The sequence below is a fragment of the Halomonas sp. OfavH-34-E genome (assembly GCF_024124525.1).
GTDB lineage: Bacteria > Pseudomonadota > Gammaproteobacteria > Pseudomonadales > Halomonadaceae > Halomonas > Halomonas litopenaei.
Map to the genome: position 1 here is coordinate 57,672 of NZ_JAMXRY010000011.1, position 47,446 is coordinate 105,117.

Annotated in this window: 40 protein-coding genes (1 of these 40 running past the window's edge); 9 read left to right on the forward strand and 31 right to left on the reverse strand. The window is 63.5% G+C overall.

Annotated elements, in window-relative coordinates; translation table 11 throughout:
- The 3 genes in view from NH448_RS06975 to NH448_RS06985 are tightly spaced (at most 60 nt apart) and all read left to right on the forward strand, a layout consistent with a single transcriptional unit that may run on beyond the window.
- Window positions 1-440, forward strand: partial view of a hypothetical protein gene (locus NH448_RS06975; protein WP_045994178.1) — the 3' portion only. Its footprint begins 424 nt before the window's first position; the window shows 440 of its 864 coding nt (coding positions 425-864); its start codon lies off the left edge, out of view; it ends in the stop codon at window positions 438-440.
- The gene (locus tag NH448_RS06980) at window positions 437-1,387 is read left to right on the forward strand and encodes a diguanylate cyclase (RefSeq protein WP_045994177.1); all 951 of its coding nucleotides are present in this window, start codon (window positions 437-439) and stop codon (window positions 1,385-1,387) included. Before NH448_RS06975 ends, NH448_RS06980 begins: the two co-directional genes overlap by 4 nt.
- Window positions 1,388-1,447: 60 nt before the next feature.
- Window positions 1,448-2,854: a bifunctional DedA family/phosphatase PAP2 family protein gene (locus NH448_RS06985; protein ID WP_045994176.1), complete on the forward strand. Its 1,407-nt coding sequence runs from the start codon at window positions 1,448-1,450 to the stop codon at window positions 2,852-2,854.
- A 93-nt stretch (window positions 2,855-2,947) separates the two neighbouring features.
- Here the strand turns inward: NH448_RS06985 and NH448_RS06990 are convergent, their stop codons facing one another.
- The 3 genes from NH448_RS06990 to mpl all read right to left on the reverse strand — a co-directional run bounded on the left by NH448_RS06990 (window position 2,948) and on the right by mpl (window position 5,692).
- A complete protein-coding gene (locus NH448_RS06990) occupies window positions 2,948-3,571 on the reverse strand; it encodes a LysE family translocator (protein WP_045994175.1) in 624 nt (207 codons plus the stop codon).
- 104 nt (window positions 3,572-3,675) lie between these two features.
- Window positions 3,676-4,317 (reverse strand): flavin prenyltransferase UbiX, encoded by a 642-nt coding sequence (locus NH448_RS06995; RefSeq protein ID WP_045994174.1) that lies wholly within the window; start codon window positions 4,315-4,317, stop codon window positions 3,676-3,678.
- Complete coding sequence (gene mpl / locus NH448_RS07000; protein WP_045994173.1) at window positions 4,310-5,692, reverse strand: UDP-N-acetylmuramate:L-alanyl-gamma-D-glutamyl-meso-diaminopimelate ligase; 1,383 nt, start codon at window positions 5,690-5,692, stop codon at window positions 4,310-4,312. Before mpl ends, NH448_RS06995 begins: the two co-directional genes overlap by 8 nt.
- A 451-nt stretch (window positions 5,693-6,143) precedes the next feature.
- Between mpl and NH448_RS07005 the strand changes: the two genes are divergently transcribed.
- A complete protein-coding gene (locus NH448_RS07005) occupies window positions 6,144-7,403 on the forward strand; it encodes a 6-phosphofructokinase (protein ID WP_253028627.1) in 1,260 nt (419 codons plus the stop codon).
- 400 nt (window positions 7,404-7,803) lie between these two features.
- Here the strand turns inward: NH448_RS07005 and NH448_RS07010 are convergent, their stop codons facing one another.
- A complete protein-coding gene (locus NH448_RS07010; RefSeq protein ID WP_045993353.1) occupies window positions 7,804-9,525 on the reverse strand; it encodes a bifunctional protein-serine/threonine kinase/phosphatase in 1,722 nt (573 codons plus the stop codon).
- A 302-nt stretch (window positions 9,526-9,827) separates the two neighbouring features.
- On the opposite strand from NH448_RS07010, the gene ppa reads away from it, so the two are divergent.
- A complete protein-coding gene (ppa, locus tag NH448_RS07015; protein WP_045993354.1) occupies window positions 9,828-10,358 on the forward strand; it encodes an inorganic diphosphatase in 531 nt (176 codons plus the stop codon).
- Window positions 10,359-10,553: 195 nt separating this feature from the next.
- Here the strand turns inward: ppa and NH448_RS07020 are convergent, their stop codons facing one another.
- Both NH448_RS07020 and NH448_RS07025 read right to left on the reverse strand, forming a co-directional pair.
- A complete protein-coding gene (locus tag NH448_RS07020; protein ID WP_052704391.1) occupies window positions 10,554-11,828 on the reverse strand; it encodes an O-antigen ligase family protein in 1,275 nt (424 codons plus the stop codon).
- 3 nt (window positions 11,829-11,831) lie between these two features.
- A complete protein-coding gene (locus NH448_RS07025; RefSeq protein WP_045993355.1) occupies window positions 11,832-12,845 on the reverse strand; it encodes an NAD-dependent epimerase in 1,014 nt (337 codons plus the stop codon).
- 609 nt (window positions 12,846-13,454) lie between these two features.
- Here NH448_RS07025 and NH448_RS07030 point away from each other — a divergent pair.
- A complete protein-coding gene (locus tag NH448_RS07030) occupies window positions 13,455-15,425 on the forward strand; it encodes a nucleoside-diphosphate sugar epimerase/dehydratase (RefSeq protein WP_045993359.1) in 1,971 nt (656 codons plus the stop codon).
- A gap of 36 nt (window positions 15,426-15,461) precedes the next feature.
- Window positions 15,462-16,748, forward strand: coding sequence for a Vi polysaccharide biosynthesis UDP-N-acetylglucosamine C-6 dehydrogenase TviB (gene tviB, locus NH448_RS07035; protein WP_045993356.1), 1,287 nt, complete (start codon window positions 15,462-15,464; stop codon window positions 16,746-16,748).
- A gap of 300 nt (window positions 16,749-17,048) precedes the next feature.
- Here tviB and NH448_RS07040 read toward each other — a convergent pair whose 3' ends face one another.
- From NH448_RS07040 to NH448_RS23640, 5 genes are all read right to left on the reverse strand, one after another.
- Window positions 17,049-18,242 carry a DegT/DnrJ/EryC1/StrS aminotransferase family protein gene (locus NH448_RS07040; protein ID WP_045993357.1) on the reverse strand — a complete coding sequence of 398 codons (1,194 nt, stop codon included), beginning with the start codon at window positions 18,240-18,242 and terminating at the stop codon, window positions 17,049-17,051.
- A 203-nt stretch (window positions 18,243-18,445) separates the two neighbouring features.
- Window positions 18,446-19,681: a glycosyltransferase gene (locus NH448_RS07045; RefSeq protein ID WP_052704444.1), complete on the reverse strand. Its 1,236-nt coding sequence runs from the start codon at window positions 19,679-19,681 to the stop codon at window positions 18,446-18,448.
- A 142-nt stretch (window positions 19,682-19,823) separates the two neighbouring features.
- The gene (locus tag NH448_RS07050) at window positions 19,824-20,933 is read right to left on the reverse strand and encodes a glycosyltransferase (protein ID WP_045993876.1); all 1,110 of its coding nucleotides are present in this window, start codon (window positions 20,931-20,933) and stop codon (window positions 19,824-19,826) included.
- 50 nt (window positions 20,934-20,983) lie between these two features.
- Window positions 20,984-21,871, reverse strand: coding sequence for a glycosyltransferase family A protein (locus NH448_RS07055; protein WP_366077730.1), 888 nt, complete (start codon window positions 21,869-21,871; stop codon window positions 20,984-20,986).
- A 67-nt stretch (window positions 21,872-21,938) separates the two neighbouring features.
- Complete coding sequence (locus tag NH448_RS23640; RefSeq protein WP_366077732.1) at window positions 21,939-22,163, reverse strand: ATP-grasp fold amidoligase family protein; 225 nt, start codon at window positions 22,161-22,163, stop codon at window positions 21,939-21,941.
- A gap of 35 nt (window positions 22,164-22,198) precedes the next feature.
- Between NH448_RS23640 and NH448_RS07060 the strand changes: the two genes are divergently transcribed.
- Entirely contained in the window at window positions 22,199-22,393 is a 195-nt protein-coding gene (locus NH448_RS07060; protein WP_157033101.1) for a hypothetical protein, read from the forward strand.
- Window positions 22,394-22,458: 65 nt separating this feature from the next.
- Here the strand turns inward: NH448_RS07060 and NH448_RS07065 are convergent, their stop codons facing one another.
- From NH448_RS07065 to NH448_RS07160, 20 genes are all read right to left on the reverse strand, one after another.
- The gene (locus tag NH448_RS07065; RefSeq protein WP_083970536.1) at window positions 22,459-23,367 is read right to left on the reverse strand and encodes an ATP-grasp fold amidoligase family protein; all 909 of its coding nucleotides are present in this window, start codon (window positions 23,365-23,367) and stop codon (window positions 22,459-22,461) included.
- Between the two features lie 18 nt (window positions 23,368-23,385).
- Window positions 23,386-24,768, reverse strand: a complete 1,383-nt coding sequence (locus NH448_RS07070) for a lipopolysaccharide biosynthesis protein (RefSeq protein WP_045993992.1) — start codon at window positions 24,766-24,768, stop codon at window positions 23,386-23,388.
- A complete protein-coding gene (locus tag NH448_RS07075; RefSeq protein WP_045994001.1) occupies window positions 24,765-25,358 on the reverse strand; it encodes a sugar transferase in 594 nt (197 codons plus the stop codon). The genes NH448_RS07070 and NH448_RS07075 overlap by 4 nt, the downstream gene beginning before the upstream one ends.
- A gap of 2 nt (window positions 25,359-25,360) precedes the next feature.
- Complete coding sequence (locus tag NH448_RS07080) at window positions 25,361-26,614, reverse strand: glycosyltransferase family 4 protein (protein WP_045993991.1); 1,254 nt, start codon at window positions 26,612-26,614, stop codon at window positions 25,361-25,363.
- Window positions 26,611-27,819: a hypothetical protein gene (locus NH448_RS07085; protein ID WP_052704456.1), complete on the reverse strand. Its 1,209-nt coding sequence runs from the start codon at window positions 27,817-27,819 to the stop codon at window positions 26,611-26,613. The genes NH448_RS07080 and NH448_RS07085 overlap by 4 nt, the downstream gene beginning before the upstream one ends.
- An 82-nt stretch (window positions 27,820-27,901) precedes the next feature.
- The gene (locus NH448_RS07090; protein ID WP_045993990.1) at window positions 27,902-28,900 is read right to left on the reverse strand and encodes a hypothetical protein; all 999 of its coding nucleotides are present in this window, start codon (window positions 28,898-28,900) and stop codon (window positions 27,902-27,904) included.
- A gap of 92 nt (window positions 28,901-28,992) precedes the next feature.
- Window positions 28,993-30,324: a DUF4910 domain-containing protein gene (locus NH448_RS07095; RefSeq protein ID WP_162197839.1), complete on the reverse strand. Its 1,332-nt coding sequence runs from the start codon at window positions 30,322-30,324 to the stop codon at window positions 28,993-28,995.
- Between the two features lie 105 nt (window positions 30,325-30,429).
- Entirely contained in the window at window positions 30,430-31,413 is a 984-nt protein-coding gene (locus NH448_RS07100) for a polysaccharide deacetylase family protein (RefSeq protein WP_045993988.1), read from the reverse strand.
- Between the two features lie 94 nt (window positions 31,414-31,507).
- Window positions 31,508-32,371 (reverse strand): SDR family oxidoreductase, encoded by an 864-nt coding sequence (locus tag NH448_RS07105; RefSeq protein WP_045993987.1) that lies wholly within the window; start codon window positions 32,369-32,371, stop codon window positions 31,508-31,510.
- Window positions 32,361-33,275, reverse strand: a complete 915-nt coding sequence (locus NH448_RS07110; protein ID WP_045993986.1) for a Gfo/Idh/MocA family oxidoreductase — start codon at window positions 33,273-33,275, stop codon at window positions 32,361-32,363. Before NH448_RS07110 ends, NH448_RS07105 begins: the two co-directional genes overlap by 11 nt.
- The gene (locus tag NH448_RS07115) at window positions 33,272-34,120 is read right to left on the reverse strand and encodes an SDR family oxidoreductase (protein WP_052704454.1); all 849 of its coding nucleotides are present in this window, start codon (window positions 34,118-34,120) and stop codon (window positions 33,272-33,274) included. The genes NH448_RS07110 and NH448_RS07115 overlap by 4 nt, the downstream gene beginning before the upstream one ends.
- Window positions 34,117-34,830 (reverse strand): acylneuraminate cytidylyltransferase family protein, encoded by a 714-nt coding sequence (locus tag NH448_RS07120; RefSeq protein ID WP_204248976.1) that lies wholly within the window; start codon window positions 34,828-34,830, stop codon window positions 34,117-34,119. The genes NH448_RS07115 and NH448_RS07120 overlap by 4 nt, the downstream gene beginning before the upstream one ends.
- A gap of 47 nt (window positions 34,831-34,877) precedes the next feature.
- Window positions 34,878-36,095, reverse strand: coding sequence for a UDP-N-acetylglucosamine 2-epimerase (gene neuC, locus NH448_RS07125; RefSeq protein ID WP_045993984.1), 1,218 nt, complete (start codon window positions 36,093-36,095; stop codon window positions 34,878-34,880).
- Window positions 36,096-36,120: 25 nt separating this feature from the next.
- Complete coding sequence (gene neuB, locus NH448_RS07130) at window positions 36,121-37,185, reverse strand: N-acetylneuraminate synthase (RefSeq protein WP_253028628.1); 1,065 nt, start codon at window positions 37,183-37,185, stop codon at window positions 36,121-36,123.
- Between the two features lie 147 nt (window positions 37,186-37,332).
- Window positions 37,333-37,956 carry a NeuD/PglB/VioB family sugar acetyltransferase gene (locus tag NH448_RS07135; protein ID WP_045993983.1) on the reverse strand — a complete coding sequence of 208 codons (624 nt, stop codon included), beginning with the start codon at window positions 37,954-37,956 and terminating at the stop codon, window positions 37,333-37,335.
- Window positions 37,957-38,078: 122 nt separating this feature from the next.
- Window positions 38,079-39,896 carry an ABC transporter ATP-binding protein gene (locus tag NH448_RS07140; protein ID WP_045993982.1) on the reverse strand — a complete coding sequence of 606 codons (1,818 nt, stop codon included), beginning with the start codon at window positions 39,894-39,896 and terminating at the stop codon, window positions 38,079-38,081.
- Window positions 39,897-39,928: 32 nt separating this feature from the next.
- Window positions 39,929-42,193: a polysaccharide biosynthesis tyrosine autokinase gene (locus NH448_RS07145; RefSeq protein ID WP_045993981.1), complete on the reverse strand. Its 2,265-nt coding sequence runs from the start codon at window positions 42,191-42,193 to the stop codon at window positions 39,929-39,931.
- A gap of 43 nt (window positions 42,194-42,236) precedes the next feature.
- Complete coding sequence (locus tag NH448_RS07150) at window positions 42,237-42,677, reverse strand: low molecular weight protein-tyrosine-phosphatase (RefSeq protein WP_045993980.1); 441 nt, start codon at window positions 42,675-42,677, stop codon at window positions 42,237-42,239.
- Window positions 42,678-42,680: 3 nt separating this feature from the next.
- Window positions 42,681-43,853, reverse strand: a complete 1,173-nt coding sequence (locus NH448_RS07155) for a polysaccharide export protein (RefSeq protein WP_052704453.1) — start codon at window positions 43,851-43,853, stop codon at window positions 42,681-42,683.
- 796 nt (window positions 43,854-44,649) lie between these two features.
- Entirely contained in the window at window positions 44,650-45,894 is a 1,245-nt protein-coding gene (locus tag NH448_RS07160) for a DUF2333 family protein (protein ID WP_253028629.1), read from the reverse strand.
- 217 nt (window positions 45,895-46,111) lie between these two features.
- Between NH448_RS07160 and dsbD the strand changes: the two genes are divergently transcribed.
- Window positions 46,112-47,446 (forward strand): protein-disulfide reductase DsbD (gene dsbD, locus NH448_RS07165; RefSeq protein WP_253028630.1); only part of this gene is annotated, 1,335 nt, incomplete at its 3' end.

Consider the following 47,446-nt stretch of genomic DNA (forward strand, 5'->3'; position numbering starts at 1 on the left):
GTGCGCTGCCGGGCGGACATTCGCAACGCCTGATGCGCAGGAGAGCCCGTCTGGCGCCCGGACTGCCGCTGTGGTCGGCCAGCCAGCTGGAACGCGACCTGGCTCGGGAAAACAGCCGCGCCACCCGTGACGGCGTCCACGCCGAACTGGTGGTGATCCAGATCCATGGACGTTCTCTGTGGCGGGTCGCCCAGGACATCTGCACACGCATCAAGCGGTTCGAGAACGCCTATCGTCTCAACGGACGTACCGTCGCCGTGATGCTGACCAGTCGAGACGCCGTGCAGGCCAGGCAACGACGCCAGGAACTGCTGGAAGACATCGCCGTGCCGATCACGGTACGCACCGTTTCGATTGCCAATCTGGACAACCTGCCCATGGTGCTGGCGGCCCTGGACAAGCAGTGCCCTGTCACCCAGGTGGTGGAGGACGACGCATGATCGAGCCACCCCAGTGGGTCCGTTCCTGGCGCGTCTGTGCCGATGTCATGGGGACCTTGCTGCTGGCGTCACTGGCCCTGTGGCACTATCTGCTCGGGCAATACGAGAGCATCCTGCTGCCGGCGTCCCTGAGTTGCCTGATGGCCGTGATCACGGTCTTCGATACCAGAAGAGCCTCGCGCGTCTCGAACTATCTGCTGCTGCTGTGCGGCTGCCTGGCCCTTTATGACCAGACGGTGCTGCAGGCATCGTTCGACGCCTTCTGGATCAGCGTACCTATCACCCTGATCCTGCTGGTACTGCCCTTCGGCCCTGCTCTGGTGCTGGCGCTGGCCGTCATGCCGATCTGGCTCATGGTGGTCGGCCAGTCTTCGCCAAGCCTCGATCAAATCAAGTTTCTGCTGACCTTCCTTGCGGTCACCTCCCTGGCCGGCTGGGAATACCTGCGTCAGCGCGACCTGAACCGGGCCACCGACCCCAGCGACGTCGACTGCGATGCGATCAATCGCGCCACCCTGCACGAGCGCCTGAACGGGGAGTTCGAGCGCGCCCAGCACCTGGACCAGCGGCTGGCGGTGGTGATCCTGCACCTGCCACAACTGGAAATCGCCAGTGAGCAGTACGGCTCTCGCACTCAGCTAACGCAACTCGACCAACTGTGCCAGGCGGTACGCCTTCACTGCCGTGACCACGATATTCTGGGACGGGAATCCCATGACACCTTCTGGCTGGTACTGCCCAACACCACCGAAAGTGGTGCCATGCTGGTGATCAAGCGACTGGAACAGGCGCTGTCCGAGGTTCGCCTGTCGGACATCGGCCCCTTGACCCTACGCTCACGGCTCTGCGCCCTGAACGCCAAGGAACCCTGGCAGCATTTCGAGCAGCGACTGGCTCGCCGCAGCGAGGCACTGGCCGTCACTCCCCTCCCACCCGGTCGCTCCTGACCACCCTGTCTGTGGCAGAATGCCGAAACATCACGACGGCCCAACGCAAAGGAGAACAGGGTGGGAAATGCCGGGGACTGGTTGATTCAGTGGGCGCCTTCGCCCGGACTGTTGCTGCTGCTGATCTTTACCATCGCGCTGGTGGAGTCGCTTGCCCTGATCGGCGTGGTGGTGCCCGGCGTCGTTCTGATCACCGCCGGCGCCTCCCTGGCCGGCCACTACGACATCGCGGTTGGCTGGGTCATCGCCTGTGCCTTTGCCGGTGCCGTGGTGGGAGACGGCGCCAGCTACGCCATCGGCTATCGCTACCGTGAACAGGTCACCGCCATGTGGCCGCTGTCGCATCACCCGGAGTGGCTGGCCCGGGGTGCACGATTCTTCCAGCGTCATGGTCCTCTTTCAGTGCTGCTGGGGCGATTCGTCGGACCGGTCCGCCCCATCGTGCCGCTGGTGGCGGGCATTCTGCGCATGCCGCCGACGACCTTCACCTGGGCCAATCTTGGCTCCGCCCTGCTGTGGGCACCGGCCTACATCCTGCCCGGTTATCTGCTGGGTCGAACCTGGCAACAGTGGCTGGCATTGCCGGACGACCTGCACCCCTGGCTGACAGCGCTCGGCGTCACCGTGGCGGTGCTGGCGCTGCTGTTCTCGCTGGTCCGCCACCACGCCTCGCCTCAGGGCCTGCTGTACCGTAGCTTCGCCTGGTTCAGCCATCACCTGCCCGGCGGGAGGCGCCTGTGGCAGGCCCTGGCCCCCCACCACGAGGAAGAGCCTCCCCTGGCCAGTTGGCTGTTGCTCCTGGGTGCACTGACCGCGCTGAGCGCCTGGACGCTGGTCGTGCTCCAGGCAGACGGACCGCTGATGATGGATACGCGGCTTCACGCCTTGATCGGCGGGCTCGAGCTACCCGGACTTCTGGCGCTGTCCGAGACACTGGCCGAGGCGGGAGATACCCTCGGCGTGGCGGCATTGGCACTGCCCTGGCTGGTGTGGCTGGCCAGCCGCCGTCACTGGGCGGCACTGGGCCACGTGAGCGCTGGACTGATTGCCATCGCCACGCTCAACACCCTGGGCAAGGAGGTGATCGGCCGCCTTCGTCCGGATGCCCCTGACTATCTCGCCCACTCTCTGTCCTATCCCAGCGCCCACACCTCGACGGCGGTGGTCCTGTACGGCATGGCGGCCGCCTTTATCGCCCAGACGCTGCCACGCCGCCAACGCTTCTGGCCCTACTGGGTGGCGATCGCCATCGTCGTGCCCATGGCATTGTCACGTATCGTGCTGGGCGTGCACTGGCTGAGCGATCTCGTCGGGGGTGCCCTGCTTGGCCTGGTGGTCTGCGCCATGGTTCAACTGGCCTGGCTCAGGCGGGACCGGACGGCCCTGACGCCGTGTCCATTACCGGCACTGCTGCTTGCCTCGCTGGCCCTGGTCAGCGCACGCATCCTGTGGCTGCCGCCGGTATAGGAAGGTGACACGCCCCCGAACCGACACCTCTGGCAAGGCGGGCCCGGGGCCTTGTCCAGACAGCGATGAGTGCCGGCACTTTCCAGCCAGGCCCTAGCCCAGCGCCAGCCACAGGCCCACACCAATCATCAAGGTCCCGGCGATGCGGTTGAGCAACCGTACACTGCCCCCACGTGCGAGCAGGTGACGCAGACTCTTGCCGCCGCTGGCGTACAGCAGAAGGCAGGTGAACTCGAGACTCAGGATCACCAGAATCAACCCCGCCAACTGGGTCAGCACCGGCCGCGCCGGATCGATAAAGGGCGGCAGCAATGCCACGAAAAAGGCCCAGCCCTTGGGGTTGGCGACCGCAGTGACAAAGCCCTGCATGGCCAGCTCCCGTCGCTTCGGCGGCGCGGTATCCTCAAGATTGTCAGGGATCGCCATGCGCCCCCGTGAGCGCCACATCAGCCACCCCAGATAGACCAGGTAGGCCCCGCCCAGCCACTTGAACAAGGCAAACAGCGCCGGCAGCTTGAGCATCAGTGCCGCCACCCCCGCACCGGCGGAGAAGGCCACCAGCCCCACGCCAACCAGCTCCCCCAGCATCATCCACAGCGCCCGCTTCACCCCCTGGGTCATGCCCAGCACCATGGCCAGGGTCATGCACATGCCTGGCGTCAGCGAGACCAGAAAGAAGGTCGGAACGAACACAGAGAGAACGGACAGACTGGGCATGGATTTCCTTATCCCGAGCAGCGCTGGAGAGGTGTCTGACGGCGCGAGGTGATGATGGTGCCAGGTGATGATGGTGTCCTGTGATGACGATGCCAGCTACGCACTCAGTCGCCGACGGTGGACCCGGAGGACCCCTCGCCCCACCTTGGCATAAGCTGATGATCGATACCCAGCTGATTGAGGATGCGCGCCACGATGAAGTCGATCAGATCATCGATGCTCTGCGGCTGGTGGTAGAAGCCGGGTGCTGCGGGCAACACCACCGCCCCCATACGGGTCAGACTGAGCATGTGCTCCAGGTGAATCGCCGAGAATGGCGTCTCCCGGGGCACCAGCACCAGGCGGCGGCGTTCCTTTAGCGCCACATCGGCGGCGCGCTCGATCAGATTGTTGCTGGCGCCACAGGCCACCGCCGACAGTGTTCCCGTCGAGCACGGGCAGATCACCATGGCACTGCTGGCGCCGGAGCCCGACGCCACCGGGGCCATCCAGTCCTCACGGCCAAAGCAGCGGATCTGGCCCTCGGCCGCCGAGAACCGCTCGCTGAGCGCCTCGGCCAGCAGCGCCGGGCGTGGCGGCAACGACACCTCGGTCTCGGTGGCGATGACTAGATGGGCGGCCTTGGAGATCATCACCCACACCTCGTGTCCCGCCGACACCAGCGCCTCGATCAGCCTGAGTCCGTACTGGGCGCCGGAGGCGCCGGTCAGGGCCACGGTCACCGGGGGGTTGAAGCCTTCAGCCATGAGCGGCCTCCAGCGCCTTGAGCAGGCGCTCATGGATGCCGCCGAAGCCGCCGTTGGACATCACCACGATACGATCATAAGGGCGCGCCTGTGCCACCAGATCGGCGACCAGCGCATCGATGTCACCACGACGGTGCGCCGGTATCGGCGAGGCCTCGACCAGCGCCTCCACCGACCAGTCCAGCCCCTCGGGCTGGTACCACCAGACCTGGTCGGCCTGGGCCACGCTGTCCGCCAGGCGATCGCGCAGGGTACCCAGACGCATGGTGTTGGAACGCGGCTCGATCACCGCCAGCAGGCGACCGCGCTGGGTCGAAGCGCGCAGCCCGGACAGCGTCGCCGCGATGGCGGTGGGATGATGGGCAAAGTCGTCGATCACCTGGACGCCGCCGACCTCGCCGCGCACCTCCTGGCGACGCTTGGGCGTCTCGAAACGCGACAGCGCAGCGGCGCCGCGCGCCAGATCCACGCCGAACACGCTGGCGGCGGCCAGGGCGGCCAGGGCATTGCGGGCGTTGTAGTCACCGGTCAACCCCCAGTCGACCACTGCGTCCTCGTCGACCCCGTCCGGCCGCCGCTGGATCACCCTGAAACGACTGGCATCGTCACGCTCTAGCTCGATGCGCCAGGCCGAGTCCTGCTGCTGCCCCATGCGCGACACCGGTGTCCATGCGCCCTGGGCCAGCACCCGGTCCAGCGCCGGCGCGTCGTCCGCCACCAGCAACTGGCCACGCCCGGGCACCGTACGTACCAGGTGATGAAACTGGCGTTCGATGGCAGCCAGGTCGGGAAAGATGTCCGCGTGGTCATACTCGAGGTTGTTGAGGATGGCGACCAGCGGGCGGTAGTGCACGAACTTGGAGCGCTTGTCGAAGAAGGCGGTGTCGTACTCGTCGGCCTCCACCACAAAGGGCGCCTGCTCGCCGCCCAGTCGCGCCGATACGCCAAAGTTCCTCGGCACCCCGCCGATCAGAAAGCCAGGGGCCAGCCCAGCGCTTTCGAGCAGCCAGGCGGTCAGGCTGGCCGTGGTGGTCTTGCCGTGGGTGCCCGCCACCGCGATCACCGGGCGCCCCGGCAGCACGTGCTCGGCCAGCCACTGGGCACCGGACACGTAGGGCAGGCCACGATCGAGCACCGCCTCGACTTCAGGGTTGCCCCGCGACAGGGCGTTGCCGATCACCACCAGGTCCGGTGTCGTCGTCAGATTGTCGGCGGCGTAACCGCGCATCAGGGCGATGCCGGCCGTTTCCAGCTGGGTGCTCATGGGGGGATAGACGCTGGCATCCGAGCCGCTGACCTGGTGGCCAAGCTCCCGCGCCAACAGCGCCAGGCTGCCCATGAAGGTGCCGCAGATACCGACGATATGAAGATGCATGGCGCCTCCGGTGCGCTGCTGCTGCCCCGTCCCCGAGTCGACGCGCACGGCGCCCCCGGCAGACAACGGCACTCAAGGTTGGCGGCAGCCTAGCATGCCCCGACAAAGGCCTCCAGAGGCGGCGTCACGCCCTCGTCGCTGTTGCCGATCGCCCACTGTTTTACTTCGACGTCGGCGCTCGGCTGCGCCGGGGCATGCCGGTCGGATGCAGGCACCAGGCCGATGGGCTAGAATCGCCGACCATGTTCCGGCGCTGTCCCGGCGATGGTTGCCACGCGATGGCTTGCCACACGATGGCTTTAGTCCGCGAAGGCTTTAGTCCGCGAAGCCCTTCCCGACGAAGGCCTGGCCGACCGCGACGCGCCCACCGATCCTTTCCCTTCGCCACGCCGCGTGGGGACGTTGTTCGTTTCACCGTATTCACGATCCAGAACCAGGAGCCCCACGCCCCATGGCCCAGCACAACGCCTTCTACGCCCAGTCCGGCGGCGTCACCGCCGTGATCAACGCCAGCGCCTGCGGCGTCATCGAGACCTGCCGCCAGAACAGTGATCGCATCGGCAAGGTCTACGCCGGCCACAACGGTATCATCGGCGCCCTGACCGAGGACCTGATCGACGCAAGCCAGGAGTCCGATGACACCATCGCCGCCCTGCGCCACACGCCCGGCGGTGCCTTCGGTTCCTGTCGCTACAAGCTCAAGGACATCGAGAGCCATCGCACCCAGTACGAGCGCCTGATCGAGGTGTTCAAGGCTCACGATATCCGCTACTTCTTCTACAACGGCGGCGGCGACAGCGCCGACACCTGCCTCAAGGTCTCGCAGCTGTCCGAGAAGATGGGCTACCCGCTGACCGCCATCCACGTGCCCAAGACCGTGGACAACGACCTGCCGATCACCGACAACAGCCCCGGTTTCGGCAGCGTGGCCAAGTACATCGCCACCTCGACCCTCGAGGCCTCCATGGACATCGCCTCCATGTGCGCCACCTCCACCAAGGTGTTCGTGCTCGAGGTCATGGGTCGCCACGCCGGCTGGATCGCCGGCGCCGGTGGCCTGGCCGGCCAGGGCGAGGGTGAGCCACCCCACCTGGTGATCTTCCCCGAGATTCCCTTCGACCGTCGCCAGGTGATGGAGCGTGTGGAATACGCGGTCAAGAACTACGGCTACTGCGTGATCGTGGTTTCCGAGGGCGCACGCTACGAGGACGGCACCTTCCTCGCCGACTCGGGTAACACCGACGCCTTCGGACACCGCCAGCTCGGCGGCGTGGCCCCGACCCTGGCCGGCATGGTCAAGCAGGACCTGGGCTACAAGTACCACTGGGCGGTTGCCGACTACCTGCAGCGCGCCGCGCGCCACCTTGGCGCCAAGACCGACGTCGAGCAGGCCTACGCGGTCGGCGTCAAGGCGGTGGAACTGGCGCTCGAGGGGCACAACGCCCAGATGCCGGCGATCAAGCGCGTCAGCGACAACCCCTACCGCTGGGAGATCGAGGCGGCACCGCTGGCCGATGTGGCCAACCGTGAGAAGTTCATGCCGCGCGAGTACATCCGCGAGGATGGCTTCGGCATCAGCGACGCCGGCCGTGCCTACCTGGCACCGCTGATCCAGGGCGAGGACTTCCCTCCCTTCGAGAACGGCCTGCCGAAGATGGCGCGCCTCAAGCTCGCGCGGGTGGAAAAGCGTCTGCCGGCATTCAGCCTGTAACTCAGTCTGTAGCATAGACGCACCACAGCTCGCTGCGGCCCGGCGCTGCATCACGCACGCCCCGCGACCGAGACGCAGCCGACGCGACGCTGGCATTAAAAAAGCCCCGAGGCCTGGCCTCGGGGCTTTTCGTTTGACGCCGCAGGATGTGTCAGGAAGACCGGCTGGCCCCGCCACGGATCACCAAAGCCCCAGGCCTTCTCCGATACACCGACGAGCGCAGGCACTTTTCAGACAAGCCCTAGGCGCTGTCCGAAAAGTCGACGAGCGAAGGTTAGACAAGGCAAAAATCGGTGAGACAGCGCAGTTTACAGGGTGTAAATGAGCATTTTGACCGGGCTGGCGCACCAGCCGATTTTTAACGCCGTATTACCGAGTGCAGGCACTTTTCAGACAAGCCCTAGCGTAGCCACCAGGACAGGATCAACAACACCAGCAACAACCCGGCGATGGCCTGCCACAGGTTGGCGGGTTCCTTCCAGGCACGGATCGAACGACTGGGGGCTTCAGACACCTGCTGGCGACCGGGCCGCACGCTATAGAGAAATTCCGACAGGCGCCGAAAACGCAGCGATCGCTGCGGGTCCAGGGCGCGTTTTAAGGCCTCGTCGAGCTCCGCGCTGACGTCTGGCCGGTAATGACGCACGCTGCGATAGCTCAGCTGCTCGAGATCGGTATGACTGCGCAGCTGATGGGTCGGCACCGCGTAGGGCAGACGTCCGCTGATCAACCAGTACACCGTGGACGCCAGGGCGTACTGGTCACTGCGCCGGCCGACCTCGTCATCGAGGGCATATTCAGGCGCACTGTGTTCATTGAGCCCCACCTGGGCCACCAGCCGGCGGGATCGCCGGTGACCATCGACATCGCGCAGATGGCAGGCGCTGAAGTCGGTCAGTACCACGCGCCCCTGATCATCGATCAAGACGTTGTCTGGATGGACCTGCTGGTGAATCAGGTCACGGTGATGCAACGCCTGCAGCGCCTTGCCCAGCTGCAGCGCGATGTCGAGTCGTTGACCGAGACTGGCACGCGGATAGCGCGCGACCCACTCGCTCAAGGTCATGCCATCGACGTAACGCATCAGGTAATAGAGATGACGGCGGGACCGGGAAGGCTCGACCACGCTGACCACGAAGGGCGAGTGAACCCTCTCCACCACCCACTGTTGCAGCAGGAAGTGCTCCAGGTAGGCGTTTCGATTCGACAGCTCAGGACTTGGCGCCTTGAGCACACAGACCCGCTCGGTATCCACATCGCGCACCCGGTAGACCCGTGAGTGGGCGGTGCGTGACATCACCGCTTCCACCACCAGTCCGTCGATCTGGTCACCCACCGCAAGCTCGGGGGGAATCGGCAGATCCCCGTACAGCCGACTGGGAGCGTCGCTGGCCGCATCAGGCAGTTCATCCACCCTGACCAGTTGAAAGCAGAAGGGGTCACTGCCGTAGCCCCGCTCACGAGCCCTGGAGCTTGCCGCCTCGGCCAGGCGCTCACAGGCCGCGTCCAGGTCACTGGCATCTTCGCGAATCAGCCGCACATAGTCGGAGGGCATCAGGGTCCCACGCACCCCCTGGGTGGTGAACAGAAAGATGTCCCCCTGCTTCAGCGGCCACTCCGAATAGTCGATGTCGATGCCGACATCCATGCCCAGCGCCCTGGCCGGGTAGCGATAGCCCCCCAGGTCGGTGACGTGGTCGCGGCTCAACTGCTCGAACTCGGCTCCCCGAAGCCGAAACACTAGGGTGTCACCTACATGAAAGAGGTGCGCACAACGGTCCTTGAACACCACCGTCGACAACGACGACACATAGCTGCCGTCCTCCATCTGGCGGGTCATGCCATGACACCAAGCGTTGAGCGCACGCATCACTCGCTGGGCCGACGCCTTGATGGTCCAGTGCGCCGGAGTCGCGTAGTAGTCGTTGAGAAATCCACGCACGCTGAGATCTCCCGCCTGCTTGGCCAGGGCATGGCCTGAGGCTGAATCGCTGATCAGCGCGCAGGCGCCCTTGGGCTCGCCCTCTTCCGGCAGGCGCACCGACATCGAACTGCGCTGCCGATGGCGTTCGGGCGCCACAAAGGCTTGCCCATAACTCAGAGCGAGACGTGCGGTGGCCAAGATCACCTCCTGTGACTCCAGCGTTGATGACGCGACAAGACGTGGGCCAGGGGGCCGACGCCTTCACCGGCGGTATGATACACACCGAATCCCTGATATGCCTGACAAGTCGCCTTTGGCTTTGTTTACTGTGCTTTAGTGGCACCTCACCCCGGCGTCTCGTCCCATGGTTGTCTTGCGCGCCTTGTTGCAGCGCGTCAAGATACGCCCACCATATTGGTAATCCCGTCACGGGGTTCGTATAATCCGACGGATTTTTTTCCGCCGCCCAGGCGGACATCCGCCCAACGAAGGACGCGAGCATGAACTTCGACAACATCCCCGCCGGCAAGGAACTCCCCAACGACCTCTTCGTCGCCATCGAGATTCCCGCCAATCACGCCCCGGTGAAGTACGAAATTGACAAGGACATGGGTGCCCTGCTCGTCGACCGCTTCATGGCGACGCCGATGTTCTACCCGGCCAACTACGGCTTCATTCCGCACACCCTGGCAGACGACGGCGACCCCCTGGACGCCCTGGTGGTCACCCCCTACCCCGTCGCACCCGGCAGTGTCATCCGCGCCCGTCCGGTGGGCATCCTCAACATGACCGACGAAGCCGGCGAAGACGCCAAGCTGGTGTGCGTCCCGCACCCCAAGCTGTCCAGCCTCTACGACGATGTTCAGGAGGTCACCGATCTGCCCGAGCTGCTGCGTCAGCAGATCGCCCACTTCTTCGAGAACTACAAGGATCTCGAGAAGGGCAAGTGGGTCAAGGTGGAATCCTGGGAAGGTGTCGAGGCCGCCCGCAAGGCCATCGAAAAGTCCGCCGCCGCCTACACCAAGGCCTGAGCATCGGCGCAGACGCGCCAGCGACGGTTGCTTCCCCAGGCCACGCCTGGTCCTGGGGAAACGTCAAAAAAAGCCGCCCGGATTCGGGCGGCTTTTTTGCTGTGCCTGTTACTGTGCCTGTCTGGCGGGCTGGACGCTGCGCTCTTCCGCCTGCGCATCAACGGCTGCTGCTGCGGTCCTCGAGCGCCCGGGAGTTCAGCCTCGCGTTCTCAGCAGGGCAAAGCAGGCGGTGCACATCACCAGATAGGCGCTGAAGGTATGGGGGTCACGAAACATCGTCTGGGTCAGGCCGAACCCCGCATACATCACCACGATCAGCGCGCCGGACAGGGCGAGCACACGACACTGGCCATCGCCATGATCGAGGCGACGCACAAAGCTCGCCAACGGAATCCCATAGAACAGCAGCAGCAGCGCCACCCCCGCAAGGCCACGTCGAGCGGCGGTGTCCAGCACGTCACTGTGAAGCTGGAACCCGATTCCGGCCATGCCCTCGGGCAGCCGGCCCGCCGCGACCAGTGTCTCGAGCCAGGCGACCAGACCATCCTCTCCCCAGCCCCAGAGGGGGCGGGCAGCGAACGCATCGCCAGCGATGCCCCACAGATGCCAGCGCAAGCCCGCGTTGGTGTCGACGGCCCCCTGGCGCCATAGCAGGACGATATCCTCGGCCAGTGCCCACAGCCGAGGCAGTGCCACCAGGGTCGCCACGCCGATCGCCAGGGTGACGGTCAGCTGGATGGCGAAGCGCCGGCGGGGTGTAAGCGTCGACCAATAGAAGCGCGCCCGCCGGCCGTGACGCAGGACCAGCACCAGCATCACCAGCGGCAGGGTCAGCCAGCCGCCCCGGGTGCCGGACAGCAGCGAGCCAAGCAGCCCCATCACCGCTCCCAGCGCCGCCCACCAGAGGAACAGGCCGCGCCGCCCTTCACTGACGTTGTCGAGCCACCACACCAGGCTGAGCACCCCGAGCACCAGGCTGAGATTACCAAAGGGAATGGCGTTGATCAGATCGCCAGCCCGACGCTCATCCTCGATCAGTCGGTCATACAGCGCCTTCAGCCCGGATAGCACCGCCCCCAGGGTAATCCCGCGCCACCACCAGTAAAGCGAGGGAGGCCTGGCACGCCATGCCAATAACAAAAGCAGCCCAAGCCAGGGCCACCAGGGCAGTGACGGCACGCTATAACGCGCCAGGGGCGGCCCGCTACGCCCCGCGTCCAACACCAGCTGACAACCGAAAAGCGCCAGCATTGCCACCCATGCAAGGGACTCGGCGTCCCGGGGAAGACTGCGCCGCACCAGCACCGCCATCGCCGCCAGTGACACCAGCAGCATTCCGGTGAACCGATACGCCCAGGGTAGCGTCAGCAGACTGGACAGGAAGACGAACAGTGCCAGCCCCTGGATGGCCGACGAGGACTGCGCCGGCCATCCCCGATAGTGCCTTGCCACACCCGGCGGCGTGCGCATGGCTCAGGCGACGATGCCATGATAGGAGCGATACCAGTCGACGAATCGAGCCGCGCCCTCCTCGACCCCGATGCGCGGCTGATAGCCGGTAGCGCGATACAGTGCAGTGGTGTCGGCCCAGGTCCGAGGAACATCGCCCGGTTGCATCGGCAGGAAGTTGTACTCGGCCTTGCGCCCCAGTGCCGCCTCGATGGCATGGATAAAGTCCATCAGCCCCACCGGGCTACCGTGTCCGATGTTGTAAAGTGCGTAGGGTGCACTGCTGCGATCCGGTGAGTCGTCGACCACGCCGACGTCGGGGTCCGCGCTGGGGACCACTTCCAGCAAGCGCACGATGCCCTCGACGATGTCGTCCACATAGGTAAAGTCCCGCGACATCTCCCCGTGGTTGTAGACGTCGATCGGACGACCTTCGAGGATCGCCTTGGTGAACAGGAACATCGCCATGTCCGGTCGCCCCCAGGGGCCGTAGACGGTGAAGAACCTGAGTCCGGTGGTCGGCAATCCGTAGAGGTGGGAGTAGGTGTGCGCCATCAGCTCGTTGGCCTTCTTGGTCGCGGCGTAGAGGCTGACAGGATGGTCGACATTGTCGCGTGTGGCGAAGGGCACCACCTGATTCATGCCGTAGACAGAGCTGGACGAGGCATAGAGCAGGTGCTCTACCTGCTGGTGCCGGCATCCTTCGAGCACATTGAGATGCCCCACCAGATTGGCATCCACGTAGGCGTGGGGATGGGTCAAGGAGTACCTTACCCCCGCCTGTGCCGCCAGGTGCACGACACGATCGAACCGCTCGTCGGCAAACAGCCGGTCGACACCCTCGCGATCGGCCAGATCCAGCCGCACGAAACGTACGTTCTGCAGCTTTTCTAGACGTGCCAGCCGCGCTTTCTTCAAGGACACGTCGTAGTAGTCATTGAGGTTGTCCACACCGACCACCTCAAGCCCGTCACGGGCCAGACGTGCGGCCAGCGTCGAGCCGATGAACCCTGCCATCCCGGTAACAAGCACCTTCATCTGTTCCCTACTCCCATGGTGCTGGCAAGATCCGTCCACGGCACTCTCGCCACGTTTGACCGCCGTACTGTAGACGCCCTGAACCGAACACCAACAGGGCATCACTAGTCCGACGACTGGTCAATATCTAATGCTCTACGGCAAAGTCTCTAATAATATTTGCCGTATCAATCAACCGCGTTTCTCCTCCCACCAACAGACTACAACTGCACACTTTTTAACTTCCTGCACAGTAAATCTTACGAAACCCCTGCATACCCGCCATTATCAACACCTTTGCATTGACTTCAATGGAGGAGGAACACATTTCCCTTGGACATCTAAGAATTTCGCCGCCATGACGTGACTCATTTCATACCCTCACTTCATACGCACACCACTAATTTCACGCATGAAAATGACTTCTCTAAATCTCGTTAACCAATTATCAAAACCATCAACCAATGGGATTTTTTTGACGCTGGTTAAATATTTCAATGCAGATATGATGCAGGAAAGGAATAGCACGTCGCAAAGCCAATCCAGACAACGAGGAAACAGCACAGTCGTCCAAACAAAATCCTAAAATATGGACGATTTTCCAAGCAGGGGATCCCTACCATGGGCAACATGATCGAAGCCGCCTTGCGACTCCCTCGTCGCAAGAAAAGGATATTTCAGCTCGTCGCCGATATCATGCTTATCGAGACCAGCCTCGTCGTATCCATGGCTATCAATGGGCTTTTTGGCGCTTTTGTGCGCGCCCCTTCCGCCTACGCCTTGAATGTACTTGTCACGGCGATATCCCTGGTCGTCTTTATCAAGCTAGGCCTCTATCGCGCCGTACTCAGATACGTCGGAAGCCGCGCTATCGTGACCCTGTTCATTGGCGTCGCCACCTCGACGCTGGTGCTTGACCTGCTTGGCCGCGCGATATTCTCCCCGCTTCCTGCAGGTGTCCTTTTCGACTATTTCCTGCTCAGCCTGCTGCTGACCGGCGGCACGCGTTTTGCCCTGAGAAGCCTCTACCAGCATCGTCTGATGAAGGACAAGCCCAGGGTGCTTATCTATGGTGCGGGCTCTGCAGGCTGCAAGCTGGTGGCCTCTCTTCGCCAGGGAAGTGACTACCTCCCGGTGGCCTTCGTCGATGACTGGCGCGGCATGGAGGGTACCCATGTCGAAGGTCTCGAGGTCCACTCTCCTCGTCATATTGCAAAGCTGGTCGAGCGCCTAAACATCGAAAAGATCCTGCTCGCCATTCCCAGTGCCAGACGCAGACGTCGCCAGGAGATAGTGGCGTCACTGGAACCCCTCAATATCACGATCCAGACCATTCCACGCCTGGATGATGTGGTGCAGGGCAGAGCGAAGATCGAAGATATTCGTGACGTCAGTGTCGAAGAACTGCTGGGCCGTGACCCGGTCCCCCCGCGACAGGATCTGATGGACGCCAATATCCGCGACCAGGTGGTCATGGTGACCGGTGCCGGCGGCTCGATCGGGTCGGAATTGTGCCGACAGATACTGGCTCAACGTCCACGCCAACTGCTGCTCTTCGATAGCTGCGAGTACTCGCTGTACCAGATCGAACAGGAGCTTCTGGGGTTCCTGGACAGCCTGAGCCTTGCTGTTGAGCTGAAGCCATTTCTCGGCACGATCCAGGATCAGAAGCGTCTTCGCATCATCCTGCAGGGCTTCAAGGTGGACACCATCTACCATGCCGCCGCCTACAAGCATGTGCCCATGGTCGAGCACAACATGGTCGAAAGCCTCAAGAACAATACCTTTGGCACCCTGGCCGCTGCGCGAGCGGCGATCGACAGTGGGGTATCGACCTTTGTGCTGATTTCCAGCGACAAGGCGGTGCGCCCCACCAACGTCATGGGCACCAGCAAGCGCCTCGCCGAGCTGGTCTGTCAGGCGCTGGCCGAGCAATCGTCGACCACCCGCTTCTGCATGGTGCGCTTCGGCAACGTGCTGGGTTCCTCCGGCTCGGTGATTCCCCTGTTCCGGCGCCAGATTCAACAAGGTGGCCCGGTCACCGTGACCCATCCCGAGATCACCCGCTACTTCATGACCATCCCGGAAGCGGCGCAACTGGTCATCCAGGCAGGCGCCATGGGCCAGGGGGGAGACGTGTTCGTGCTGGACATGGGGCAACCGGTGAAGATTCTCGATCTCGCCAGGCAGATGATTCGGCTGTCGGGGCTGGAGCCTCGCACGGCCGACAACCCCCATGGCGAGATCGACATCGTCTTCACCCAACTACGTCCCGGCGAAAAGCTCTACGAGGAGTTGCTGATCGGACAGAACGACCAGCCCTCGGAGCACCCTCGGATCATGACCGCCAACGAAGGCTACTGGTCCTGGTCGCAACTGGCCCCCTACCTGGAGCAACTGCGCTCGGCACTGGACAGCGCTGAACTCGAGCGCGTGAGGGAACTGCTGCGCCTGCCGCCCACCGGTTACAGCCCTACCGGGGGTATCGCCGATCTTGTCTGGCGCCAGCACATGGCCCAGCCAGCCTCACCGACACGACGACTCGCTGGCGCCGCAGACCCCAGTCCTGCCCCCCTTGCGCTTGCGGCAAAGCCACTCTAGCGCCGATCCCCCAGGTTCTGCTGACACGAGGCCCCCATGGAACATTCACTGACGCTGGACAAGGCACGCATCGCGGTCATCGGGCTTGGCTATGTCGGCCTGCCGCTGGCGGTCGAATTCGGCAAGCGCTACCCCACTCTGGGCTTCGATATCAGTGCCGAGCGTATCGCTCAGTTGCACGACGGTATCGATACCACGCGAGAAGTGACACCAGGCGAGCTGAACCTGGCGCCGCTGCTGAGTTTCACCTATCAGCCGGCCAGGCTGGCCGACGCCAATGTCTACATCGTCACGGTCCCCACCCCGATCGACGCCCAGCACAATCCCGACCTGACACCGTTGCTGGGGGCCAGTGCCACGGTGGGCAGGGTGATTGCCAAGGGTGATATCGTGATCTTCGAGTCGACGGTCTATCCTGGCGCCACCGAGGACGAGTGCATCCCGGTCATCGAGAAGCTGTCCGGGTTGCGCTACAACCGCGACTTCTTCGCCGGCTACAGCCCGGAGCGCATCAATCCCGGTGATCGCGAGCATCGGGTCACCAACATCCGCAAGGTGACCTCCGGCTCGACGCCGGCCAGCGCCAACTTCGTCGATGAGCTCTACGCCTCGGTCATCACCGCCGGCACCTTCCGGGCCAGCTCGATTACCGTGGCCGAGGCCGCCAAGGTCATCGAGAATACCCAGCGCGACGTCAACATCGCCTTGATCAACGAACTGTCCATCATCTTCGAGCGTCTGGGCATCGACACCGAAGAGGTGCTGGAAGCGGCCGGCACCAAATGGAACTTCTTGCCCTTCCGTCCTGGCCTGGTGGGCGGGCACTGCATCGGCGTGGACCCCTACTATCTGACCCACAAGGCGCAGCAGGTTGGCTACCATCCCGAGGTCATCCTGTCCGGCCGCCGTATCAATGACGGCATGGGCGCCTACGTGGCCAATCAGTTGATCAAGTGCCTGGCCAAGCGACGCATCCATGTGCAGGATGCCCGGGTACTGATCATGGGCCTGACGTTCAAGGAGAACTGCCCGGACCTGCGCAATACCCGTGTCATCGATATCATCGACGAGCTGCGCGAGTTCAACGTGGCGGTGGACGTGCTCGACCCCCACGTGGACCGTGACGAGGCGGTGGCCGCCTTTGGCCTTCGCCCTGTCGACGAACCGGAACCCGGCGCCTACGACGCCGTCATCATCGCCGTCGCTCACCACGAATTCCGTGATATCGGGGTCGAGCGAATCCGCGGCTGGGGCAAGCCGGAACACGTGCTGTATGACCTCAAGTATCTGCTGCCCAAGGGCGCGGCGGATCTGCGCCTCTAGCCTTTGTCACTACGCCTGGGGGCATCTGTATCTGCGCCTCTAGCGTCCGTAGCCACGCCCGGGCATCTTGCAGCGGCCATCGCCTTGCGTCCCTTCCTTCCGCTGCCGCCTGGCCAATCGCTGAGGCGGCGCAGGTGCAAGAGGTGCCCGGCAGACAGCCAAAATGGTGCCCCAGAAACGCAATGGGCAAGACCCGAAGGCCCTGCCCATTGCGGTTTTTCCAGAGGCGTAGCCGCGGCCACGCTCAACAGCGTTCCACAGGCTCAACAGACTGACGTCGACAGCCCCACAGCGACAACGTCACTCGGGACAGAGTGCAGGCTGCGTTGCCCGCGCCATGACCTCCTCGAGCACCCGACAGGTCTTGTCCATCTGTTCCTCGGTCAGGGTCGGATGGATCAGCAGCATCAGGCTGGTCTCTCCCAGTTCCCTGGCCACCGGCAACGGCCGCGCCGGGCGCCAGGGAGTGTTGTCGAAGGCGCGTTCCCGGTAGACCTCGGAGCAGCTGCCACTGAAACAGGGCACCCCCTGGGCATTGAGACACTGCATGATGGCGTCGCGGCTCCAGCCCTCGGCCAGGCGTTCGGGACGGACAAACACATAGGCCTTGTAGCCGGCATGGACGATGTGTTCGGGCGGACGCGGAGCCCGCAGTCCCGGACAGCGATCGGCGGCGTCGAGAATGGCGTAAAGATTGGCGCGGCGGCGCTGACTCCACTGAGCCATGCGCGCGAGCTGGCGTCTTCCCAGCACCGCCTGCATCTCGGTCATCCGCCAATTGGTACCGAAACTGTCGTGCAGCCAGCGGAACCCCGGCGGGTGGGCCCGCTCATGGACCGCTTCCCAGCTCTTGCCGTGGTCCTTGTAGGCCCACATACGCCGGTACAGCCCAGGGTCGTCGGTGGTGACCATGCCCCCTTCCCCGCCGGTGGTCATGATCTTGTCCTGACAGAATGACCAGGCCGCCACATCACCGAAGGTGCCGACGCTGCGGCCACGATAGCGCGCACCGTGTGCCTGGGCGCAGTCCTCGATGATGGAAAGACCAAAGGTCTGCGCCAGTTCACCGAGGGCATCCATGTCACAGGGCCAGCCCGCCAGATGGACGGCGACGATGGCGCGGGTGCGTGGGCTCAGGCACTCCTCGACGCTGGCGACCGACAGGTTCTGAGAGTCACGCTCGATGTCGGCAAACACCGGGGTAGCGCCCGCATTGACGATGGCCGACACCGACGCCAGGAAGGTCCTGGGGGTCACGATCACCTCATGCCCTGGTCCGATATCCAGGGCATGCAGCGCCAGATCCAGCGCCAGGGTGCCGTTGGCTACGGCGACAGCGTGGTGGGCGCCTGTCCAGGCGGCGAATTCGCGTTCGAACTCGCGGCCCTCGTCGCCGGTCCAGTAATTGACGCGTTGACTCAGCAGCACGCGCGATACCGCCTCGGCGTCGCCTTCATCGAAGCAGGGCCAGGGTGCGAAGGGGCCATTGAGCATAGGGGCTTTTCTCTACGGAGGTCTTGTCGGGGTACCACCGGCTGGGGCTTGTCTGAAAAGTGCCTACGCTCGGTAATACGGCGTTAAAAATCGGATCAACATGCTCATTTACACCCTTCTACGGAGGTCTTGTCGGGGCGTCCCCGGATACGAAGATGGGACGCTGTCGTAAACTCGCTCCCACTCAGCGCACGTGGCGTGACTCATGGTCGAGTCGATGGTCCAGAAGCTGGTTCGGAAGCTGTTTCGGAAACTGTTTCGGTCGATGCTTCAGAGGACGGTGCAGACGGCAGGCTACCGATCTGCGCCGGAAGGCCGATCCGCTGGTACAACTGCCGATACTGCTCAACCACCTGATCAAGTCCGAACTCGCTCACGATGCGCTCTCTTGCCTCTCGTCCCCGTTCCCGGCGCCTGTCGGCAGGTTCGTTCAAGGCTTCCAGCAAGGCCCGGGCGAGGGCCTGGCTATCTCGTGGTGGCACGATGCGTCCGCTGGTACCGAGGATGTAGTCGCTGTCACCGACATCGGTCGCCACACAGCTCAGTTCGCAGGCCATGGCCTCCGCCAGGGCATTGGGGAAGGCCTCGAGCCATGAACTCTGACAGAACACATCCATCGCCTGCATCAGCTCACCCACGTCGTCTCGCTCACCCGTCAGCAAGAAGCGCGAGCGGTACTCGTCCGGCACGATGCCGGCCAGCTCCGGCGCATCGAAATCGACGCCACGACCGACCACCAGAAAGCGTGCCAGAGGCATTCGTTCGGCGACGGTGACGCAGGCCCGCAACAGATTGGGATGATCCTTGATCGGGTGGCATCGGGCCACATGCCCCACCACCCGTTGTTCATCGGTGAACCCCAGACGCTTCCGCACCTGTTGCCGGCTGGCCGAATCCGGCGCCACGGCGGCGGTATCGAAGCCGTTGGGAATGACCAGTACTGCGTCATCGCGGAAGCCGAAGTCGCGATGTTGCCGCCGAGACAGGCGACTGTTGAAGACGATCGCCCCGGGCCCGCCCGAGAGCCGTCGGTTGGCGCGAATGGCCCACCGGGTCAATGGTTTGTGGCGCTCGATCTGGTAGAGGCACTGGCGCACGTTCCAGCTCACCGCCGGCCGCTGGCGGCACAGGCGAGCCGCCATGCTGGCCATGAGGTTGCCGTGGTACATCCAGCCCTGAATGACGTCAGGGGCGAAACGTCGCACCAGAGCACCCAGACGAGGCAGGGTCCAGGGCGCGGGAATTCCCTGGCGCATGCCAAGGGCATGGACCTCGATGCCCAGCTCGCGAATACGTGGCCCGTAGCTACCCTCGTCCATCAGGGCGATCACTGCGACCTCGTCCGGGGCACTGACGCCTGCGGCCAGCAGATTGTAGAGATTTCGCTCCGCGCCACCGGTACCGAGTCCGGTGATGACATGAAGTACACGCACAGACATGGGCAGACACATCCTGTGATGGGCAAGAAAGCGACAACAACGCAGTCGCTCAGGGAAACCGAAGAGGCGCCACGGAAATGGCGGTGGCCGAGATTTGCCGCGGATGGCCCGAGCACAGAGCCTTGCGCAGGGGCATCAGAACTCAGCCCAGCGACGCCATCGACGATACGCCGCTGTTCAGGCGAACAAGGTAGCGCTCGACGGCCAGTTCGGCGCCAAAATCGGCGGCGCGCTGGTGAACCGGTGGATGCTCGTCACGCGACAGCACTTCCTCGAGCGCGTCTGCAAGCGCTTCGCTGTCGCCCATGGGAATCAGCCGCCCCCAGCGCCCGCCCTCGAGAATTTCCTGAGGGCCCGAGGGGCAGTCAGTCGCTACCACCGGGGTGCCGCAGGCCATCGCCTGGATCAGCACGCTAGGCAACCCCTCGGCGTAGGACGACAACGCGAAGACCCGGGCCTTGCGCATATACACAAAAGGATTGTCGACGAACCCGGGCAGCGATACGGCGTCAGCCACCCCGAGACGATGCGCCTGGTCAAGCAGCGTGTCTCGCAGCGGTCCTTCGCCGAGAATCGTCAGTCGCACCTCTCGGTGCTCATGGCGCTGACGCAGGCGTGCCAGAGCGTCGATCAGCACGTCGAAACCCTTCTGTTCGATCAAGCGTCCCACCGCGACGATGCCGACTTCGCCGATATCCTCCACCGACGACTCGGCGAGCTGCACCAGCCGCTTGTCGACGATGGGATTGAAGATGACCTCGATCCGAGAGGGGGCCAGCGCCAGGCCTCTGGCCAGGTCATCGGCGACACCTTGGGAGACCGCTACCACGGCGTCGGCTCGCAGATAGGCATGGCGCATCAGCCGCCGCATCACCCGGGCATTGAATCCGGTGTTTCTGGCGGTCACTGCAAAATAGTTGGTGTGCTCGGTCACCACCAGTCGACAGTCGAGGCGGGCCAGCGCCCGCGCCGCCACCGCCACCACGTTGGCGTGGCCCATCGCCGACAACAGGGCAGCGGGCCGCTCGCGCTTTAGATAGCGCACCAGCGCAGGCAGACTGCTGGCGACCCTGGAGGCGCCCAGGCTGACGTGGTGTATGCCGGGGGCGATCTCCGCCTGGTAGACGTTCTCGTCGCTGGCGGTGACCAGGTCCACATCATGCCCGGCCGCAACGAAGCCATTGGCAAGCAGCACCATGACCCGCTCCGCGCCGCCGCCCCGCAGCGACGGCAGAAACAAGGCAATTTTCATAAGGAGCGCATCCCATTAATTATTTTTCCGCTCATTCGTCTGTGCATTGGCTATCGGAGAAGGAAAGAACGACGCACGTAAGATAGCAGCAAGAAAAAAGCGTTTTTCACATTGTCATAAAACGGATACATTACAATACTTTGCAAGATAGCTTTTGGAGATGGTGCTTTCCTGTCATAGTTCCTAAGTTTTAACGAAAGAATATCTCTTTTACGGTCCGACAATCGATGTTTATCGCAAAACAGGACGTAGGCCGCGCGAATTTTTTCGACCTTTTGAGAACTTATACGGTGAAACCCATGACTTACATCCATGATATATCCGTCCATATCCGAACACTGCGCCGTACCGGCTGACAGCAGCAGAAGTCTATACCAGCACTCGTAGTCCTGCCACGCTGGAAAGTTCGGATCGTACCCTCCTACCTCCTGCAACAATGATGTCGACGTAAAGACCTGATTCCCGACCCAGTTATTGCATATCAAAATATCGGCGTTTCTAATATGGCACTTTTTCCTCTTTCTTTTTACGCCCCCACCCTCCATCAAAACACGCTGGTGGGAATATAAAAAAACTACACCAAGCGAGCGTTTTTCCCAATTTTTTACGAAACATTCGATGTACCAAGGAAGTAGATAATCATCGTCATCAACTCCAGTAATCAACTTTCCCTTCGCCGAAAAAATAGCGGTATTACGGCTTCCACAGGCCCCTGGCTCTTTCGAGTTCTTCAAGACTCTCAGTCTTTCATCCCTGCGAGATACAACTTCCAGATATTCCAGACTTCCATCATTTGAGCCGTCGTCGACCACAATTACGTCCAGTCTCCTGTATGACTGATTCAGTATCGACTCGAGGCACCTCTCCAAAAGATGACGCCTATTTTTGGTCGGAACATATACTGTAACAATTGGTGTTTCCAAGATTGATGTTTCCAAGGCGCCTCCCCGCAGTCGAAGCTGACAGTCATTAGCGAAGCTTTAAAACTATATTTCTAACATGCTTCTACACATCAGGTAGGTGTAACAGTTCACCAAGGTACCGTAGCCCTTTCCCACTATAACCATCATCCATATTTGCGGAGAGGGTGAAAGTCATTTCGCCGAGCAACAGGCGCCCCTTCTCAATATAGGAGTCAACACGAACATAAGGAAATGGCGAAGAAAGTTCTTTATCACATGCCAACATAGCGTCCAGACACTCGGGTTTCTTCAGAAGTTTCTCGTCCATAATTACGGGGACGTCCTCTTCAGGGAAGGTTTTTCATGACACTCGACAACCAACGGATTCTTGCAATACAGCTTCAGCCATTGAAGCTTTTCATCAAACTTCCTGGGAGCGCGCAAGTCAAGACGCCTTCCAGCAACCTTGTAATGCAGCAACTTTGTAGCCCAAACACTGGAAACTCTATCGACCAGCCCAAATATCATAGTCCAGCACCGGGCCTGCAAAATGTATGAAAGTTTCGACAGTGTCATCCAGAGCCTCCACATCACCAACAAACACAAAATATCGCTTAAAATTTTTAAATGAGACGATCCTTGCAACAACATCCAGTAATCTCGACAAGATCTCCGAGATACCTCTGCCCATATTCATTATATCTTGATGACATGTTACCACCAGGCGTAAACGTCATCTCGCCAAGGATTGCTTTTCCTCCGCTATCGTAAAAATCTACACGTACAAAAATAAACCCTTTCGACAAACGAGCTGAATAGTCGAGCATGTGTTCGAGCGATTTTGGTATTTCTACCACCCCATCAATCTGATCCTCTTTTTCATTCAAAGGCAGCAAAACCCAATCAGGACGATAAAAATTCATCTTTAAATCGTATCCGTTCCTCTTGCATACCAGAACCACTGCTGGTCTTCCGGAAAAACAATAAACTTTGTAGTCCAGCGGCAAGCCTCCATCTTCACCTTCTATAAATCTTTCTATAATCACACGTGGCTGAATACCATCATAGTGATATTCAAGATTTTTCCGCCCATACTTTCTCTTCAACCACTTCCTCAACTTACGAGAAACAGAGACAACGTCAACCTTTGACTTATCACCTACCACTACATTGTAACCACAACCATGGGTGCACTTGACGACATAACGATCAGGCAAATCATCCCAACAGATATCATCCACACTGGTGTATACACCCACTAGGGATGTCAGCGCTGACTCACACCCTCGATCAATTGCAAAACTCCTGAGTTCAAACTTATCAGCACACCGAGTAACATCGTATTGATTCCCGTAAAGCTTTAACCATTGTAGCTTTTCGTTGAACTCAATGGGAGGATCCAGCCTAAGTCGCCGACCTGTTTTGAATGAATGCAAGAGTTTCGTAGCCAGCCTCGGAGATGCATGATTGATGGCGAGAAAAAACCACTGCTGCAAAAGAATCCAGCCTTTATTAACTAGCTTTTCGAACATATCCACCACGGTTTACCTCTACGTTTCCTTACGTAAGCCACAACTCCCATCACCATGTAGTGCACCAGGATTCCTGAGAAGCTGATGGTCGCGCCGTCTTGCCCGCAACAGGGTCACACCGACCAGCGCCAGATTGAGCATGGCGCCGACCAGAGAGAAGGCCACCACCGCAACGAGATCGCTGTGATACACCCGAAACCCCACATACAGCGCGGCCACACGGCCGAGCACGCTGAGTACCTCGTAGATCAGAAAACCCCGCTGCAGGCCCAGACTGGCGATGGAGGCCACACTGGGCTTGTTGAGAAAGGCAAAGTACAGCCAGACCGCCATCCAGCGTGCGTACTCGCCCGCCTGCCACCAGGGGTCACCGAACAGCAGAGCAAACAGCCAGGGCCCCAGCACCACCATGGCGCCAAAGGGGACGAGCCCCACCGCCGCCATCACCAGGGTGGTCTTCGCCAGTGACGCGGTAATCGGCTCGCCGCGGTTGACCGCCGAGGCCACATGGGGATAGAAGACGTCGTTGACCGACTTCGCCAGCAGCACCATGGGCGCGGCCAGTACCGAGGCCGCCAGGCTGTAATGCCCGGCGGCTGCGGTACCGAAGAATGCCGCCAGCAACAACACCGGCAACGACTGCGACAAGGCGTTGAGCGTCACCTGGGGTGCGCGATACAAGGGAAAGTCACGGTGGCGACGCGCCAGTTCCCGCCATGGGGCGCCCCGGCCCTCGCCGACCAGACCATCACCGAGTCGCCGGTCTGCCCACCACAGCAGCAAGGCGTTAAGCCCACTGGCGGCGGCGGTGACAAGTACCAGCGTCACCCCGACCGGATGCAGCACTCCGCCGGTCGCCTTGGCCAGGTTGAGGACCAGGGCATGGATCATCGCCACCTTGGCCGTCACCCCGAATCGCTGACGCCGAATCAGCCACTGCTGCATGACCTGTTGCATGGCCGCCAGCAGCATGGCCACAGGCAGCAGCCAGATCAGCATGGCGGCAAGCCTCGGATCGAGATGCCGATCCAGTAGTGGTTGCAGCACAGTGAGCGCCGCCACGGCGGCCAGCGCCAGCAGCACCGCCAACCCCATGCTGAGCCGGGCCAGCCCCCGGGCGTCTTCGTCGCGCGGCGGCAACACCATGGCGACCGGGTAGGTCAGGGCCGCCAGCGGCGCGACGACACTGACCAGGGCGCTGAAGGAACCGGCCAGGCCAAAGGCGTCAGGGCTGAACAGACGGGTGATGAGTGGTGCAAAGGCCAGACTCAGCGCCTGAGCCCCCGCCGTGCCACCGGCTACCAGCAACACCTGGGACAGCAAGCGATGACGTCTGAGCGCTATCAGCCAGCCCCGTTGCGGCAAGACCGCGGCCACCGAGTCGGTATCCCGGGGCGTCATTCATTGCCTCGAAAGGGCTTCATGGTGACGCTTCCTTGGCCACTGATACCCTCGCGGCGCAGCACCTTGACGACCGTCATGGCCAGTATCCGGATATCGAGCGCCAGGCTGTGGTGGTCCACGTACCAGACGTCAAGCTGGAAGCGCTCGCGCCAGGAAAGCGCGTTCCTGCCGTTGACCTGGGCCCAGCCCGTAATCCCCGGTCGTACCTCGTGGCGACGTGCCTGGTCCCGGTCATACAGCGGCAGGTACTCCATCAGCAGCGGGCGTGGCCCGACCAGACTCATCTCGCCTTTCAGCACGTTCCAGAGCTCGGGCAGCTCGTCCAGGCTGGACGCCCGCAGCCAGCCCCCGAGCGTCGTCATGCGCTGCTCGTCGGGCAGCGTGCGTCCCTGCTCGTCACAGCGCTGGGCGAGGGTCCTGAACTTGATCAAGCGGTAGGGACGGCCATGCAGCCCAGGGCGCCACTGAAAGAAGAAGGCCGGCTTGCCAAGCCTCAGCCGGACGAGTCCCCAGATGCCGAGCATCAAGGGGAATAGCAGAACCAGCAACGAGGCGGCCACCAGCACATCCAGACAACGCTTGGCCATCATCATCTCACCACGCTGGGGTCGAGCCCTGCCGGGCAGGACGACGCCGTCTCGACCCCCATGGCGTCGAGGATGCTGTGATTGACGCGGTGCACGTCGTAGCGCTCCTCGGCGCGAGCGCGGGAGGCCTGGCCGTGCTGGACGATCAGCGCCGGCGTTTCCAGATAGCGTTGCAACGCCAGGCACAGGGCGTCGACGTCTTTCACCTCCACCAGATAACCGTTGACCCCCGGCGCGACGGTCTCGCGGCATCCCGGCGCGTCGGTGGTCACCACCGCACGCCCCAGGGCCATGGCCTCGAGCACCGTTCTCGGGGTCCCCTCGCGATAGGACGGCAGCACATAGACGCTGCATTCGGCGATGGCCGGACGGACATCATCGAGTCGACCGAGGTACTCGATGGCGCCGTCATCGATCCACGTCTGAAGCTCGTGCGCCGCGATGCTGTCGGGGTTGTCGTCCAGCCAACCCGCCAGGCGAAAGCGCACCTGGGGATGGCGCTGGCGGATACGCGTCGCCGCCTCGGCGTACTCGCGCACCCCCTTGTCACCCAGCAACCGAGCGATCAGCAGGAAGCTGACCGGCTCTGTCGCTGGAGCCACCGGCAAAAAATGCGCCAGATCCACTCCGGAACCGTTGATCACCCGGGACGCCGTGGTATCAAGGAGAATCCCCTCCTCGATGAACAGGCGACGATCATCCGGGTTCTGGAACAGCACCATATGAGCCCGCCCCAGAGCGACGCGGTACAACCGCCGCACCAGCGCCTTGATCAAGCGGCGCTTGTTGCCACCCTGGGCGCCACCCTGGGCGCCCTCCTGGGTGCCGGTAAAGGCGTACCCCAGCCCGGTGACCAGCAGGGTCCGCTGGCGCACCCCCAACATCCAGGCAGCCAGTGCCCCGTAGACCACCGGCTTGATCGTGTAGGCAAAAAGCCCATCGGGGCGTACCCGCAGCATCAATCTCATCAGAGCCGCCAGGGTCTTCAGATCGGCCAGCGGGTTCATGCCGGTGCGCGAAAGCGGGATATCGTGCAGCGTCGCGCCGAGGGCCTCGAGACTGGCTTTAAGACGCGACGAAGCAGCCGAGCGATCGGCGTCACCCTCACCGCCGGCGTCAACGGTAGCGCCCCTGCCCCCCACGGGCGCGGCGACATGGACCTCGATTCCGCGAGCGACCATCTCCCTGATCAGCTCACCGCGAAACCCGACGATGGACTCGGGGTAGCTCGCTACCATCAACAGTCGCTTGATCATCTCGCCACTCCATTTGGCGTGCTTTCGACAGACGGCGTAGAGCCCCCGGACGATTCGGCGTCGGTGGTTGTCTGGCGCGGGCGCCCCATGACGGACATCAACAGATAGATAAGCACCGGGGTAAACATCCACTTCTGACGCGCAGCGATGCCCAGATTGGCAGTGGTCATCGCCAGGATGGTCCAGGCCAGCAGCAGGTAAAACCACAGAAACAGTCGATTGGCGGGAGGCGCATTGCGCCCGGCGATGGCGGCGATGCCACCGACCACCATCAGATACAGCAAGATGACGTTATCCACCGAGGACGCCAGCTGGAACACACTGCTGGCTTCCATGGGCAGCGGCCTGAACATATAGGTGAAAAGCTGCATCGGCAGACTCATGGAGGCGATGTCCACCGCACCGCCGCCGGTCTGGTTGTAGCTCTGCCGCAATTCGATGTAACTCATCACCTGATCGGCATCGGAGCCGCTGCCGACCCCGGCGTAATCCAGCGCCAGGGGTACGATGATCGCCGCCCCGGCAAGCGCCGCAGTCCCCAGCAAAAGCCGCTGCCACAGCACGACGCCGGGCTGCAGACAGAAGGCAGCCGCCAAGGCGATCAGCTGTATACCGGCCATGTGCGGTCGCACCACCAGCATGATCATGACCGCCACCACCATCAGCAGGTGACGGCGTCTGAGATCAAGCGCCGCCCACAGCGAAAGCCCCATGGACAGAAACGACAGCGCATCCTTGCCGATGGCGGAGCCCCAGTAGTGCATCGAGGGCAGAAAGAGTACGGCCAGCGCCAGCAGACGAATACCCAGGGCACGCTCGGCAATGGCCTGATGGAGACTGCCGGCGAAGGCCAGCAGCCCGACATAGCCGGCCAGATTGAACACCAGAAAGGTCCCCAGAAACGACAGCCCCAGCCCCTGGGTGAACAGCGAGGTGAACACGATCACCCCGGCGGTGCCAAAGGAGAACTCGACGCCGTCGTTCAACGACGCCCGGTAGTACATCAAGGAATCTCCGCCGTCGCCGTTGACGAACCAGGCGTAGAGCACGCAGAAGGCCGTGTGCCAGAGATAGAGCGGCAGACACAGCATGTAAGACAGCCCGAAGGCTCGCCCCACCGCTCTGGCAAGCCACTGACCGAGCACGAACACCGCCAGGGCGGAGTACACGTCCCAGGCGGAGGTGACATAAGGGATGGGAACCATCGGCGGTAAGCTCACTCATTTGACGTGCAGGCATGCCGTTCGACTACCACGGGGGCCAGGCGCTGGACGGACAGCGTCCTTCTCAGGCAATCGCCACATGGTCGATGTCGTCGTGACCGGGATCGCCCACGGCCAGATCGCAGACTCGTCGGATATGAACGTCGCCCTTGAGGTCGACGAAGGTCACCCTGTCGAGCAGATCCAGGCAGTAGAGTTCAGAAGACGAGGAATAGTGATACACCACCAGTTCGTCGACCCGGCTAGCCAGTAGACGAATCCACACCTCGGCGGGAATCCACGGCTGCTCCAGCACCTGGATATCAGCATCGAGCCAGGCGCAGCCGTCGTGGGGATGGGGCTTGAACAGCAACAGAGGATGACGTCGCTTGAGCTCGGCAAGCCTCTCGGCGGAGATATCGCCGCCCCCCCAGGTACCCAGTACCAGCGCCGGCGTTGCCGACGTCAGCCGGTCGAGCCAGGGCGACAGCAGTGCCTGCCAGTCCTCCCAGCCTTGCTCCAGCTCGCCGACGAGCCCCGGGCAATAGCGCGCCTTGTGCGCCAGGCGTGGATTCAATCGGGCGTAGGTCCGCGGCCGCGAAACGAACACCAGGTCGGTCCTGCGGCCGCCTCCGAAACGCAGTCCGCAACCGCGCACCAGGGCCACCAGGCTCCACTTCAACCGCCTGGACAGAGGCATCTCGTAGAGATAAGAGCTGAAGTAGGTGCTGACCCCCTCCTCGTAAAGGCACAGACAGCCTGTCTTCAGCGGCGCCAGCAGCAGGTACTTGCTGGTGCGATCGTTGTCGATGAACAGACTGTCGTAGTGCAAGGCGCCCAGCGCCTCGCGTGCCGCGGCCTGGGTCGGCACGCGGCGTATCTCGTCAAAGAGAGATCGATGGTGGCTTGCTTCGACAAAGGCGTAGAAGGCGTCATACTCGGCGATGCTTTCGGCCACCAGCAGCACCAGCGCCTGCTCGATTCGATAGTGACGAACGATCGAGGCACAGGTCAGAAACTGCAGCGGCTTGCAGCAGATAAAGACGCTTCGGCCAAACGACGCCTGCGTGCTCGTCGCCGGCACTGCCCCCCCTGTGTCGATCCCTTCCTGAAGCGGTGTTCCTGCCCCACCCGACGGATGCGCGCGCTCGCCACTCACCTCCTCCCTCGCCCGATTCATACCAGCTCCACCAGACCACAATCGCGCCAGCGCTTGAGATAGTCGTGGACCACGCTCTCCTCGAGGCCGACCTCCCTGGCCAGCTGGCGCACGGTGGTCGGGCGCGTCAGGGTCGGGATGGAGTCCATCAACAGGCGCATGCGCCGGCGTGACTCGTCCGGCACGTCGCCGAAGGCGACCTGGCCAGGATCCACATAGAGGTCATGGCGGGGGTGCGACAGGCAGACGTTGCCCTCGAAGCGCTTCTTGATCAGCGGCGAGGACTCGATATCGTCGATGGCGGCGAGCACCACGTCACGCGCCTCGAGCAGGCGCTGCGGCGACATCAAGCCAAGGTTATCGGCGTCGGTGTGATACTCGGGATAGGGATAGCGCGATAGCGAGGCCATGGGGATGCCGTAGGCTTCCCACAGGTACTCGTCATTGAGCAGCAGGCTCTCGAAGGCGCCCTCGCGGTAGTCGTGCCCACCCTCGCTGAGCACGCGCGACAACGCCTGCTCGATGTTCGATCCGGCACCTCGTGAGCGCTGCAGATTGAGTATGGTGGGCGAGCCCAGCATCTCGAGCATCACACCTTCGAACAGTCGAGCGCGCTCTGCGGCGGGAAGCCGCCCCAGGTAGTACTCGGTGCCCATGATGCCGGGGGCCAGCACCAGTCGATAGCTGAAGCGCCTGGGTCGCGCGGCAAGCGCCTCGAACACGGCGAGCCCCACCGCCACACCGGACAGACCATCGTTGGCGACACCAGGATGATCCAGGTTGGCCCCCAGCACGATGGTCTGCTCGAGCTGACCCGGCAGGTGATAGTCCAGGCAGCGCAGATACCCCGGCGCCTCACGGGTCTCGATCACCACCTCGTAGTCACCAGGCGCAAGACTCTCGACAAGACGACGTGGCACGCAGAACCCCCAGTCACGCTGCCAGCTGGTAAATAGCTGGCGAAAATGGAACGGGATGCGCTCGTCGTAGCGGTGATCAAAATGCAGGTGGGACTTGAGTTCTTCTCGCGAGACCGTGCCTCGGAACGGCAGTGACAGCGCCATCACCGCCATGGGATGCCAGCGGCCATCATAGATACACTCGCCATCCTTGTAGATGGCCGCCTCCAGTACGTCCCACCTGGGCGGAATCACCCAGCCATTGTGGACGTCAGAGGCCTCGAAACGATGCTCCCTGAGCGGCCAGCGCTCGGCCAGGTAGGCCACCGTGGCGTCGTAGTCGCTCGAACAGATCACCCGATCCAGCGGAGTGAGGTCGGCCAACATGGCCATCATGGCGTCGCCGGCGGCGACAGACGCTGTCGTCGCGCTCTGCGTGCACGCTGTCATGACAAGATCCCTGTGCATGTTGGGTAGGCTGGCGGCAAACCGCCGGGGCCGCGCCAGGCTCGGCGCAAATGGGGAAGACGTGGAGGTGGACGAGGATGTGGTCAGCTATCCAACCTGGACGGTCGCCGGGTCGCCAGGGCAGGCAGCGGCCTGGCTGGGCAGATCATTGGTGTCCAGGCGCGGCAATAGCAAGGGGTCGTCCCGGGCCGGGTCGGCCTGTCGCGACGCCACGGTCAGCCCGGCGGCGCAGCCAAGCTGGCGTAGACGACCCAGCAGCGCTTCGTCGACGCCACCGTAGGGATAGCACATCACCCAGTCGTCGCCGAGCACCCCCAGGTTTCGAAGATGAGCGAGACTGACCTCGAGGTCCCTGCCCTGTTGTTCGGGCGTCAGGCTGTCGAACCAGAAGTGCTGATCTCCGTGGCAGCCGATATGCATGCCGGCGTCGTGCAGCAGGCAAACCTCGGCATCGCTCAGATAGAGCATTTCGGCGAAGGCTCGCTGGTCTGTGCTGACGAAGCGCGCAAACAGCTCATCGATGACGTCATGGCGAACCGCGAAGGGCAACTCCCGCTGCAGCAGGCGCTTGAAGAACAGGGTATCGGGGTCATCGAAGCGTCCCTGGCGCGACAGCCGATGATAGACCCTGCGATGGATATCCTCGTAGGTCCCCAGGCCATGACGCTCGCGACGCTTGTCCAGTGCCCTGCCCAGAGCCGGCAGCAACTCTGCGGTGGAAGCGACGCTGGCCAGCACGAACTGGATCTTGTTGACGTCGAGGATCAGGCCGTCGCGCAGGGTACCGGTGCAGGGAAAGAAGCTACCCTGAAGGCCGCGTCGCTCGAGCTCCGGCAGCACATGTTCGAGGTGATCACGATAGCCGTCGTCGAAGCTCAACAGCACCGCCTGCTCGGGCAATGTCTGCTGGCCGCGCCAGGCGGCGATCACCTGTTCCATCGTCACCGGCCGATAGTGCCGCTCGAGATGGTCGAGCTGAGCGCGAAAGGCAGCAAGCTCCAGCGCCTTGAGGCGCGGATAGCGCGACCCGGCCAGCGGTCGGACATAGTGGTACATCACGATGGTCAACATCGAGCGAAACTCCTTCCCTGCCGTTCAACTGGTGCTGTTGATCGGATGCCGTGCATCGGATGCCGTTTATCGGGTAGCGTGCATCGGCGCCGTGCTACCAGGCACTCAAGCCACCATCCACGTGAAGCGTCTGCCCCGTCACGTAGCCGGAGGCATCCGAGGCCAGAAAGATCAGCGCGCCGACCAGATCGGTCGGCGTTCCCATGCGCCCCAGCGGCACCCTGGCCGAATAGCGCTCGACGAAGGCTGAGTTCTGGCCACTCTCGATGCCGCCCGGTACCAGGGTATTGACGCGGATACCGTGGCCTGCCCAGAGCGTGGCGAGATAACGCGCCAGTCCAGACACCCCGGCCTTGGAGGCGGCGTAGACCGGAGGCGTGTTGATGGCCACCCCCAGGTACTCCGAGCCCTCGTAGATACGCGGATCGCAGCCCATCTCGCCGTAGATGGAACCGGTATGGATGATGCTGCCGCCTCGACCCTGCTCGATCATCTGCCGGCCTACCGCTCGCGACACCAGAAAGACACCGTCGAGATTGACCGCCATGACGTCACGCCACTGGGCCAGGGTGTAGTCTTCGGCCGGGGCGAAGAAGGCCTCCAGGTCTCGCGCCTTGGTCGCCGCATTGTTGTGCAGGATGTCGATGCCTCCCAGCGTCTTGACCGCATGCGCCACCATGGCCTCGACCGAGGCCTCGTCGCTGACGTCACAGCCAAGTCCGAGGCAAGGCTGACCGTGGTCGGTCTGAAGCTCGGCGGCGAAGCGCTCGGCCTCGGCAGCGTCGAGATCCACGACCACCAGCGAGGCGCCGCATTCGGCGAGTGCTCGACAGAAGTGCCGCCCCAGGATGCCCAGGGCCCCGGTGACCAGTGCTACCCGACCGCTCAGATCCAACAGCGCCGACACGGCGCGCGCCTGCGCGGGTACGAGGCCTGCACCCTCGTTGTCAGAGCGCATCGAGACGTACCTCCTCTCCCCGTTCGGCCGCCAGACGCCCGGCGATCAACGTCTTGATCACCGCGAGTGTGGTCTGGCATTGATGACGATCCGGTCCCTGCTCGAGCATCCGCCAGAACTCCCACAGGGTGCGACGAAACATGCCGAAGTTGTCGCGGATGTCGGCACTGGTCTCGCCGGCATCACCAAACACCTCAATGCGAAATACCGGCGGCACCTCACCGAGCGCATCGATGCTCAAAAGGCTGCCGTCACTCATGGTGATGGCGAAGGACTGGTGGCCTGCCCCAAGCGCTCTGACGGACACCGGCGTCGCCGCCGTCAACGGCAGGATGGCGTCGAGCAGGTGAACCCCGTAGCGCTCCCAGTCCTTGACGATAGCGCCCCTGACCAGGCGCCAGTTGCCCAGCGCCCCCGGCGCCGCACGCAGGGCGTCGAGTTCGCTGGCAAAGCGCATGCCGGAACATGACATCAGGCGCCCTGCTGCCAGGTAGGGGGAAAAATAGGCCAGATCCTGCAGATCCAGGGTCAGCGGCTTGTCGATGAATACCGCCAGGCCCGCCTCGAGAAAGGGTGCCGCCAGTTCGCGGTGGCTCGCCGGATCGTCACGGGCGATGATGACCGCATCCACCTGCCCCAGCATGTCACCAGGCTCGGCCACGGCCTCGTCGATATGGCAGGCGCGACATAGCCGCTCGGTGACGTCTCGATCCTGGGTCCAGGCGTGGGTGACACGCAGATCACCGACGCCGAATTCCGAGCGATGTCGCCGTTCCAGATAGTCATGGATCACCGGCCAGCCCGCCTCGGCCATGGCCTCATCGTGGTAGCCATTGAGGATGGCGGAAAACGAAAACGGGTGACCGTTGCCGGGACTCATGCCCAGCATGCCAATACGCCTCATCGGCACGCCCTGTCACTGCTGCTTACGTCCGCGCCACTGCTGTCGAGACCGCTGCTCTCGTCTGCCTCTGGCCAAAGCCGGGCAAAACCTGCCGGCGCGGTCCCCGCCAGCCAGTCGATGCCATCGAGGGACGGCGTCAGCGGTATCTCGTGACCCAGCCAGAAGAAGCGCCCGCTGGCGCCATCCGCGGGCAAATCCAGTAGATTGTCCAGGGTCGGTAGACAGACCTCTGGCGCCATCGGTGCCTCGGGGGCCATCTTGCTGCGCACCGGGCCGGGGCTCATCAGGTTGATCTTGATATCCACGTCCTGATGCTCTCTGGCGGCGGTCACCGTCAGCGCATTCAGCGCCGCCTTGGAGGCGCTGTAGGCGGCATGCCCGGCAAAACAGTTGAGCGGTGCGCCGGAGGTGATATTGATGATGCGCCCAAAGCCACGACGGCGCATGCCGGGCAGTACCGCCGCCATGAGCATGGCCGGCGCGATGGCGTTGACCTCGAGCGAGCGCCGAAGCACGCCTTCGATGTCGGCGTCCATGGGCGCTGGCCGATTGAAGCCGGCGTTGTTGATCAGATAGCCGACGTCGCCGCATTGCTCCATCAGTGACGCGATATCACTTGCGATCGCGCCGCCGGCGAGGTCCAGGCAGTGGACCTCGACACCGGGAAGGCTTGCGGCCAGTTCTGCCAGGGCGTTGGCGTCACGCCCCAGCGCGATCACCCGAAAGCGGCGGTTCAGGTGGCGGCACAGGGCCATGCCGACCCCACCGGTAGCCCCGGTGATCAAGATCGCCGGGCGCACATCGGTGGCTGCGGGAGTCACTAAGGCTTCGACAGGGTGGCTCAACGGGCTCTCCTCAACAGGCTTTCGACGATGACGAAGTCGTGCTCGCGGTCGATGTCGACCGAGCGTTCCGCCGGCATGATCACCGCGCCACTGCGCCCAAACAGCAACGCCTTGCCATCCTCGGGAAGACGATCGGGACGGAAGGCATAGACGGCACCATTGAGCTGATAGGCCATGGGTAACGCCTGTCGCGGCAGCCAGGGATCGCTGCCGTCGATAAAGGCGGTGGGCCGGCCCCGCGCATCCAGCCGCCAGGTACGATGAGGATTGACCTCGGCAGCCTTGAAGGTGGCCACCGAATCCAGCCCCTGCACCACCAGACGCGACAGGCACTCGGCCACATCCTGGGCACTGCGCAAGGGGCAGGTGGGCTCCAGCAGCACCATCACCTCGGGAGCCTCGCCGCCCTGGTTCAGCTCATCGAACAGTTCGCGGATGGCGTCGATCACCAGCGCCTCGTCGGTGGCCAGTTGCGCCGACCGACGATGCACCTCGGCGCCATGCCGGCGGGCCACCTGGGCAATCTCGTCATCATCGGTACTCACGATCACCCGATCGATCGCCATCACCTGCCGTGCCACCTCGATCGACCAGACCAGCAGCGGGCGTCCGCCGAGCGGCCTCAGGTTCTTTCTCGGCACCGACTTGCTGGCGCCCCGCGCCGGTATCACCGCCGTCACCGACATTGCCGCCTCGGACACTGGTGTCATCATCATTTCCTGAACGGTTGATGGGGTCGTCGTCGAAGGGAAGAAGGTCAGCCCATCAGGCCTTTGGTCGGAGAAGAGGTGCCGCCCAGAGGGGACACCTCGTCGATGTCGAAGAACCACTTCTCACGGATGCCGGCATCCAGATTGACCCGTTTCAAGGTGTTCTTGATTCGCCGCGAGGCGGCTCCATCCTCGAAGGGGTCATAGGGATTGCTCAGGGCGCCCAGCGAACGCTTGAAGGTCTCGCTCAGGGCGGTCTCGATGCCCTTGGCGATGGCCTCCTCCGAGGCCTCGACATTGATCACGTTTCCCGCTTTGAGGCGGCCGTCCTGACGCTTGCCGACATTGACCACCGGCCGACGGAAGGATGGCGCCTCGATCAGACCGCTGGAGGAATTGCCCACCAGCACATCCATGTGCTCGAGACAGCCGTGATAGAGACGCTGCCCCAGACTGTCGACCAGACGCCTGGCCTCGGGGCGCTCGGCACACCAGCGCGCCAGCCGCGCGTTGATGCTGCGTCCATGACAGTCGGCGTTGGCCTTGCACACCAGCACGTCCAGATCCTCGAAACGCGACAAGGCCGCGATCAGCGCTTCCTCGTCCTCGCCCGTACCCGCGGTCACCGGGTGATAGGTGACCAGCGCGGTGGGCCGGTCCAGTGGCATGTCCAGGGCCCTTGCAAGCACTGCCCTGGTCGGCGTGCGGCTGCGGTACAGGTGATCGATGCCCGGCGCGCCGTGGACAAACACTCGGCCGGGGTCTTCCCCCATCTGCAGAATCCGCCGACGGTAGACCTCGGTAGCGGGAAAGTGCAGGTTGGCCAGCTTGGTCACCGCATGACGATAGTACTCGTCCAGGGCGCCACGACTGGTCTCGCCCCCGTGGAGGTGGGCCAGGGTGATACCGTGGGTGACCGCCGCCAACGCCACCGGCACGATTTCGAAACGGTCGCCCAGCAGGACCACCAGGTCGGGCCGGTCCTCGACCAGGGCATCGCCGACGCTCAACAGCGCCAGCCCCATGGCCTTGGTCATGGCGTTGCGTGAGTCCGACGCCAGCAGGATCTCGAGGCGTCGATGCAGACGAAAGCCGTCGCGCTCGATCTCGCTGACCGTGGAGCCGAACTCGGTGGACAGGTGCGATCCGCTGGCCACCAGCATCAGTTCCAGCGCAGGGTCTTCGTCGATTTCCCGAAGCAACCAGTAGAGCAGCCCATAGTCCGCTCGAGAACTGGTCAGGACCCAGATCTTTCTCGGTGTCATGCCAGTCCCCCTCATGCCCAGGCCATCATGTCAGATCCGCCCAGTCCAGCAGGGCGTCGCGACCGATACGGCGTCTGGCCACCCGACCGATCAACTGAGGCAGGGCGGCGGCCGGCAGACCGCTGCCAGGCCGCTTGAGCAGCAAATCGGCGTGCGCCAGCACCTCGCCGGCGTCGATGTCACGCCCGGCCACCACGCTGCGACGCACCAGTTCCCGCTGGGGCTGCTCACAGGGCGCCGGGCGCTTGCGACCATCGCCGAGGGCCTGCTCGATACGACGAATGGCGGTCACCATCGCCAGGAAGGCCTGAGGATCCAGCGAGGCAGCATGGTCCGGCCCCGCCATGGAGGTATCCAGGGTCAGGTGTTTTTCGATGACCACGGCCCCACGCGCCACCGCCGCCAGCGCGATATCGATGCCATCGCTATGATCGGAGTAGCCGACCGGGCATCCGAAGGCCTGGGCCAGGGTGTCCATGGCGGCGAGGTTGATCTGATCCACCGGCGCCGGGTATTCACTGACGCAGTGCAGTACCGTAACGTCGCCGGCTCCCGCCGCCGAAAGGGTCGCCAAGGCGGCTTCGATTTCCCCCAGGAAACTCATGCCCGTGGACAACAGCACCGGTTTGCCCTGGGCGCCGATACGTGTAAGCAGCGGCAGATTGGTCAACTCCCCGGAGGCCACCTTGAAGCAACCGACGTCCAGCGCAGCCAGCCACTCGACGCTGTCCTCGTCGAAGGGGCTGGCCAGGAACTCGATGCCACTGTCACGGCTGTACTGGGCCAATCGCCGAAAATCGTCAAGGCCAAGCTCCAGGCGCTTGAGCATGGCGTACTGGGAGCCGTCCTCCGGGCAGGCCTTTCGCTGGTAGCTTGCCTGGGCGGCGTCGGCGGTCACCAGTTGCTCCGCCTTGAACCACTGAAACTTGACGGCATCGGCGCCGCACTCACGTGCCGCGTCCACCAGCGCCATGGCGGTATCCAGGCACCCATTGTGATTGACGCCGGCTTCGGCGATCACCTGTACGCCTGGTGACTCGGCGCGGCTCGATGCCACCCTCCTGGTCTCGACAACCTCAGAATGACTCATTCGTGTCCCCTGCTTGCGCCTCTTGGCAGAAGCGCCTTCCCTGTTTGCGTAGACCTGCTTTTTGCGTAGACCTGCTTTAATTATTTTTTCGCCTTCTGGCGCTTTTCGCTGTGACGTCTTGTGGTGATGCGTGTCGGCCAGGCGCATTCATTGCCGTCGTCGCGCGGGCGTCCCGAGATACACTCCAGGGCGCGTTACGTCCCCTACCACGGTGGCGCCGGCGCCGATCACCGCCCCCGCACACACTTCGACCCCCTGGATCAGGTTGGCTCCGGTGCCGATCATCACGTCCGCCCCTAGCCTGACGCCCCCACTGAGCGTGGCACCGCAGGCGACGTGGACGTTGTCACCCAACACGCAGTCATGGTCGACCACCGCCCGGGTGTTGATCAGACAGCCTCGTCCCAGACGACTGCCGGTGACCACCACGGAACCATCCAGTATCACGCTGCCGTCTCCCAGCTTCACGTCGTCATGCACCATGGCGTTGTGCGTGATCAACGGCGGAAGGTCGAATCCCTGCGCCAGGAAGGCCTCGAGCAGAGCGCGCCGCCAGGGCGCGCTGGTGACCATGCCGACCCCCAGGAAGGCGACGCCTGGCAGGCCTTCCGGCGACGCCAGTCGACAACGGTCCTGCCCCAGCCAGGGGACCGGCATGGCCGACGAGGGCTCCTGTGCCACGTAGCCGGCCACCTGCCAGCCAAGCCCGCGCAGTCCATGCAGCAGCACCCGCGCATGGCCACCGCCGCCGATCACGAAGCACTGCTTCATCGGTGCCCGCCTCCCTTCATCGATGCGCGTTCGCTTTACCAGCGCTCCGTCCGTCACTTCGCCAGCGGTTCGTCCGTCGCTTTACCCGTGCCCTCATTTGCGCGCTTTACCGGAGTCCCGTCTCAGGCGCTCTGCGCCATTCGCTTGAACACCTCGTTGCGCGACATCAGCTCCCGGTAGCTGCCCTGATCCACCAGGCGTCCACGCTCCATCATGTAGATGCACTCGCAGGCCATGACGGTGGTCAGTCGATGGGCGACCAGCACGATGGTCTTGCGACCGGCGAAGTCGTGGATCGCATCCATGATCAGCCGCTCGGTGATGCCGTCCAGGGCACTGGTCGCCTCATCCAGCACCAGCACCTCGGCCTCGTGATAGAGCGCCCGAGCGATGCCGATGCGCTGGCGCTGTCCCCCGGAGAGCTGGACACCGCGCTCGCCGACCAGGGTCTCGATGCCCTGAGGCAGCTCGGCCACGAACTCGGCCAGGTGGGCGAGCCGAAGCGCCCTTTCGACGCGGTCGTCGTCGATGCACTCGGGGGCCAGACCGAAGGCCACGTTGTCGCGAATGCTGCCATCGCATAGATAGAGCTGTTGGGAGACGAAACCCAGCGCGTCCTGCCACTGGCGACGATTGGCCTCATCGATGACCTTTCCGTCCACGCTGATGCGCCCTCGCTGGGGCTGCATCAGTCCCAGCAATAGATCGATCAGGGTGGACTTGCCGGAACCGGAGGCGCCGACCAGGCCAATCACGCTATTGGCCGGTATCACCAGGCTGACGTCGTCCACCGCGGGAGAGCGTGCGCCGGGATAGCGAAAGCTGACCCCCTCGAGGCGAATCTCGCGCCGGGCCTTGAAGGCTGAGCCGCCCTGGGCCGGGTCACCGCCATGCTCAAGGGCGCATGCCTGGTCATGGGCATGGCTGGCCCGCAGGTCATTGCGAATTTCCTCGAGCGCATGCAGGTTCCCGCGGATGCTCGAGACGCTGGCGTAGATATGCTGAAAAGCCGGCAGCAGCTTGAAACCCGCCAGGGCATACACCGCCAGTACCGGCAGCATCGACGCCATCTCGCCCTGGTGGGTCTTGAGCAGGTAGAACAACAGCAGGATCACCGAGGCGAAGGCCACCACCTCCATCGCATAGCGCGGCGCCTGCTTGAGCGCCTGATTGGTGCCCTGGGCCCGGGCAAAGCGTCGACTGGCCCGGTCGAAACGCTCGGTCAGCTGGGTCTGACGCCCCAGCAGCAACAGATCCTTGATCCCTCCGAATCCCTCGGCCATCAGCCGAAAGCGCTGGCCCTGGGCCGCCGACAGCGCCTCGCCGTTGCTCATCAGGCGACGCCGGGCGGTGTGATAGAGCAGCAGGTAGGCCAGTGAGAACAACGCCATGGCGCACAGCGCCACCGCGGGGTTGTAGATCAGGATGGCCAGCGACATGAACAGCGCCAGCACCACCTTGGCATTCATCTGCATCAACGGATCGATGACGCCCAGCATGACTCGCTGGCACTCCTGAGCGATCTGCTTGGTCAGATAGCTGCTGCTGCCTCCGGCGTGGAACAGCCAGTCCTTGTGCATGTAGTGGGCGAACAGTCGGGAACCCAGCTCCGCCCCGACGGTGGCGCCGTAGACCGCCAGCCGCCACACCGTCACCATCGACACCACCGCGGCGACCGACAACGCGCCCAGCACCCCCAGCCCAAGCCATAGAAGAAAGCGCTCCGGCGAGTCGGCACCGCTGGCCCGATAGAGCTCGCCCATCACGCCGTCCCCGCCAAGACGCTCCAGATCGCCCACTACCGCCATGAAGGGCGCGATGGAGGCGACGCTGAGCAGCTCGCACAGCGCCATCGCCACCACCAGCACCTGCAGCCGCAGCAGTTGCCGGCGCTGGTGGTGAGTCAGCAGGCCGTAGAGTTCGCGCAGATCAGTCAGCATCTCACCGTCCCTGGTTGTCGCCGCTGCCGTACTTACTGGTAGGCATAGACATAGTGACCATAGCCGTAACCATGCCTGGCGCTGGGGTCCATGGCGTTGAGGATGCAGCCCTTGACCCTGACGTTGGAGGTCTCCAGGCGCCTGAGCGCCACCCTGACCTCCTTGACCGGGTTGAGCTTGAAGCGCGTCACCAGCAGGCTGGTGCCCACCCGGTTACCGACGATGGCGGCGTCGGTCACCGCCAGCACAGGCGGGGTATCGACGATCACCAGATCGTAGTCGCGACTGAACTGCTCCATCAGCGTGGTGAAACGCTCGCGCATCAGCAGTTCCGAAGGATTGGGCGGGCATGCGCCTCGCGACAGATAGTCGAGGCCTTCCACCTCGGTCTGGCGGATGACCTCGGCCACCTCGCTCTTGTCCGACAACAGGTCCGACAGGCCACTTTCGGCCTTGGCGCCGAAGGCGCTGTGCAGGTGTCCCTTGCGCATGTCGGCGTCGATGACCAGCACCCGTTGACCGGCCTGGGCACAGATCACGCCCAGATTCAGCGAGATGAAGCTCTTGCCGATCTCGGGGCTGGGGCCGGTGATCATCAGGCAGTTGTTGGGCGCTTCCATCATCGCGAAGTGCAGACTGGTGCGCAGGCCACGCAACGCCTCGATGGCCATGTCGGTCGGTTGAGTCAGGGCCAGCAGGCCCTTGATCACCGGCTGACTGCGCCGGTCGCTGCGATACTTGACCCGCTTGACCAGGCGCTGCTGAAACTCGGAAAGCGGCACCGTGGCGTACACCGGCAGCCCCAGGTCCTCGAGCTGGTCCGGGCTCTCGATGCCGCGATTGAGCATGCCACGCACCAGTACCACCGCCACCGCCAGAAAGGCACCGATAACGGTGGCCAGGGCCATCATCAGGCCGGCGTTGGGTGCCACCGGATCGTCATCCACGTACGCATCGTCGATGACCCGCACATTGCCGATGGTGCCGGCCTTGGCGACCGCCACCTCTTGCGCACGATTAAGCACATTGACATAGATCGCCTGGGTCACCTCCACGTCCCGGGTCAGGCGCACGATTTCCTGCTGGGACTCGGGCATCTCGCTGACACGCTCCTCCAGTCGGGCCTTCTCCTGGTTGAGGATGCCGCGCTGGCGCATCAACGCCTGATAGGTGGGGTGATTGCGGGTGAACCTCTGGACCAGTTCGGCTTCCTGGAAATCCAGGGTGTTGAGCTGTTCCTCCACCGAGATCAACTGCTCGACCACCGAGGCCGCCTCGGAGTCCAGGTCGATACTGTCCACCTCGACGCGATAGGCATTGAGCCGATCTTCCGCCGATGACAGCGAGGCCTTCAATGCCACCGCCTGCTCATCGAGAAAGGCCAGGCTCTGGTCGGCCTGGGCCGACTGCCGCTCGACATTCTGCATCAGGAAGGTTTCCGCCAGGACATCCAGCGACTCGCGCACCCGATCGATGTCGGTGCCGGTCAGGGTCAGGCGCAACATGCCGGTGCTGGCGCTCGAGCCGCTGCCCTGCTCGGTGACCGTCAAGCGAGCCAGCAGCGAATCGATGGCCGACACCTGGGGGCGCTTGGACAGGCTGTACTCTGCACCTGGCGCTGCGGTCATCTCGCGAACGCTCAACACCACATCGCCTCCGTCGAATCTTGCGGTATCGCCGACACGACCGACACCCAACAGATCACCGTCAGGACCAAATAGCTGATACCCGGCATCGCGGCCTGCCACCAGGCGGAAGGCCGCGCCGCGATAGGAGTCAGCGACCTCGAGGCGCGCCAGTTGCAGCGACTCCCCTGCCCACACCAGATGGCTCAGATCCCATGCCTCGGGCATCAACCGCTCGAGCCATCCAAGCGGAGCAGTCATCCAGCCCAGCTCAGCCAGGTCCTCTCGGGTCACCCCTTCACGCACCAGATAGTCACCGACCAGCGGCAGACGGCGTGGCGACACCTGGGTGTCGAGGGCGAGGCGGTCAACCACCCGCCCCAGCACCATGCGAGACCGCAGTATCTGCACCTCTGCCGAGGTGTTCTCCTCTTCTCCCATCACCGTGGCCAGGTCCCCCAGCGGACTGACCGAGGCCCGACGCTCCACGTGCACCAGGGCGTCGCCCTCGTAGATGGGTGGCTTGAGCAAGGCGGACACATAACCTGCCGCTCCGAACAGCAGGGTGACGGCGAGGATCCACCACTTGTGCCGGAGCAATAGCCCCAGGATGCGCCCGAGGTCGATATCCTCGCGGCCGGGAGCGGAAGGCAAGCGTGACATTTGGGTCATGACGGCAGGTCCTGTCGGTGGCCTCGAGCGCGGCGATACGAGGTCATGGCGCGAGCCTTCGGTGCCAGGCGTCGGCGGCATCGGAAAGCATCACGAATACCTGACGGTGTGCGTCCAGGCTCTTGCGGTAGGGGTCGGGGATATCGATCCCGTCGAGCCAGTGGGCAAACAGCAGGGTCTTGCCGGTGGCAAAGGGCGCAAGTTCGCTGACCGCCTGGCGCTGGGACGCACTCATCACCAGCACCAGATCGTGATTGGCGATCATCTCGGGCGTTGCCACCCGAGCGCGGTGGGCGCTCAACTCGAGCCCGGCTTCCCTGGCCAGCGCTTGCACCTCTGCGGGCGCGGCTTCACCTTCGCGCACCGCAGAAAGCCCGGCAGACTGAATCTCCATGGCGGGCAGCCGCCTCTGCAGCAGCGCCGCACCGAGCGGACTACGACACAGGTTCGCTCGACACAGCACCAGCGCACTGGCAAAACGCACCGATCAGATCTCGCCGATGCGGGTAGTGGTGTCGGCGATGGTGCCGGGCAGCAGTGCCGACGGCAGCAGCAGACTGATCACGTTGTTCCAGCGTGCCAGCGGGGCCGCCGTCACGTAGACCACGTCCTGGGGCTGCAGCGGGAAGTGGGTGCCCATGGTCAGCGAGGTGGCGTTGCTGATATCAAGCTGATAGACGGTGGCAAGCTTGGCATCGCCCGGCGGCTTGGGACGAATCACGAAGATCCCCGACGGTTCGGCGGTGGTCTCGATGACGCCGCCGGCTCGCGCCAGGGCGGTGGTCAGGGTGATACGTTCGTTGCCCAGCACCAGATTGCCGGGATTCCTGACCTGCCCCAGCACCGCGACGTTCTCGGACTCCAGGGTCGGGATATGCACCACGTCGCCATCGCGCAGCAGGCGGTTCTGGGTCTGGTCACCATGGCGCATCAGCGCGTACAGCGACAGCACCTCCCTGGTGCCATCACGATTGAGTACCACCTCGTGCCAGTTGGCCGTCTCCGATGGCCCCCCGGCCTGGCTGACCGCATCGACCAGGGTCAGCGGGACCGTGGTGATCGGCTGGGCGCCGGGGGTGGCAACCGCTCCACTGACGTAGATCTTCTTGGAATGGTAGGCGGCGACGTTGACGTCCACCTGGGGCTCGGTGATGTAGTTCGACAACATGCCGGTGAGGGTTCGGCGTATCTGGTCCACCGTCCGCCCGGCCACTCGGAAACGTCCGACATAGGGGAAATAGATGCGACCATCGGGCTGTACCGTCTTGCCGGTCTCTTCGGGGCTGCGCTCGGCGCCCCCCGGGATGGTCAGCTCGGGGTGGTCATAGACGGTGATGTTGAGCACATCACCCGGCCCGACACGGTACTCGTAGTCCGTCAACTGGGCCTTGAGGTAGGAAGGCATGGTGCTGGCGATATCGCCGGTGACGTTCTGGCGGAAGTTCGCCACCAATGCCGGGGTGATGGCCTGGATGTCGACCAGATGATCGATGTCCGGCGCCTCGGTCTCGTAGTCGATATGCCCGCCAGGGGCATAGGCACAACCACTCACGGTCAGCGCAAGCAGCACTGCGAAGACGGCACCCGCCAGCCAGCCGGGCGATCGTTGCGACTCGTCCACGACCCTTGTCCACTGGTGTGCCTGATTCACCTTATCCATATCGTCCCCCTGAGCGTGTGACACGCTACCGCCCCAGGGTGATATCGATGGCATATCCCTGAAGCCCTGCGCGTAGACAGATGGTTATTGTCACCGTCGAGGCTGCGTCTTCTGCGAGACGATCGACCACCGACAGCCCGCAGCACCCGTCGACGCTCGAAGACTCGATGGCCGCCAGGTACTGCGATTTATGCCAGTACGATTGCATAGCCGCGCCGTCCTGGCAGTCCGAAATTCCTGGCGTACACAGGCTGACAAACCCCATATCGGTATCCCGGAAGCATGAGAGCGACTGTTTCCGCTTGTAATTGCGTGTTCCTTGAGGACACGTCGGGGGCGCCAGCGGACAGTTACCGTGGAGAAAGTGTTTCTTTAGCCAAATCATAAGGTTGGAAATGTGCGAAAAAAGCACTGAGAAACCAGGATCGAGAATGTGGGCAAAGAGCGCGACCATGGGCCCTTCGCAGACGCACCATTGCAGTGCGACAGATCACTGATTCCTGATACGACGAGGTGATCGCTGCAGCAACCTCGGTTCATGCGCCGAGATGACGCATCTAGTCATTGGCGACATGGCGCGTCAGCCAGGGGGACGCCAGGCCTCCAACTACCAAAGCGCGGAGCGGCAAAAAGTATCCGGGCGAACGAAGCAAACTGAGAAAAAAATGCCCCCGGCAACGAGGGCATGGTAGCTTGCGAAAATTCAGGCAAGGACGAGGGAGAAAATCGGCAACCGGTCTCTCTCACCCCGTCATTGGGCCCCGTTCACGGCTCGGGGCTCTTGACTCGGCTCTTGCTACTCGGCGCTTTGCTCGCCAGGCTGCTGCTGGTTGGATCCTTGCTCGCCGCTATTGGCGTCGGCGTCCTGCTCGTCACTATTGGCTTCAGCGCCCTGCTCGTCGCTGTGCTGGTCACTCTGCTCGTCGCTCTGCTGGCCATCCTGCTCATCACTCTTCTCATCACTCTGCTCAACGCCGGCTGACTCCGCCGCCTCCTCATCGTCGGTGCTACGGGTCACCTCGGTCACCGGTGGCGTCGCGGCTTCCGGGGCCGCTTCGGCGCCACCCAGGCCATCGATCAGGGACGCCAGGGCGCCGTCGAGCCGGCTCAGATGATGGGCCATGGTCAGCGGATAGTTGGCGAAGATGCCGAGGCCACTGCCGCGCAGCACCACCGGGCTCCAGAACTGACGTTGCATACGCTCGATCTCGGCCAGCGCACGGGCGTAGCTGTCGCCGAGGCCCGCGCTTGCGATCAGATCCGCCTGGTCACGCTCGAGCGCCTCGAGCAGGTGTCCCAGCGCCCAGGTCTGACCGCGGGTCTCGTGGAACACGTTGTCGACGCGGTACCAGGGCACTCGACTGTCCTGTGCCACTTCGATACCCAGTTCCTTCAAGCGCTCGCTGTCGCTGACCGTGGATGACAGCCGCTCCCGCAACGAGGCCAACTGCTGGCGCACCGCGTCCAGATAGAGCGCCAGGCCCTGGCCCTGATCGACGAAGGACGCGCCGACCCCATCGTCGAAACGCGCCAGATAGGCGCGGGCCGAGTTCCCCGCCTGGGCCAGGTGATCCTCCATGGACGGGGCCAGCCAATCGTCGGCGTCCTGTTCGAGGGCAGCGATCAGAGTATTCACCGACTCACCGGCGCCGGGGTCGAAGTCCGCCAGGCTGGCGGCCATCAGCCTCGCCTGAACCAGCACACCAGTTTCCCAGGACGGCATATTGTCGAGCAGCAGTCCCGGCGGCATCAGGTCATTTCGCAGGTACCCGCCGGGCTTGTCCTGCAAGGTATCGATCAGGGTGGCCAGGGTCGCGACCGTAACGGTGCCTCTGGCCGCCGGCGTCGCGGAGATGCGCTGCTCCTGGGTGGCAGTCTCCACGTCGAAGCGCGACGGCGCCAGGCTCCACCAGATCCCCAGCCCCACCGCCACCATCACGGCAAGCACCAGCAGCACGGCGAGCGGTTTCCAGATCCATCCGTACTGCGGGTTCTCGAGCTCCTGACGACGCCTTTCGGCGCGCTGTCGACGACTGCTCATTTCGCTCTCCTTGTCGTTCATCAAAGGCCGGCCAGCCCTGCCTCCAATGAGGGAAAGCGCCGGCGCCAGTGGTAGAATACGCTTGCATCTGATCATAGCGCAGGGTCCGCGGGAACCCCGCCCCGCTTCCACGGTCACACAGTGGGGTCTGACACGGCAGGCGAATCCCGCCACGCCTTGCCCCGTCTTCCACACCCATCGTCAACAAGGATTCGACGTGTTCTTCGCCACACGCCTCTTGCTGTTCGTCTGTCTGCTGCTGTCCCCCTGGGTGGCCCAGGCCCAGTTCTTTTCCTCGTCGTCGAGCAGCGCCGAGTTTCTGCCGGTGAACGAGGCCTTTACCGCCAGCGCCTGGCACGACGGCGATCGGCTCTATATCGGCATGCAGAATGCCGACGGCTACTATCTCTATCGTCACCGCTTCTCGTTGGAACTGCCAGGCGAACCGGACGCCCTGGGTGAGCTGTCGCTACCGCCCGGGGAGGCCAAGACCGACGAATTTCTCGGCGACGTCAACGTCTTCTACGATCAGGTGGTGTTCAGTGCCCCGCTGGCCGACACCCGTCAGGGGCCACTGGACATCGCCCTGACGTTCCAGGGCTGCGCCGACGCCGGTCTGTGCTACCCCCCGGAACGCCTTGAGCTGGCCGCCGCCCAGAGTGAGCCCCCCGCCGCCTTTGCCGACGCTCTGGAGGACGGCCAGACGGCCAACGACAACACAGCCCAGGCTACCGCAGCGGACCTCGCCGGACAGCCGCCCACGAGCCAGCAAGCGGGCAGCCTCCCTACCGCCTCTGTCGATGCAGCTCCGCTCAGCGAAGACGGCCGCTTCCGCGCCCTGATGCAGGACGCCAGCCTGCCGTTGATGCTCGGACTGTTCTTTGTGGCCGGCCTCGGGCTGACCTTTACCCCCTGCGTGCTGCCGATGATTCCGATCCTGTCGTCGATCATCGTCGGTCAGAACCCCAGCCGCCCCCGCGCCTTTGCGCTCTCGGCAAGCTACGTCGCCGGCATGGCCGCCACCTACGCCCTGGTCGGCGTGCTGATGGGGCTGTTCGGCGCGGGGCTGAACCTTCAGGCGCGCCTGCAGTCGGCCCCGGTACTGATCGTGTTCGCCGCCCTCTTCACCCTGTTCGCACTGGCCATGTTCGGGGTCTTCAATCTACGCCTGTCCTCGGGGCTTGGCTCACGCATCGATGCCTGGCAGGCACGCGCCCAGCGCAGCGGCCCCCTGGGTCTGGCGCTGGCCGGCGCGCTGTCGGTGCTGGTGGTCTCGCCCTGCGTGTCGGCACCGCTGGCCGGCGCCCTGGTATTCATTTCCTCCACCGGTGACGCCGTCATCGGTGGCGCGGCGCTGCTGGCCCTGGCGCTGGGCATGGGCGTCCCGCTGTTGCTGGTCGGCGGCTTCGGCACCACCCTGCTGCCGCGCTCGGGCACCTGGATGAACGGGGTCAAGATCGCCTTCGGTGTGCTGCTGCTGGGCGTCGCCGTCTGGCTGATCGAGCGTTTGATCCCGGCCCCGCTCACCCTGCTCTTGTGGGCGGGTCTGGCC

What these genes read in the sequence shown, in the direction of transcription:
- NH448_RS07080 (WP_045993991.1), bottom strand. Translation starts at nt 26,614, where the DNA reads ATGATCAAGCGACTGTTGATGGTAGCGAGCTACCCCGAGTCCATCGTC.
- NH448_RS07140 (WP_045993982.1), bottom strand. Translation starts at nt 39,896, where the DNA reads ATGCTGACTGATCTGCGCGAACTCTACGGCCTGCTGACTCACCACCAG.
- NH448_RS23640 (WP_366077732.1), bottom strand. Translation starts at nt 22,163, where the DNA reads ATGGACGAGAAACTTCTGAAGAAACCCGAGTGTCTGGACGCTATGTTG.
- NH448_RS07100 (WP_045993988.1), bottom strand. Translation starts at nt 31,413, where the DNA reads ATGTTGACCATCGTGATGTACCACTATGTCCGACCGCTGGCCGGGTCG.
- NH448_RS07155 (WP_052704453.1), bottom strand. Translation starts at nt 43,853, where the DNA reads ATGGATAAGGTGAATCAGGCACACCAGTGGACAAGGGTCGTGGACGAG.
- NH448_RS07135 (WP_045993983.1), bottom strand. Translation starts at nt 37,956, where the DNA reads ATGAAGCAGTGCTTCGTGATCGGCGGCGGTGGCCATGCGCGGGTGCTG.
- tviB (WP_045993356.1), top strand. Translation starts at nt 15,462, where the DNA reads ATGGAACATTCACTGACGCTGGACAAGGCACGCATCGCGGTCATCGGG.
- NH448_RS07025 (WP_045993355.1), bottom strand. Translation starts at nt 12,845, where the DNA reads ATGAAGGTGCTTGTTACCGGGATGGCAGGGTTCATCGGCTCGACGCTG.
- NH448_RS07120 (WP_204248976.1), bottom strand. Translation starts at nt 34,830, where the DNA reads ATGACACCAGTGTCCGAGGCGGCAATGTCGGTGACGGCGGTGATACCG.
- ppa (WP_045993354.1), top strand. Translation starts at nt 9,828, where the DNA reads ATGAACTTCGACAACATCCCCGCCGGCAAGGAACTCCCCAACGACCTC.
- NH448_RS06995 (WP_045994174.1), bottom strand. Translation starts at nt 4,317, where the DNA reads ATGGCTGAAGGCTTCAACCCCCCGGTGACCGTGGCCCTGACCGGCGCC.
- NH448_RS07050 (WP_045993876.1), bottom strand. Translation starts at nt 20,933, where the DNA reads ATGAAAATTGCCTTGTTTCTGCCGTCGCTGCGGGGCGGCGGCGCGGAG.
- NH448_RS07060 (WP_157033101.1), top strand. Translation starts at nt 22,199, where the DNA reads ATGACACTCGACAACCAACGGATTCTTGCAATACAGCTTCAGCCATTG.
- mpl (WP_045994173.1), bottom strand. Translation starts at nt 5,692, where the DNA reads ATGCATCTTCATATCGTCGGTATCTGCGGCACCTTCATGGGCAGCCTG.
- NH448_RS07045 (WP_052704444.1), bottom strand. Translation starts at nt 19,681, where the DNA reads ATGTCTGTGCGTGTACTTCATGTCATCACCGGACTCGGTACCGGTGGC.
- NH448_RS07040 (WP_045993357.1), bottom strand. Translation starts at nt 18,242, where the DNA reads ATGCTCAATGGCCCCTTCGCACCCTGGCCCTGCTTCGATGAAGGCGAC.
- NH448_RS07105 (WP_045993987.1), bottom strand. Translation starts at nt 32,371, where the DNA reads ATGCGCTCTGACAACGAGGGTGCAGGCCTCGTACCCGCGCAGGCGCGC.
- NH448_RS07085 (WP_052704456.1), bottom strand. Translation starts at nt 27,819, where the DNA reads ATGGTTCCCATCCCTTATGTCACCTCCGCCTGGGACGTGTACTCCGCC.
- NH448_RS07020 (WP_052704391.1), bottom strand. Translation starts at nt 11,828, where the DNA reads ATGCGCACGCCGCCGGGTGTGGCAAGGCACTATCGGGGATGGCCGGCG.
- NH448_RS07145 (WP_045993981.1), bottom strand. Translation starts at nt 42,193, where the DNA reads ATGACCCAAATGTCACGCTTGCCTTCCGCTCCCGGCCGCGAGGATATC.
- NH448_RS07065 (WP_083970536.1), bottom strand. Translation starts at nt 23,367, where the DNA reads ATGTTCGAAAAGCTAGTTAATAAAGGCTGGATTCTTTTGCAGCAGTGG.
- neuB (WP_253028628.1), bottom strand. Translation starts at nt 37,185, where the DNA reads ATGAGTCATTCTGAGGTTGTCGAGACCAGGAGGGTGGCATCGAGCCGC.
- NH448_RS07075 (WP_045994001.1), bottom strand. Translation starts at nt 25,358, where the DNA reads ATGGCCAAGCGTTGTCTGGATGTGCTGGTGGCCGCCTCGTTGCTGGTT.
- NH448_RS07005 (WP_253028627.1), top strand. Translation starts at nt 6,144, where the DNA reads ATGGCCCAGCACAACGCCTTCTACGCCCAGTCCGGCGGCGTCACCGCC.
- NH448_RS07030 (WP_045993359.1), top strand. Translation starts at nt 13,455, where the DNA reads ATGATCGAAGCCGCCTTGCGACTCCCTCGTCGCAAGAAAAGGATATTT.
- neuC (WP_045993984.1), bottom strand. Translation starts at nt 36,095, where the DNA reads ATGACACCGAGAAAGATCTGGGTCCTGACCAGTTCTCGAGCGGACTAT.
- NH448_RS07070 (WP_045993992.1), bottom strand. Translation starts at nt 24,768, where the DNA reads ATGACGCCCCGGGATACCGACTCGGTGGCCGCGGTCTTGCCGCAACGG.
- NH448_RS06990 (WP_045994175.1), bottom strand. Translation starts at nt 3,571, where the DNA reads ATGCCCAGTCTGTCCGTTCTCTCTGTGTTCGTTCCGACCTTCTTTCTG.
- NH448_RS06980 (WP_045994177.1), top strand. Translation starts at nt 437, where the DNA reads ATGATCGAGCCACCCCAGTGGGTCCGTTCCTGGCGCGTCTGTGCCGAT.
- NH448_RS07160 (WP_253028629.1), bottom strand. Translation starts at nt 45,894, where the DNA reads ATGAGCAGTCGTCGACAGCGCGCCGAAAGGCGTCGTCAGGAGCTCGAG.
- NH448_RS07095 (WP_162197839.1), bottom strand. Translation starts at nt 30,324, where the DNA reads ATGACAGCGTGCACGCAGAGCGCGACGACAGCGTCTGTCGCCGCCGGC.
- NH448_RS07110 (WP_045993986.1), bottom strand. Translation starts at nt 33,275, where the DNA reads ATGAGGCGTATTGGCATGCTGGGCATGAGTCCCGGCAACGGTCACCCG.